At 65.8% G+C, this 50,342-nt stretch carries 44 protein-coding genes and 2 tRNA genes (1 of these 46 only partly in view); 32 read left to right on the top strand and 14 right to left on the bottom strand.

Going from position 1 to position 50,342, the window contains the following annotated elements:
• Positions 1 to 544 (top strand): response regulator (locus tag D779_RS12640; RefSeq protein ID WP_043754546.1); only part of this gene is annotated, 544 nt, incomplete at its 5' end.
• A 280-nt stretch (positions 545 to 824) separates the two neighbouring features.
• Complete coding sequence (locus D779_RS12635) at positions 825 to 1,937, top strand: cysteine protease StiP family protein (protein ID WP_043754545.1); 1,113 nt, start codon at positions 825 to 827, stop codon at positions 1,935 to 1,937.
• 64 nt (positions 1,938 to 2,001) lie between these two features.
• Here the strand turns inward: D779_RS12635 and D779_RS12630 are convergent, their stop codons facing one another.
• The 3 genes from D779_RS12630 to D779_RS12620 are packed head-to-tail and all read right to left on the bottom strand — an operon-like array spanning position 2,002 to position 6,484.
• On the bottom strand, positions 2,002 to 2,706 hold the full coding sequence (locus D779_RS12630) for an N-formylglutamate amidohydrolase (RefSeq protein ID WP_052348103.1): 705 nt from the start codon (positions 2,704 to 2,706) through the stop codon (positions 2,002 to 2,004).
• A gap of 6 nt (positions 2,707 to 2,712) precedes the next feature.
• On the bottom strand, positions 2,713 to 4,338 hold the full coding sequence (locus D779_RS12625) for a gamma-glutamyltransferase family protein (protein ID WP_052348102.1): 1,626 nt from the start codon (positions 4,336 to 4,338) through the stop codon (positions 2,713 to 2,715).
• Positions 4,328 to 6,484 carry an ATP-grasp domain-containing protein gene (locus tag D779_RS12620; protein ID WP_043754544.1) on the bottom strand — a complete coding sequence of 719 codons (2,157 nt, stop codon included), beginning with the start codon at positions 6,482 to 6,484 and terminating at the stop codon, positions 4,328 to 4,330. Before D779_RS12620 ends, D779_RS12625 begins: the two co-directional genes overlap by 11 nt.
• Before the next feature lie 416 nt (positions 6,485 to 6,900).
• On the opposite strand from D779_RS12620, the gene D779_RS12615 reads away from it, so the two are divergent.
• Positions 6,901 to 9,054, top strand: coding sequence for a methyl-accepting chemotaxis protein (locus tag D779_RS12615; RefSeq protein ID WP_043754543.1), 2,154 nt, complete (start codon positions 6,901 to 6,903; stop codon positions 9,052 to 9,054).
• A gap of 137 nt (positions 9,055 to 9,191) precedes the next feature.
• Here D779_RS12615 and D779_RS12610 read toward each other — a convergent pair whose 3' ends face one another.
• The gene (locus D779_RS12610) at positions 9,192 to 9,764 is read right to left on the bottom strand and encodes a hypothetical protein (RefSeq protein ID WP_043754578.1); all 573 of its coding nucleotides are present in this window, start codon (positions 9,762 to 9,764) and stop codon (positions 9,192 to 9,194) included.
• A gap of 299 nt (positions 9,765 to 10,063) precedes the next feature.
• On the opposite strand from D779_RS12610, the gene D779_RS12605 reads away from it, so the two are divergent.
• From D779_RS12605 to D779_RS12555, 11 genes are all read left to right on the top strand, one after another.
• A complete protein-coding gene (locus tag D779_RS12605; protein WP_043754542.1) occupies positions 10,064 to 10,795 on the top strand; it encodes a response regulator in 732 nt (243 codons plus the stop codon).
• Positions 10,788 to 12,215 (top strand): ATP-binding protein, encoded by a 1,428-nt coding sequence (locus tag D779_RS12600; protein ID WP_043754539.1) that lies wholly within the window; start codon positions 10,788 to 10,790, stop codon positions 12,213 to 12,215. Before D779_RS12605 ends, D779_RS12600 begins: the two co-directional genes overlap by 8 nt.
• Positions 12,216 to 12,466: 251 nt before the next feature.
• Positions 12,467 to 13,276 (top strand): response regulator, encoded by an 810-nt coding sequence (locus D779_RS21155; protein ID WP_081763497.1) that lies wholly within the window; start codon positions 12,467 to 12,469, stop codon positions 13,274 to 13,276.
• A 21-nt stretch (positions 13,277 to 13,297) separates the two neighbouring features.
• Positions 13,298 to 13,672, top strand: a complete 375-nt coding sequence (locus D779_RS12590) for a response regulator (protein WP_043754538.1) — start codon at positions 13,298 to 13,300, stop codon at positions 13,670 to 13,672.
• A complete protein-coding gene (locus tag D779_RS12585; RefSeq protein WP_043754537.1) occupies positions 13,669 to 14,238 on the top strand; it encodes a chemotaxis protein CheW in 570 nt (189 codons plus the stop codon). The genes D779_RS12590 and D779_RS12585 overlap by 4 nt, the downstream gene beginning before the upstream one ends.
• Positions 14,239 to 14,240: 2 nt before the next feature.
• Positions 14,241 to 16,010, top strand: coding sequence for a methyl-accepting chemotaxis protein (locus tag D779_RS12580; RefSeq protein ID WP_052348100.1), 1,770 nt, complete (start codon positions 14,241 to 14,243; stop codon positions 16,008 to 16,010).
• 95 nt (positions 16,011 to 16,105) lie between these two features.
• A complete protein-coding gene (locus tag D779_RS12575; protein ID WP_198295714.1) occupies positions 16,106 to 19,504 on the top strand; it encodes a hybrid sensor histidine kinase/response regulator in 3,399 nt (1,132 codons plus the stop codon).
• A 17-nt stretch (positions 19,505 to 19,521) separates the two neighbouring features.
• Positions 19,522 to 20,184 carry a COG4315 family predicted lipoprotein gene (locus tag D779_RS21150; RefSeq protein WP_052348099.1) on the top strand — a complete coding sequence of 221 codons (663 nt, stop codon included), beginning with the start codon at positions 19,522 to 19,524 and terminating at the stop codon, positions 20,182 to 20,184.
• Entirely contained in the window at positions 20,181 to 20,945 is a 765-nt protein-coding gene (locus tag D779_RS12565) for a bacteriorhodopsin (RefSeq protein WP_043754535.1), read from the top strand. Before D779_RS21150 ends, D779_RS12565 begins: the two co-directional genes overlap by 4 nt.
• 138 nt (positions 20,946 to 21,083) lie before the next feature.
• A complete protein-coding gene (gene purT, locus D779_RS12560) occupies positions 21,084 to 22,268 on the top strand; it encodes a formate-dependent phosphoribosylglycinamide formyltransferase (protein WP_043754534.1) in 1,185 nt (394 codons plus the stop codon).
• A 149-nt stretch (positions 22,269 to 22,417) separates the two neighbouring features.
• Positions 22,418 to 23,242 carry a flagellin gene (locus D779_RS12555; protein ID WP_043754532.1) on the top strand — a complete coding sequence of 275 codons (825 nt, stop codon included), beginning with the start codon at positions 22,418 to 22,420 and terminating at the stop codon, positions 23,240 to 23,242.
• A 51-nt stretch (positions 23,243 to 23,293) separates the two neighbouring features.
• Here D779_RS12555 and D779_RS12550 read toward each other — a convergent pair whose 3' ends face one another.
• The 3 genes from D779_RS12550 to D779_RS12540 all read right to left on the bottom strand — a co-directional run bounded on the left by D779_RS12550 (position 23,294) and on the right by D779_RS12540 (position 24,365).
• A complete protein-coding gene (locus D779_RS12550; RefSeq protein WP_081763495.1) occupies positions 23,294 to 23,887 on the bottom strand; it encodes a toll/interleukin-1 receptor domain-containing protein in 594 nt (197 codons plus the stop codon).
• A gap of 222 nt (positions 23,888 to 24,109) precedes the next feature.
• Positions 24,110 to 24,186, bottom strand: a tRNA-Arg gene (locus D779_RS12545).
• 102 nt (positions 24,187 to 24,288) lie between these two features.
• A tRNA-Arg gene (locus tag D779_RS12540) sits at positions 24,289 to 24,365 on the bottom strand.
• A gap of 280 nt (positions 24,366 to 24,645) precedes the next feature.
• On the opposite strand from D779_RS12540, the gene mazG reads away from it, so the two are divergent.
• The 7 genes from mazG to D779_RS12505 all read left to right on the top strand — a co-directional run bounded on the left by mazG (position 24,646) and on the right by D779_RS12505 (position 30,142).
• On the top strand, positions 24,646 to 25,446 hold the full coding sequence (gene mazG, locus D779_RS12535; RefSeq protein WP_043754530.1) for a nucleoside triphosphate pyrophosphohydrolase: 801 nt from the start codon (positions 24,646 to 24,648) through the stop codon (positions 25,444 to 25,446).
• A 43-nt stretch (positions 25,447 to 25,489) separates the two neighbouring features.
• Positions 25,490 to 26,344: a DUF4743 domain-containing protein gene (locus tag D779_RS12530; protein ID WP_043754528.1), complete on the top strand. Its 855-nt coding sequence runs from the start codon at positions 25,490 to 25,492 to the stop codon at positions 26,342 to 26,344.
• Positions 26,345 to 26,487: 143 nt separating this feature from the next.
• A complete protein-coding gene (gene ispG, locus D779_RS12525) occupies positions 26,488 to 27,729 on the top strand; it encodes a flavodoxin-dependent (E)-4-hydroxy-3-methylbut-2-enyl-diphosphate synthase (protein ID WP_043754526.1) in 1,242 nt (413 codons plus the stop codon).
• A gap of 68 nt (positions 27,730 to 27,797) precedes the next feature.
• Positions 27,798 to 28,286, top strand: coding sequence for a GlcG/HbpS family heme-binding protein (locus tag D779_RS12520; RefSeq protein WP_043754524.1), 489 nt, complete (start codon positions 27,798 to 27,800; stop codon positions 28,284 to 28,286).
• A gap of 60 nt (positions 28,287 to 28,346) precedes the next feature.
• Positions 28,347 to 28,526 (top strand): hypothetical protein, encoded by a 180-nt coding sequence (locus tag D779_RS12515; RefSeq protein ID WP_043754522.1) that lies wholly within the window; start codon positions 28,347 to 28,349, stop codon positions 28,524 to 28,526.
• A 260-nt stretch (positions 28,527 to 28,786) separates the two neighbouring features.
• Complete coding sequence (locus D779_RS12510; protein WP_043754520.1) at positions 28,787 to 29,581, top strand: dienelactone hydrolase family protein; 795 nt, start codon at positions 28,787 to 28,789, stop codon at positions 29,579 to 29,581.
• 93 nt (positions 29,582 to 29,674) lie between these two features.
• On the top strand, positions 29,675 to 30,142 hold the full coding sequence (locus tag D779_RS12505; protein ID WP_043754518.1) for a universal stress protein: 468 nt from the start codon (positions 29,675 to 29,677) through the stop codon (positions 30,140 to 30,142).
• Between the two features lie 80 nt (positions 30,143 to 30,222).
• Here the strand turns inward: D779_RS12505 and D779_RS12500 are convergent, their stop codons facing one another.
• From D779_RS12500 to D779_RS12485, 4 genes are all read right to left on the bottom strand, one after another.
• Positions 30,223 to 33,096, bottom strand: a complete 2,874-nt coding sequence (locus D779_RS12500; protein WP_043754517.1) for a DUF349 domain-containing protein — start codon at positions 33,094 to 33,096, stop codon at positions 30,223 to 30,225.
• 122 nt (positions 33,097 to 33,218) lie between these two features.
• Positions 33,219 to 33,851, bottom strand: a complete 633-nt coding sequence (locus tag D779_RS12495; protein WP_043754515.1) for an MBL fold metallo-hydrolase — start codon at positions 33,849 to 33,851, stop codon at positions 33,219 to 33,221.
• Between the two features lie 170 nt (positions 33,852 to 34,021).
• On the bottom strand, positions 34,022 to 34,258 hold the full coding sequence (locus D779_RS12490; RefSeq protein ID WP_043754514.1) for a YdcH family protein: 237 nt from the start codon (positions 34,256 to 34,258) through the stop codon (positions 34,022 to 34,024).
• Between the two features lie 427 nt (positions 34,259 to 34,685).
• Positions 34,686 to 35,201: an OmpH family outer membrane protein gene (locus D779_RS12485; protein WP_043754512.1), complete on the bottom strand. Its 516-nt coding sequence runs from the start codon at positions 35,199 to 35,201 to the stop codon at positions 34,686 to 34,688.
• A gap of 277 nt (positions 35,202 to 35,478) precedes the next feature.
• Between D779_RS12485 and D779_RS12480 the strand changes: the two genes are divergently transcribed.
• From D779_RS12480 to D779_RS12465, 4 genes are read left to right on the top strand one after another with little or no spacing between them, the layout of a single operon-like run.
• Positions 35,479 to 36,018 (top strand): DUF2058 domain-containing protein, encoded by a 540-nt coding sequence (locus D779_RS12480; protein ID WP_043754510.1) that lies wholly within the window; start codon positions 35,479 to 35,481, stop codon positions 36,016 to 36,018.
• Positions 36,019 to 36,075: 57 nt separating this feature from the next.
• Entirely contained in the window at positions 36,076 to 36,822 is a 747-nt protein-coding gene (locus D779_RS12475; protein WP_043754509.1) for an NYN domain-containing protein, read from the top strand.
• A gap of 22 nt (positions 36,823 to 36,844) precedes the next feature.
• Positions 36,845 to 37,630: a TatD family hydrolase gene (locus D779_RS12470; RefSeq protein WP_043754506.1), complete on the top strand. Its 786-nt coding sequence runs from the start codon at positions 36,845 to 36,847 to the stop codon at positions 37,628 to 37,630.
• Positions 37,627 to 38,403, top strand: a complete 777-nt coding sequence (locus tag D779_RS12465) for a tRNA threonylcarbamoyladenosine dehydratase (protein WP_232424175.1) — start codon at positions 37,627 to 37,629, stop codon at positions 38,401 to 38,403. Before D779_RS12470 ends, D779_RS12465 begins: the two co-directional genes overlap by 4 nt.
• Here D779_RS12465 and D779_RS12460 read toward each other — a convergent pair.
• Both D779_RS12460 and D779_RS12455 read right to left on the bottom strand, forming a co-directional pair.
• The gene (locus D779_RS12460) at positions 38,396 to 39,823 is read right to left on the bottom strand and encodes a cryptochrome/photolyase family protein (RefSeq protein WP_043754504.1); all 1,428 of its coding nucleotides are present in this window, start codon (positions 39,821 to 39,823) and stop codon (positions 38,396 to 38,398) included. The two genes, D779_RS12465 and D779_RS12460, sit on opposite strands and share 8 nt — an antisense overlap.
• A gap of 186 nt (positions 39,824 to 40,009) precedes the next feature.
• Positions 40,010 to 40,942, bottom strand: a complete 933-nt coding sequence (locus D779_RS12455) for a histone deacetylase family protein (RefSeq protein WP_043754503.1) — start codon at positions 40,940 to 40,942, stop codon at positions 40,010 to 40,012.
• A 147-nt stretch (positions 40,943 to 41,089) separates the two neighbouring features.
• Here D779_RS12455 and D779_RS12450 point away from each other — a divergent pair, with 147 nt between their 5' ends.
• Positions 41,090 to 43,768 carry a bifunctional acetate--CoA ligase family protein/GNAT family N-acetyltransferase gene (locus D779_RS12450; protein ID WP_043754501.1) on the top strand — a complete coding sequence of 893 codons (2,679 nt, stop codon included), beginning with the start codon at positions 41,090 to 41,092 and terminating at the stop codon, positions 43,766 to 43,768.
• A gap of 66 nt (positions 43,769 to 43,834) precedes the next feature.
• Here the strand turns inward: D779_RS12450 and nadB are convergent, their stop codons facing one another.
• Complete coding sequence (gene nadB / locus D779_RS12445; protein ID WP_043754498.1) at positions 43,835 to 45,463, bottom strand: L-aspartate oxidase; 1,629 nt, start codon at positions 45,461 to 45,463, stop codon at positions 43,835 to 43,837.
• Positions 45,464 to 45,707: 244 nt separating this feature from the next.
• Here nadB and rpoE point away from each other — a divergent pair, with 244 nt between their 5' ends.
• From rpoE to lepA, 6 genes are all read left to right on the top strand, one after another.
• The gene (gene rpoE, locus D779_RS12440) at positions 45,708 to 46,286 is read left to right on the top strand and encodes an RNA polymerase sigma factor RpoE (protein WP_043754568.1); all 579 of its coding nucleotides are present in this window, start codon (positions 45,708 to 45,710) and stop codon (positions 46,284 to 46,286) included.
• Positions 46,283 to 46,963 (top strand): sigma-E factor negative regulatory protein, encoded by a 681-nt coding sequence (locus D779_RS21145; RefSeq protein ID WP_157726394.1) that lies wholly within the window; start codon positions 46,283 to 46,285, stop codon positions 46,961 to 46,963. Before rpoE ends, D779_RS21145 begins: the two co-directional genes overlap by 4 nt.
• A 136-nt stretch (positions 46,964 to 47,099) precedes the next feature.
• A complete protein-coding gene (locus D779_RS12430) occupies positions 47,100 to 47,960 on the top strand; it encodes a MucB/RseB C-terminal domain-containing protein (RefSeq protein WP_232424174.1) in 861 nt (286 codons plus the stop codon).
• A 9-nt stretch (positions 47,961 to 47,969) separates the two neighbouring features.
• Complete coding sequence (locus D779_RS12425; RefSeq protein ID WP_043754493.1) at positions 47,970 to 48,464, top strand: SoxR reducing system RseC family protein; 495 nt, start codon at positions 47,970 to 47,972, stop codon at positions 48,462 to 48,464.
• Positions 48,465 to 48,474: 10 nt separating this feature from the next.
• Positions 48,475 to 49,899 carry a DegQ family serine endoprotease gene (locus D779_RS12420; RefSeq protein ID WP_043754492.1) on the top strand — a complete coding sequence of 475 codons (1,425 nt, stop codon included), beginning with the start codon at positions 48,475 to 48,477 and terminating at the stop codon, positions 49,897 to 49,899.
• 355 nt (positions 49,900 to 50,254) lie between these two features.
• Positions 50,255 to 50,342: the 5' portion of a translation elongation factor 4 gene (gene lepA / locus D779_RS12415; RefSeq protein WP_043754491.1), read on the top strand. The gene runs 1,715 nt beyond the window's last position; 88 of the gene's 1,803 nt are visible here — the first part of the coding sequence; the start codon lies at positions 50,255 to 50,257; its stop codon lies off the right edge, out of view.

The following is a 50,342-nucleotide window of genomic DNA, read 5'->3' as shown; positions in this document are numbered from 1 at the left end:
GGAGGCCCCCCCCCCCGCCGATGAGCACCCGAAGGGGGTCGAGGCCGTCTTGCGCAACTGCCATGCCGGTCGCCGGATCCTTCTAGCGGAGGACAATCCTGTCAACCGGGAGGTGGCGCTCGAGCTTCTGACGGAGGTGGGGCTGGAGGTGGACACGGCAGCGGATGGCGTCGAGGCCATGGAGAAGGCCGGGAACCGGGATTACGCCTTGATCCTGATGGATGTGCAGATGCCGCGGATGGACGGGCTGGCCGCTACCCGGGCGATCCGTGCCCTTCCCGGCTGGCGTGACCGTCCCATCCTGGCCATGACCGCCAATGCCTTCGCCGAGGATCGTCAGGCCTGTATCGGTGCGGGCATGAACGATTTCGTCGCCAAGCCGGTGGAGCCTGAGGAATTGTACGGCATCCTGCTTCGGTGGCTCGAGCCGGCGGGCGATGGTGCCGGTCAGACCATGGCCGGCACTCGCCCGATCTCGGCGCCGATCCGGGACAATCCTCCGGAAACGGCCGATGCGGCCGCGGAACCGATTGTCTGGTCGTAGCGATCCCCGTCGCAGGTCACATCTGATCGACGGGCGTTCCTGAGGGGCTTTCTCTCGCTCGCGACATCGGCGACGAGGCATTCGTTTCGTTCGAGGGCCGACCGCTTTGACTTCGCTCCGGCATGGTTTATTGTCGATTTCCCCATTGAACATGGTCGGGTCTGCGACTCTACCCGAATCGAATCATGCCCGATCGCATCAGGGACGACCTTGCCGCCGCTCGGGGCCGGATTGGCGACGGGTGGCGGCCCCCGGCCACAGAAGACGAACCCCGATCCCCATGACCAACGAAACATCGTGGAACGAGCCGTTTTCGGGCAGCTATCGCCCCGAGGACGTCCAGTTCCTGCTCAAGACGATCGACGTCGACCCCATCGAGGTCGCCGAGAAGGAGCGTCTCATTCAGAGCGGCCAGCGTCACTACAGCGAGATGCTCAGCCGCGAATCGCTGCCCTCGGCACGCTATCTGGAAGTCTTCCACCGCGCCCTCGCCATGGGGCTGGAGCCCATGGCCCGTGGCGTGCTCGATCTGGCGGCCATCCTCGCCGCGCGCCGTCCCGACGAGATCAGCCTGGTCTCGCTGGCACGCGCCGGCACACCGGTCGGGGTGGCGCTCAAGCATGTGCTGAGCGAGCACTTCGGGCGCGCGTCCGAGCACTATTCGATCTCGATCATCCGCGACCGCGGGATCGACCGCAATGCCCTGCGCTATATCCTGGAGCGGGCCGGGCGCGATCCGGCCGGGGTCCTCTTCGTCGACGGCTGGACCGGCAAGGGCGTGATCGCGCGCGAGCTGCGCCGGGCGCTCGCAGACTTCGAGCGCGATCATGGGGTACGACTGGATCCGGCGCTCTATGCCCTGACCGATCTGGCCGGCGTCGGTGTCGCCCCCTCGGACGCCGACTATCTGATTCCGTCGAGCATCCTGAACGCCACCATGTCGGGACTCGTCAGCCGCTCCATCCTCAACGAGCGGATCGGGCCCGACGACTTCCACGGCTGCGTCTACTATCGCGAGTTCGCCGACGCCGACCTTTCGATCTGGTTCATCGAGCAATTGCTGGCCGAGGCGCGCAGACTGATCGCCGAGGGCTATGCGCCTGACGATCGGCCGGTCGATCCGGCAAAGGCGCGGGCGCGCTCGACGGCGATGCTCGAGGCTGTTCGCGCCGCCTTCGGGATTCGCGACGAAAACTTCATCAAGCCCGGCATCGGCGAGGCTACACGCGTTCTGCTGCGCCGGGTGCCGGAACGCATCCTCATCCGCGATCCGGAGGCCCCGGAGGTCGCCCATCTATTGGAGCTGGCGCGGGAGAAGGATGTCCGCTGGCAGGTGGATCCGGCGCTGCCCTATCAGGCGGTTTCGCTCATCAAGGGGGTGAACGATGCCTGAATTGGAATTGGAACCGCAAAGGCGCGAAGGGCGCAAAGAGATCTAATCTCGTTCAATGCTGGCACTAGCTTTGTCGGCTGATTCTGGCAATCCAGGCGGACAGTGACTGGAGCACTTGAGCGCCCTTGATTTCGAAGGATGCGCTGCCGCCCCGGCTCAGTTCGATCTGGATCCAGGGGATCTCCTTGGCGTGATGGCGGGTGATGAATCCGCCGGAGAAGGGGCGGTTGAGGGTGACCTCGCCGTCGAATGTCTCGCGGAAGCAATCGGCCAGTGCCATGGCCCAGTCGTGCGGGCAGGCGCCGTTGGCGTCGCCGATGCAGACGGCTGGACGCGGACATCCGGGATCGGGTGCCTCGGGCGGAGCTATGGCGGCCATGGTGTGACAGTCGACACCGGCGATGACGCCGGAATCGGCCAGGTCGGTCAGTCGTTTGTGATAGGGGCGGTGATAGCGGGCCAGCAGTGTCTCGATCAGCTCCGCGGACAGCGGGTGGCAGTAGATGGGCACGTCCCAGCAAGTGTGGGTCTTGACCACGCCGTCCTTGCGGATGTCGTCCTCGGCGCGGTTCAGATCGACGAAGGCGCGGGCGATGTCGCTGGTCGCGAAGGCCGCTACATGATCCTTGAGGGGGGCGTAGATCTCCCAGGCGCCCTCATCTCCGTCATGTGCGATCTCGCGGGCCGTCAGGCGGTTCAGTGCGGCGACCTCGGGCGGGATCCGCAGGCCTGCATGGGGAACCGAGATCAGCAGGGGTAACCTGGCCATGACGGCTCAGTCCGGGGGACCCGCGGCCGAGCCGTCGCGGCGCGGATCGGCGACGCCCACGAAGCCGCCGTCCTCGCGCAGCACCAGCTGCACGCAGCCCAGATAGAAGGAATAGGGGTCGCGCATCTCGACCTCGAAGCCATGCCGGCGCAGCAGGCGCGGGATGTCGTCGCGCATGCGCGTGCCTTCCAGCGAGACCTTGCCCTTGACCGAGCAGTGCAGCCGGGGCGCCTCGACGGCGTCGAAGGGGGTGGCGCCGCGCTCGAGTCGCAGCAGGACCTGGAGGATGGCCGAGACGATGCGCTCGGAGCCCGGCGAGCCGACGGTCATCCAGGGCTGCGGACCGCGAAAGACGATGGTCGGGGCGACCGAGGCCCAGGGCACGGCGTTGGGGCGCAGATAGTAGGGATGTGTGATGTCCTGGTACTCGAAGGCGCTCATGTAGTTGTTGTAGAGGAATCCCAGCTCGGGGCTCGCGGCGAAGGAGCCGTAGACCCGTTCGATGGACTGGGTCAGCCCGACGGCGTTGCCGGCCGCGTCCATCACCGAGAGATGGGTGGTCTCTCCGCTCGATCGGATGCGCGTCCGGATGCGTTTGGCGACGCGCTTGGCGTATTCGAGATGGGTGATGTCCTCACCGAGCTCCAGCTCCTGGGCGAAGAGGGCCGGGTCCTCGGGGCGGTCCGCCCGGTCGAGGTTGGCCTTGCGGATGACGTGGGCGAGCAGCAGGGCGCCGCGCGGCGAATCGGGATCGCGCTGGGCCTCGGGGAACTGGCTCAGCAGGTTGATCGCCTCGATCAGGGTGCGGCCGGCACCGGGCGGTCCGAAGGTGAAGACGCGCGACGGCCCGAAATGGGTCGCGAGCGGCCGGCGCTCGGTTGGCCAGGGGATCTGGGCGAGATCGTCGTCGCGGATCAGTCCATCGTTGTGGACCATGTCGGCGTGGATCTTGGCCGCGATCTCTCCGCGATAGAAATCCTCGACGCCGGCCTCGGCCAGGCGGCGCAGGGTGGCGGCCAGCACCGGCTGCTGGAAGCGGGCGCCGATGGGATAGGGCGTCTTCCCGGCCTTGAGGAAGAAGTGTCCCCCGGAAAAGAGCCGCAGGTGCTTGAGCTCGCGTCGGGTCAGGTGGTGCTGCAGGGGCGAGACGCGATAGCCGCGCTCGGCGAGCCCAATGGCCGGTTCCAGGGCCTCGGCGAGCGACTTGGTGCCATAGTGCTTGAGGGCGTAGGCGAGCACGGCCGGGGTGCTGGGCACCGTGGTCGCGCGATGCCCGCGCAGCTGCTCGGCACGCTCCAGCTCGCCCGGGGGCGTACGGTGCGGGGCTCGCGTGGCGCCGTCCAGGCAGAACTTGCGCCCAGCCTCGTCCAGGCTGAGCAGCATCATGGTCTGTCCGCCGAGCCCCGAGGCCGCCGGCTCGACCACGCCCAGGGCGAAGGCGGCGGCGACGGCGGCGTCCACGGCGTTGCCGCCGGATGCCAGCATGGCCACACCTGCCTCGGTCGCCAGATAGTGCTGGGTGGACACCATCCCCTTGGCCGCGACCCCGACCCGCTGCGGATAGACGACGCGGCGGTCTCCCGGATCGAGCAGGTCCTCGTAGAGCGGGCTGCGGGTCTGTCTAGCGCTCATGGCCGGCGTCGAGCAGGAATTGGGTCAGCAGCAATGTACGCTGGACCAGGCTGATACGCGAGACCGATTCGCGGCCGGTGTAGAGCTCGCGCGCCACCGGGCCGACGCCGCAGACGACCGGCACCGCATCCGGGACCAGCCCGGCCACCGAGGGCCAGAGCGAGGATTCGCTGCCGAGGGGGATGCCCCACTGTTCGGCGATCCTCTGCAGCCGGTGCTCCAGCGCCGTGTTGGCGCGGCGTTCGTGCATGGGCGGGCGGTCGGCGATCAGGGCCAGATCCCAGTGGACACCGCCCCCGCGCAGGATGTGCCGCATCGCTCGGTCGAGCGCGTGGGCCTGTTCCAGATCCGGGTAGGACACCTGCAGGCTCACCTGAACCCGGTGGGGAAGGCGCATGGGAAATGCCTCGGGCCGGATGTCGACGGCAGACACCGCGACTCGGGCCTTGCGGTCGGTCAGGGCCGTGATCTCTTCGAGCTTGGCATAGAGCACCCGCATGACCTCGGCGGCGCGTCCGGATTGGCCGAGACGCAACGATTTGCCCTCGACCTGCAGCCGGTAGCGGCGCTGACCGCGTCGCGCGGTGATGAGCCGCTCGCCCTCGTTGCCCGCGTTGAGCACCAGTACGCGGCCGGCGCGCGCGCAGGCGCGCTGGAGGATGTCGGTACTCTCCTCGCAGTCGCGGCCCTCGTCGGCATAGATGGCGACGCCCAAGGGCATTCGGGAAAGACGCCGGGCGGTCCTCAGCGCGCGCAGGCTGTATTCCAGCATGGCCAGCGGGGCGCGCGAGGAGCCGACGCCCTCGCCGAACAGCCACTCGGGATCGCGATGGAAGTGCGCCCGACCCAGCATCGGGTTGACGGGGACGTCCAGGTGACCGATCAGCAGGGTTCCTCCGTCCAGACCGGCCGGGGTTTCCCAGGTCCAGACGTCGCGCTGATCGCCGAGCGCCGGCTGCAGGCGCAGTCCGATCTCGTCCAGCGTCTCGCCCAGCATGTCCGCGGCCATGCGGATGCCGACCGGGTCCTCCGTGCGGCTGCCGATCCCGGTCCAAGTCTCGACGCGCTTCTCCAGGCGGTCGCGCCGCTCGGTGAGATAGGCGAAGACGAGGCTCTTGGGATCTTTGGATTTGGGTGCCAGCTCGGGTGGGGCGGGGGTGCCGAAATAGCGCGCGGCGGCCACCTCGACCAGTCGGTTGATGAGGGCGGCGAAGTCCAGGCCGACGGCCTCCGCCGCCGCGACATAGGAACCGTGCTCGCCGAGGCTCGGCAGGCTGTTGATCTCGAGCACGTAGAGCCTGCCGTCCGCGTCCATGCGCATGTCGACGCGGGCGCAGTCGTAGCAGCCGAGCACGTTGAAGGCGCGCATGGCGATTTGGCGCGCCTGCTGCGCCTTGGACTCGTCGATCCCGGCGGGACAGCGCACCTGGATCTCGCGGCCCGACTGGCGCCTCTTGTCCTCGAGCGTATAGATGTTCGGTCCCCCCTCGCCGAAGATCAGCTCGGCGGGCGGGAAGGTCTCCAGGCTCGCGCCGTTGCCGAGCAGGCCGACGTTGATCTCGGTGCCGTCGATGTAGCGTTCGGCGAGCACCGCCTGGTCGAACTGCTCGAAGATGACATCGGCGGCCGCGCGCAGCTCGGCCTCGTCGTTGACGATCTGGATGCCGAAGGAGACCGCCTCGTTCTTGGGTTTGACGATGAGCGGGAAGGGCAGGTCGGGCATCTCGAATCCGGTTGCGTCCAGCACCGCGAATTCCGGGGTCGGAACCCCGTTCTGGACGAACAGCATCTTGGCGACGACCTTGTCTAGCGCGAGCGAGTGGGCCAGCGGGCCGGAGCCGACGTAGGGGATGCCGACCATCTCCAGGATGCCGGGGACATGGGTATAGCGGGCCTGGCCCTGGATGCCGTAGGAGAGGTTGAAGGCCATCCCGGGACGTTCGCCCTTGAGCGCGCGCGGCATGAACTCCTCGAGATTGTCGATCAGGTCCTTGTCGCCCTCGAGCGCGATCGCCTGATGTCCCCCGCGCTTGAGCGAGTCGAGGATACGCCGGATCGCGGCCAGACCGTACTTCTCGCGATTGGGCATGCCGAAGAGGTTGATGACCTTCTGGGACTCGCGGTTGTAGATGACGGCGATCTTCATGAGTCCTCCACTCGTTGTTGAGGCGGGCCGGGCCGGGCCGGGACGGACTGGTCGGGCGTCCCGCAGCACCGATATTAGCCCTCTTTCCGTGATAGAAAGGGCATCGTCGTGAAACGTCCGCTTTGAATGATGCTGGGTTCGGTCGAGGATGGCGCCCTAAGATTCCAGGAGACCTTGGACATTTTGGTGAAAATCCCCACATTCGGGCTGTCCTCGAAGATGCCCGTTTTTCGATGCTGACAGCTGGTTGGACGATTCGGAAACCTTAGGCATGGTGGGCCGAATATCCCTTCGGCACCCAGGAGCCAATTCGACGAATTGGCTTCGCGAGACTCGGACTCCGCTCCCAGGCCGGGGTCCGGAAAGATTCGATCGATTAGGTCATTGCCCCCCTCATCCTTTGGGAGCCCTAAGGTATGAATTTTCGCTCGTTGCGTTTCAAGATCGCGCTCTGGTCTGCATTGTCGCTCATCCTACTGGCCGCGGCATTGACGCTCTATTCGGTTTGGACCCTGCAGCAGCAGGTGGAGGAGCAGCGTCGGACGACGCTCTCTACCTCCGAGCAGCTTCTGCTCGATGGAGCCCAGGCGAGGGCCAAAGAGGTCGAGGAGAGCATCATGCGCGCCTTGCAGACTGCTCGGGTCCTGGCGCATACGTTCGGCAGCATGGCCGGCCGCGAGGCGGATTTGCCCGCTGTACCCGACGCTGCTTCGGTGGCCGCCGAGACCGGAGTGGCGCCAGGCTCGGCGTCAATCATGGACGACGCGCCCAAGGCGGACGGTCGACGTGAATCCGTCGACCGCATACTGCAGGCGGTGCTGCGCGGGCATCCGGATTTTCTCGCCGTCTATACGGCCTGGGAGCCGAACGCCTTCGATGGGCGCGATGCCGACTTCGTCGGCGCTCGGGGCACGGATGCGAGCGGACGGCTCATCCCCTATTGGAGCCGGGCACCGGACGGAGCCCTGGGCCTCGAGCCGCTGCTGGACTATGAGACACCGGGCGACGGCGACTATTACCTGCTTCCCAAGAAGACCGGGACCGAGCATGTCCTGAATCCCTACGTCTATCCCGTTCAGGGACGCGATGTCCTGCTCACCTCCCTGGTCGTGCCCATCCTGGTCGACGGACGTTTCCAGGGCATTGCCGGTGTGGATCTCGCGCTCGATCATCTTCAGGGGATGATCGACGAGACCGCCAAGGGGCTTTACGAGGGGGCGGCCGGCATCGCGCTCGTCGCGCACGATGGCACCATCGTCGCCGCCAGCGGCCGTCCGGAGCTGATCGGCAAGCCGCTGTCGGCCCTGCACGAGGACTGGCAGGAGGATCTGAAGGACATCCAGAACGCCAGTCCCATGGTCGAGGAGGACGAGGGCAATCTGATGGCGGTCGTGCCCGTCCGCTTCGGCGAGGACCCCATGAACTGGGGCATTCAGCTCACGCTGCCGATGGATTGGGTGATGGCTCGCGTGGAGGAGGTGGCCTCCGAGGGGCAGCGTGCCATCGGTACCATGGTCGGTCTGTCCGTGCTCTGTCTCGTCCTCGGCGTGGCCCTCATGATGGTCGTCGCCGGGATGGTCGTGCGTCCGATTCGCCGTCTGAGCCTGGCGCTGCACGACATCGCCGAGGGCGACGGCGACCTGACGCATGACCTCGACGATTCGGCGCAGGATGAGACCGGCGAGCTGGCGCGGGCGTTCAATGTCTTCCAGGGCAAACTGAGAGAGCTGATCCATCAGCTCGCCGACGGCGGGCGCCAGGTCGCGAGTTCGGCCGACCAGCTGTCGGTGATGAGCGATCGCAGTGCCGAGAACGTCAATCGCCAGCATTCGGAAACGGATCAGGTCGCCACCGCGATGAACGAGATGACCGCCACCGTGGCCGAGGTCTCCCGGCATGCCAGTCAGGCGGCCGAGGCGACCCAGCAGGCCGACCAGCAGGCCGACAGCGGACGTGCCGCGGTCAGCCGCTCGGTGGAGGCCATGCAGACGCTTTCGCAGCAGGTGCAGTCGGCCTCCGAGGCCATCGCCCGGGTCTCGAACGATGCCACCGAGATCACCAGCATCCTGGATGTGATCGGTGGCATCGCCGATCAGACCAATCTGCTCGCCCTCAATGCCGCCATCGAGGCCGCCCGGGCCGGGGAGCAGGGCCGCGGTTTCGCCGTGGTAGCCGACGAGGTGCGTACCCTCGCCGGCCGTACTCAGAATTCCACCCGCGAGATCCAGGAGATGATCGAGCGTCTCCAGAGCGGCACCCGAGGCGCCGTGGAGGTGATGGACGCCGGCCAGGACCGGGCGAGGGACAGTCTGGATGCGGTGGCCGAGGCCGCGGACGCGATCGAGACCATGGCCAGATCCGTGGCCTCGGTGAAGGACATGAACATGCAGATCGCCAGTGCCGCCGAGGAGCAGACCGCCGTAGCCGAGGAGATCGACCGCAACCTGGTCACCATCGTCCAACTCGTCGAGCAGGTTTCCAACGGCGCGACGGAGAGCAACCAGGCCGCTCAGCGGCTCAAACAGCTCGCGACAGAGCAGAACGCGCGACTCGGACGCTTCAAGGTCTGAGATGCCGATGGACCGAAACGGCCTTCGCGGCCGTTTCGGATGGTTGTGGAGATCTATCGGGAGCGACCGGTCGGAGGGTTCCAGTCAGGCGCCTGTAGGGATGAGGATCCCCCCGATGCCGGCGCTCCCTCGGGGGATTATTCGAACGTCACCCCTCCGTCGATGATGGTGGCATAGGTCACGGTGACGCCGTCGCCAGGGACGACCGAGTTCAGCAGTGCTGGATCCTCGACCTCGAAGGTCCTGACCTGCTGGGGACCGCGGATCGTTACCGTCGAGGCATCCTGATCCACGGATTCGACCACGCCCTTGAGCGTGACCGTATCGACGATCGCGCCGGACGGCTTCGAGCCCGGGTCGCGAATCATGGCGCTGTCCTTTTCGATGCCGATACCAGCTGCTTCGACGCCTTTCACCAGATCGATCAGCACCAGCTTGGTTTGTGTGACGGTCAGGGTGTTGCCGATCTTGATCTGATCGAGCCGCGTCACCTCGGGCGGGACGCGCAGCACCTCGAAACGCCCGTCCTCCGTCTTGATGGTGAGCAGCCGTTTCTCGACATTGACCACGGTGACCGTTCCGGTCAGTGTGGTGCTCGCAGCGGCCCCGGCGACGGGCAGAGTCTGGGCATGGGCCATGGTCGCAAGGCTCAGGGTGCCTGCGGTCAGGAGACAGGCACCGATTTTGGCGAGTGAGTGGGTCGACGACATGAGATCCTCCATGTTGGGATGCTTCGTTGGGATGCTTTGGCATGCATCGGTGAACGATCGAATCGCTCGATCGCCGGTGGCGTCGCCACCTGGTTTCATTCGGACGCGGTCTGTTCCTGCGTTCGTCCGAGATATGAATATAGGGGCTCGATGCGGCCAATTCATTGCATTCTGCGCATGTCTGCGGCAGGTCGCTGACTGAGCACGGAATTCCATGATGCTCCATCGGTTCGAGTGCCCCGGCCCGGTTGCGCCAAATTCCGCGACCCGGATCCGTGCGACGTCCTACACTGCCGTGCATGGACAAGCAGCCGCACATTCTGGTCGTCGACGACCATTCCGAGATCCGTCAGCTTCTGCAGCGCTATCTGGGCGATCACGGCTATCGCGTGACGACCTCCGCGAACGGTGCCGAGATGCGGCGCGTCCTGACGGATGCCGCCATCGATCTCATCATCCTCGATCTCATGATGCCGGGCGAAGACGGCCTCACGCTCTGCCGCAATCTGCGTGCCGGCCCCCAATCGGCGTTGCCGGTCATCATGCTCACCGCCATGGGCGAGGATACGGATCGCATCGTCGGTCTCGAGATGGGCGCCGACGACTATCTGGCGAAGCCGTTCAACCCGCGCGAGCTGCTGGCGCGCATCAAGGCCGTGATGCGTCGCACCGGGCTCGGTCGGGACCGGTTCGCGAGCGAGACCGCGGAGCGTCTCCGATTCCTCGGCTGGACGCTGATGCCCGAGTCTCGCGAGCTGATCGACCCGGATCAGACCCTGGTGCCGCTCAGCACGGCCGAGTTCGCCCTCTTGATGGCGCTGGTCACTCGGTCCGGACGCGTTCTGAGTCGGGATCAGCTGCTCGACCTGGCGCGCGGACGCGACGCCAAGGCGTTCGACCGCTCCATCGATACCCTGGTCAGCCGACTGAGACGCAAGCTCGGCGACCAGTCGCGCGATCCGCAGATCATCAAGACGGTTCGCGGCGACGGTTATCTGTTCGCCCCCAGGGTCGAGCGTCTCGATGCCTGATCCGCAGCCTCCAAGGTCCTGGCTCCCCGCGCGTTTCGACACCCTGGCCGGTCGCACTCTGATGCTGCTGGTCGTCATGACCCTGCTCCTGATCCTCGGGGGCGGATATATTCTCCAGGACGAGCGCAAGGACCGCTTCGAGGAGCGCAATCTGGCCTATCTGCTCGACGAGGTCGGTACCCTCGTCTGGCTGCTCCAGGATGCGGACCCCGAGGAAAGGAGCCGGATCCTCGAGCGCTTTTCGCGGACCGGAGACAGGATCGGCATCGCGGATCGGCCCCGGCTCGGTCGCAATCGGCCCTGGCGCCATGCCGTCGAGCACATCATCCACCACAGGCTGCGCAGCGCACTCGGTATCGAGGATCGCGAATCGCTGCGCGTCAGGGTCCAGATCGACGCCCATCGGGCGCCTGGTCCGGAGGTTTCCGCCAATCCGACCGCGGCGCACGAGGAGGGAGGGGAGCGCGAGGAGATCCGTACCGACGACGTCGAGGCGATCGTCATTTGCGTGCGTCTGCGGGACGGTGCCTGGCTCAACTATCGCACCACCCGTATCGACGAGCCGCCACCCTGGGCCGGCAAGACCCTCCAGCTCCTGGGGCTGCTGCTGATCGCCGTGGTCGGAAGCAGTCTCCTGATCGCGCGCAAGGCGTCACGTTCCATGGCCGATCTGGCCGAGGCGGCGCATCGGTTCGGACGGGGAGAGGATCCGCCCCGGCTGTCCGAGCAGGGTCCGCGCGAGGTGCGCGAGACCATCCGGGCCTTCAATCTGATGCAGGAGCGTCTGCACAAGCATCTCCAGGACCGCTCGCGCCTTCTGGCCGCGGTCTCGCACGATCTGCGCACCCCCATCACCACCCTGAGGCTGCGGGCCGAGTACATCGAGGATGCCGAGATGCGCGAGCGAACGCTCGCCACCCTGGAGGAGATGGAGGCCATTCTCTCGGCTACCCTGAGCTTCGCCCGCGACGAGGCGTCCGACGAAAGGGCGCGCTCGACCGACCTCGCGGCCCTGGTCCAGAGTCTGGTCGACGACCATGCCGACCTGGGGGGCGATGTCGTCTACCGGGGACCGGATCGGCTCATCGCCTGCTGCCGCCCGGTTTCCCTGAGGCGCGCTCTGTCCAATCTGATCGACAACGCCGTCAAATACGGCGGCGGTGTGCGGGTGGATCTGCGCGAGGAGTCGGACGGCCGCGTCATCCGGATCGACGACGCCGGGCCGGGCATTCCGGAGGAAGAACTGGAGCGCGTTCTGGATCCCTTCTACCGTCTCGAGTCTTCGCGCAGCCGCGAGACCGGCGGCACCGGGCTCGGACTGTCCGTGGCCCGGACCATCGTGCACGCCCACGGCGGTACCCTGACGCTGAGCAATCGGCCGGAAGGGGGGCTGAGCGTCTCGATTCGGCTGCCTGAGTAGGCGTCCCGAATCGCCTGGGCGGCGAGCGGCAATCGTCCGTCGTCGAGACCTGCCATGCTTTGTCCCCGAGTGTTCATCAGGCCCATGCGGAGGATGCCTGCCAATTCCATTGTCACGTGTACGGATATGTGATCGATCTCAATGATTCACTGCGAACGGTATCCTAGTATCGGCTCTACCTTGTCACATAGATGTAATCTCAAGACCCAAGTCTCTGGTTTCTCTGTACAGAGCGGGAGCGGGAAGAGCGCATGGCAGCATCAGAGAGTCGGTCGTTCATGGTGGCCCTGTGCGGCTTCTCCGACAGCGAGCGCAAGGTCCTCGGCAGGGCGTTCGGCCTCTCGCAGATTCGTCCGCAGCGCTACCTGCTCTGGGAGCCGGGTTCCCAGCCGCCGCAGTTGTGCATGGTCAACGAGGATCAGGCGTCGGGCCGGGAGGATTGGGCCGCGCTGCTCAGGACCATGAACGTCCGCTCTCCGCCCGTCGTCCGGGTCGGCGTTTCGGACAGCCGGACAGCGGAATACGAGGGTGCGCCGCAGATCTTCTTCAAGCGTCCGGTTCTGGCCAGCCGCGTTCTCAAGACGCTCGATGAACTGGTCAACGAGGCCTATCACTTCGCGCCCGATCTGACCATTCACGACGACATGCTCGTCACCCGGGATGCGGTCGGGGATGGATCTCAGGTCGCGGTCTCCGGTGGCACCAAGCGGGTGCTGGTCGTCGATGACAGCGAATCGGTGCGCAAGGTCATGGAGCTTCAGCTCACCAAGAAGGGCTATGCGGTCGATTTCGCCGTCAGCGGCGAAGAGTGTCTGACGAAGGTCCGCAGGCAGCTCTACGATCTGATCTTTCTCGATGTCATGCTGCCCGGCATCAACGGATACGACGTCGCCCGCCATCTGAAGCGCGATTTCCGTGTCCTGTCGCCCGTGGTCATGCTGACCAGCAAATCGTCCAGGCTCGACAAGCTCAAGGGAACGCTGGCCTCGGCCGATGCCTATCTCACCAAGCCGCTGACGATCCGTTGCCTGGAGGAAACCCTGCAGCGCTTCCTGGCTTGAAACCACGCGAGGTCTTAGTTTATGGCGAACCTGCTGATCGTCGAGGATTCCGCGACCGATCGCGAGTATCTGCTGGACATGCTGCGCAAGGCCGGCCATTCCACGCTGGTGGCCGCTTCCGGTGGGGAAGGCGTGGAGGTGGCTCGCAGCCAGTGTCCGGACCTGATCTTCATGGACATCGTCATGGAAGGGGGCGACGGCTATCTCGCCATTCGCGCCCTGCGCGAGGATCCCGCGACCGCGCGGATTCCGGTGGTCGTCGTCAGCAGCAAGAACCAGAAAGCCGACAAGATGTGGGCGCAGCTGCAGGGCGCCAAGGGCTACGTCGTCAAGCCGGCGAATGCCGAGGTCGTGCTCGGCTATGTCGATTCGCTGGCCGGACGCCCGTCGCCATGACGTCCGGGGAGGATGCCGGGGACCGCGAGCCGGGCGGCGACGGGAGGGAATCCTGGGCATGGATCCTCACCGCCCTCGACGCGGAGGAGCTCGACCAGCAGCCGGGCGAGGTGCGCTATGCCTTCCGTATCGGATCCTGGTGGTTTCTGGTTCCTCTCGACCTCCAGGCCGAGGTCGCTCCGCGACAGACATGCAGCCGCCTCCCCTTTACGCCCACATGGTGTCTCGGGCTCAGCAATTATCGCGGCGATCTGGTTCCCGTCTATGAACTGGGCGAACTGATCGAGGAACGGCGCGGTCCGGGAACGGGCAGCTATTTCCTCATGCTGGGCCGCCGCGACAGACGCGCCGGTCTGTGCATCGACGAGATCCGCTCGCTCAGGATTCCGCCCGACACCGGTTCCGTGCCCCTCTATCCAATGCGCAATTTTCCCGACGACCTCGAATGTCGCGGCATCCGGATCGAAGGGACGCTCTTCGCCGAGGTCGATCTAGCCGAAATACTGGGGATGCTCACCGAGCGGGCGAGTCTGCTCGGGACCTCCGCCCCTTGCTCTGAGGATTGACGATGAAGATCGCGGATCTCACCATTTCTGCCAAGCTCACCATGGTTACCACGGGGCTCGTCCTCGCCGTCCTTCTGGTCGTGACGGCGGCCATTCTATGGGGCCTGCAGGGGCTCGATCGGGAGCGCCATGGCGCGCCGACCTCGGGTGGCGGGAGCTCGCCCGCCGAGCTGCTCCAGAAGAAGGGCATCCGTTCGATCGAAACGGCCGGTGCGCTGCTGGCCGAGATCGCCGCCCGGGATCGCGATGAGGATGCGAAGCGGCGACTGGGCACATTGATCTCGGTCGTGGAGCGGGATCCGGATATCGCCTACGTGGCGATCCGCAACGCCGACGGCACCAGTCGGATCGGCGAGATGCCCGAGTCCCGAGGGAGCTTCCGCGAGTTTCCGGTCGAGCGCGATGGACGCTCGCTCGGCAAGGTCGTCATCGGTCTCAAGCACGGATTTCAGACTGAAGCCTACGGCGATCCGGGCGACCAGACGCAGCTCGAGGTCACCATGGCGCTGGTCATCGCGCTGCTTCTGTTGAGCGCCCTGGTCGCGGGCTTTGTCATCTATCTGGCGATCACCAGGCTTTCCAGGCGCTTCATCCTGATGCCGGCCGAGCGGATCCGCAACGCGCTCGACCGCATGGAGGCCGAGCGCGATTTCTCCGAGCGGCTCGAACCGGGCGCGGATGACGAATTGGGCCGCACGGTCGCCGCCTTCAACCGGGGGATCGATTTCCTCGAGCGACAGAACGATCTGCTGAACGAGTCGATCATCGAGATGCTGCAGATCGGCAACGAGATCAGCCAGGCCCGCGATCTGACCCTGACGCTCCCGGTCAAGGAGGACATCACGGGACCCCTGAGCGATGCCCTGAACCAGATCACCTCCGAGAGCGCGCGCGTGCTCGTCCAGGTGCGCGAGATCGCCGAGCGCGTCGAGCGGGCCTCGCTGCAGGTTCAGGCCCAGGGACGGCGGGTGGTGGAGGTCGCGGACGCCGAGCGGGCCCAGATCGAGCAGACGGCGACCGACCTCGGTCAGGCCGTCGAGGCCGTCGAGGGTATCGCCGAGCTGGCGCGCTTCTGTCGCGACGAAGCGGCGACGGCGACCAGTCTGACCGATCAGGCCATGGGGTCGGTGAGAGGATCGGTGGAGGGTATGGCCCAGATCCGCTCGTCCATCCAGCAGACCGGCAAGCGTATCAAGCGTCTCGGCGAGCGCTCTCAGGAGATCGGCGGTATCGTCGACATCATCAAGAGCTTCTCCGAGCGCACGCACGTGCTGGCCATCAACGCGGCGATGCAGGCGGCGACCTCCGGGGAGGCCGGTCGCGGCTTCGCGGTGGTGGCGCAGGAGGTCCAGCGTCTGGCCGACAGCTCGCGCAATGCCACCAACCAGATCGAGACCCTGATCGCCAATATCCAGGTCGAGACCCAGGACAGCATCCAAACCGTCAACGATGCGACGGAGGCCGTCACCAGGGAATCGCATACCGTCGAGAGTGCCGGAGAGCTGATGCTGGAGACCCAGCAGACCGCCGCCAGCCTCGCCGAAACGGTGTCGCGGATCGACGAGCGCGCCCAGTCGCAGGTCGTCTCCAATCGCGCACTGATGGAGCGGGTCGAGTCGATGCGGGCCGGTACCCTCGAGACGACGGAACAGATCGATCAGCAGACCCTGGAGACCGGCAGTCTGGTCGGCTATTCGAGACAATTGCTCGAGACCATCCAGTTGTTCCGGCTCCCCGGCCCGCAGGCGCCGGCCGATGGGACTCGGGGCTAGCCGGGGCGGCCGACGCCGGTTCGAGCGGCGCCGATATCGCAGACGATGACGATCTGGCACGATCCAGGCAAAAGGCGAGCATGAGTCGATTCGGTTTGAGCGAGCTCTTTTCGGCGGCCCTTCCAGGATTGCAGCAGGCGGTCCAGACGGCGGGCGATCCCGCGGCCGAGCCCGTCGAGCGGCTGGCGGCCGCGGGCGCCTTCGCCGAATCGCTTGGCGACCTCTGGCCGGAGCTGGAAGCCGGTGGCCCGCATCTGGCCGATTTCCTCGCCTTCCTGGACAACGGCGTCGCCGCGCTGCCGGAGCGGGACGACGCGATGGCCTCGGTCCAGATCCTCGAACTGATGGCACTGTTCGAGGCGCATCTGCAGGATCCCGACGACGCTGAGGTCCTGGAGGCGCTGCTCGAGACCGCTTCGGCGGAGACCTTCGATCCACCTCTGCCGGCGGAGTCCGCGGCGCTCTGGCACCAGGGTCGCGAGCCGGCGGAGCAGGCGCCAATGGGTACCGACTCGCCCGGCCTCATGGACGAGCGGTCCGAGTCCCGATCCGAGGTCGACGCATCCCTCGCCGCCGCAGACGAGTCGGCGACCGAGCCCGACGTTTCGGAGGATGAGCCGGACGCGCAGGCGCTGGGCGAGGAGGCGGCCGAGCTGCTCGGCATCCTGGTCGGCGCCATTGCCGAGAGCCGGGAGGAATTTCTGGAGCGGGTCGAGGAGATCGCCGAGGCCGGGGATGGGGACGCGCGTGTCCTCGCCGCGCAGGCCTGCCGGGAAATCCTCGACCGCTTCGCGACGGCCTCGGCCCAGGCCGGCTTCCTGGCCTTTTCGACCCTGTGCGAGGGCGTCGGCGAGCGCATCCTCGCCCAGCCGTCCGCGTCCGAGTGGTCCGATTCGCTGATCGACGGTCTGATCCAGCTGCCCTGGCGGATGCAGGTCTATCTGGAACGGCCCTTGGACGCGGCGACCGGACGCGAACTGGTGGAGCTCCTGACGGATCCCCATTGGCTGGATCCGATTCGGACCGACGCCGCCGAGGCGCTTGCGCACGAACTGGGACAGGATCCGCTCCTCCTGGAGCCGGATGCCGGATCCATCTATCCGGAAGCGGTGACGCGCGAGGATCTGTCGCTCGCGCCGGCCGAGGACATCGATCCGGTCGTGCTCGCGAGCTTTCGTCGCGAGGGCCCCGATCTGGCCCACCGATTGGCGTCGTCCATTCAGTCGATCCTGTCGGGCGGCGGCGGGGAGCCGACGCTCGATGCGCAGCGCTGGGCCCACACCCTCAAGGGCTCGGCCAACATCTGCGGCGTCAATGCCATCGCGGTCCTGAGCCATTATCTGGAGGATCTGCTGGAATTCCTGACGGTCCAGGGTCTGACGCCGACCCCGGAGCTGGGGGAGACGCTGGCCGCGGGCGCGGACGGACTCGCGCTCATGCTCGACATGCTCAATGGAGTCGAGCCAGAGGATCCGGAGACGTTGCGCCTCATCGTGCAGGAGGTCCTGGACTGGGCCAACCGCATCGGGCGGGGTGGGGCGTCCGCCCTGACGATAGAGCCCGAGATCTCGGCTCCGCCTTCTACGGACCGCGACGCGATCGAACCCGAACCCGAGGCCGAATCGGACCCAGGTTCCTCCGCCATGCCTTCGGAGATGTCGTCGGACGTCTCCTCGGAACGGGATGACGCCTATCTACAGGTCCCGGCTCGAACCGTCGACGATCTGCTGCGGCTCGTCGGCGAGCTGGCCGTGTCACTGTCCCGGTCGGAGGAGCAGCTGGCCCAGGCGCGCCGGGTCCTGGGCGAGGCCGGGCTGATCGAGCAGCGCAATCAGATTCAGGTCGCCGAGCTCGAGAAGATGGTCGATCTACAGGGCTCCGGCATCGCGCCCGTGGCGGGCGCGAGTTCGGAGCGGCGCTCGACATTCGATCCGCTCGAGCTGGAAGAGTACAACGAGATGTACACGGCCGCCCGGCGGATCAACGAAGGTGTCACCGACACGCGAGAGCTGGGTCTGGCGCTGAACGCCTCGCTGCACGAGCTCGACGAGTCCATTCAGCATCAGAGCAGGCTGCAACGTCTGATTCGGCAATTGGCGATGAGCACGCGTCTCGTGGACGTCGACTCGGTGACTCCGCGTTTGCAGCGCGCGGTGCGTCAGACCTGCCGCGCGACCGGAAAGGAGGCGGAGCTTCAGGTCTCCGGGGGCGGCACGCAGATGGACGGCGAGGTGCTGGACCAGCTCATGCCGGCACTCATGCATCTGGTGCGCAATTCGATCGATCACGGGATCGAGTCTCCCGATCGGCGCGAGCAGATGGACAAGCCGCGACGCGGCCGGATCGAGCTCCGCTTCGGTCGGCTCGGCGATCAGATCTCGGTCTCCTTCGGTGACGATGGCGCTGGGCTGGATCTGGACCGGATCCGCGCCAAGGCGATCGCCGCCGGCATGCTCGATGCGGCGGCCGAGCCGACCGATCAGGAGCTGGTTCAGCTGACGCTCAGGCCCGGTTTCTCGACCCGGGACGCCGTGACCCAGGTCTCCGGGCGCGGGGTGGGCATGGATGTGGTGGCCAGCATCCTTCGCTCGCTCAACGGTTCGCTGTCGATCGAGTCCGAGCCCGGGAAGGGCTATCGGGCCCATATGCGGCTTCCCTCATCCATGCTGACGCTCTATTGCCTGCTCATTCGATACGGGGATCAACTGCTCGCCCTTCCGGCAAACGATGTGCGCCTGGTGGTGATCGCCGGCGAGGGCGAGTGCGTCGAAACCTCCGATGGTCGCCAGTTTCGGCACGATGGACGCAGCTATCCGCTGTTCCGGCTCGATCGGCTCCTGGGGTTGCGGGCCGATGCGACGGATCTGATGGGGCAGGCCGTCCTGATCCTGAACTCCGATCGGGGCGACCAGGCGGTGATGGTCGATGCCCTCTGGGAAGGCCGAGAGCTGGTGGTCATGAAGCCGGGGATCATGGTCCCTCGGATTCCCGGATTGATGGCGGTGTCCGTCCTGGGTGACGGCACCGTGGTTCCCATCTTCGAAATGGCCGCGATTCTGCGGTTCGCCGAGAGTGGCGGCCCGGGCGAGCAGTGGCAGGACGAGAGTGCGGGCAAGGGGTATCTGCCGACGGTCCTGGTCGTGGACGACTCGGTCTCCATGCGGCGCATCCTGGCGCAGCTGGTGACCGATGGCGGCTATCGCGCGTTGACCGCCCGCGACGGGATGGATGCGCTCCGGACCATGGAGTCCGAGCGGGTCGATCTGTGCCTGGTCGATATGGAAATGCCGCAGATGAATGGTCTGGAACTGGCGGCCCATCTTCGTTCTCGGCCCGAAACCCGCACCCTGCCGATCGGCATGATCACCTCGCGTTCGACCGAGAAGCATCGGCGCGAGGCGGAGCGGGTGGGTATCGACCGTTATTTCGTCAAACCTTATCGCGATGACGAGGTGATGGAGTTTCTTCAGCAGGCGCTCGAGCAGGTCTTCTAATGGTTTCAAGGATACGTATGGGTTTCTACAGTCGCCTCATCTGTTGTTCCTGTCTGGTCTGGCCGGCAGCCGTGCCGGCACAGACGGACTCGTCCACCGGGATGCCGGCCTATCGCTATCCGAGCCCGCCGGTTTTCTATGGCGGATATGCCCCTTACGGGTATCCGCCGGCCCAGCGGGCCGCCCCTGTCTCGGTGCCGTCTCGGCCCGGCGCGTCCGCTCCGGCGCGTGCCGGGGCCGGAGCCTCGTCCGAGGTCGGCCCCCAGGGCTCCCGAAAGCCGGAAACGGAGAACCTTTCGGCGCCCGTTCCGGACGCCTTCCGTATCGAGGAGACACGACTGGGCCGGGTGCTGACGTCGGATCTGGGGCTGACGCTCTATCGCTCGATCCGGGATTCCGACGGGGTTTCGGAGTGTGCCGGGAATTGCGGTCCGCTGTGGCGACCCTTCCTCATGGCCCAGTCGGAACAGCCCGCACCGCCTTTCGGCGCGGTACCGCATCCGGATGGATCCAGACAGTGGAGCCATGAAGGTCATCCGCTCTATCTCTGGCTCGGCGACGAGCAGGCCGGGGATGTCACGGGGGATGGCGTCGATGGTATTTGGCAAGCCGTCCGAGTCTCGGCGCAGGACGCGCTGTCCGGCTCGGCGCTTGGCTCCGATCGGGAATCGAGACAATGACCACACTCTTCAATCTCACCTATTATTCCTTCCTGGTCTGCGGAGTGGCGGCCGCGGTCGCGGTCCTCTACTTCATGACCCAAGTCCCCCATCTGGAGGGTCGGCTGAGATATCTGGCCTTCCTCAACATCCTCATTTGCGGCGTCTCCAGCGTTCTGCATCTCTACTTCTTCAACAGTCTCCATACACTTGCAAGCGCCTCGCCGGATCTCGCCGAGATGGCCGCCGCCATCGGCCAGCTGCCGCTCACCGTGCGTTATGGCTATTGGCTGGTGACCACGGCGATGCTGATTCTGATGTTTCCCTTGCTGATCGGTCCCGAGCATGTGGGCGTTCGTTTCGCCGTGCAGCTCGTGCTGATCGACGCCGGAATGATCCTGACCGGCTATCTCGGGGAGCACTCGGCCCAGGGGGGCGATGGCGTGACACTGGCCACCTTCGCCTGGTTCGCCTTGAGCGGCATGCTGTGGCTCGCCATGACGGCCTCGATCCTCAGGGTGCTGCGACGCCTGCCGAGCGACCGCTTGATTCCGGCTCAACGCGACGCGCTCGTCTACATGTTCTTTTTCTTCCTGATCGGCTGGGCGATCTTTCCCGCCGGATTCTTCTATGCGATCGTTTTCGAAACCGGCATCGGGGTCGTGCTGCGCGAGCTGACCGTCAACATCGGCGACATCGTCAACAAGGTGATCTGGGGCATTCTGGTCGTCTACGCCGCGCGCGAGATCGTCAATGCGAGCCGTCGGGAGCGGACGCATTGATCCAGACCCGCCGGCCCTCCATCCTCGGCACTGGTCGCGAGACCGCCGAGGGCGGGGAGAGGCTCTGGACCGGAGCGATGCTCGGTGTTGATATAGCCGGTTGACACCCATCACGACGGCCAGCCGCGCGGAGAACCCATGCCTACGATCGGAACCCCCTTCTCATCGACCACGACCAAGATCCTCCTGTGCGGGGCGGGAGAGCTCGGCAAGGAGGTCGTCATCGAGCTCAAGCGGCTCGGCGTCGAGGTCGTCGCCTGCGACCGTTACTCCAACGCCCCCGCCATGCAGGTCGCCGACCGCTCCTACAGCTTCTCCATGCTCGATGGCGCCGAGCTTCGGCGGGTCATCGAGCTGGAGCTTCCGGACTACATCGTTCCCGAGATCGAGGCGATCGCCACCGATACCCTGCTCGAACTGGAGTCGGAGGGTTTCAAGGTCGTTCCCACCGCGCGCGCGGCTCGGCTCACCATGAACCGGGAGGGGATCCGGCGGCTGGTCGCCGAGGAACTCGGCATCCCGACCTCGCCCTATCGCTTCGCCGACGACCGCGACGCCTTCGAGCGGGCCGTGGCGGAGCTCGGGCTGCCCTGCGTGGTCAAGCCGATCATGAGCTCCTCGGGCAAGGGACAGAGCCTGGTGCGCCGCCCGGATGAGATCGGCCGGGCCTGGGACTACGCACAGGCCGGTGGACGCGCCGGTGGCGGACGGGTCATCGTCGAGGGCTTCGTCGACTTCGACTACGAGATCACCCTCCTGACCGTGCGTCACCGCGACGGAACCTCCTTCTGCGAGCCGATCGGGCATCGCCAGGAGGACGGCGACTATCGCGAGTCCTGGCAGCCTCAACCCATGTCTCCGGCGTCCATCGAGCGCGCCCGCGACATCGCCGCGCGGGTCACCGAGGCACTCGGCGGTCGCGGTATCTTCGGGGTCGAGCTGTTCGTGCGCGGCGAGGAGGTCATCTTCAGCGAGGTCTCGCCGCGTCCTCACGACACCGGAATGGTGACCCTGATCTCGCAGGATCTCTCCGAGTTCGCGCTCCATGCCCGCGCGATCCTCGGGCTTCCGGTCCCCGAGATCCGCCAGCTGGGCCCGGCGGCCTCCGCGGTCATTCTGGTCGAGGGGGATTCGTCGCGGCCGCGTTTCGGCAATCTCGCCGAGGCGCTCGCCGAGCCGGGTACGGATCTGCGACTGTTCGGCAAGCCCGAGGTGCGCGGGCGACGACGCATGGGCGTGGCGCTGGCGCGCGGGTCCGACGTCGATGACGCCAGGACGCGGGCGCTGCGCGTCGCCTCGGCGGTGAGCGTCGATCTGGAATGAGGATCCGGGCGGTGGTCAGGGTCCGTGGGGTGCGCCGATCGTCGGGACGGTGAGATTCATCACGCCAAGACCCTGATTTCTCTGCCAGACTCTAGGGTGTTCTTTCAATCTCGGGGCATTCTAGGCCCGCACTATCGAGGCTCGAGATCATGGTCGGAATCGGCAACAATCTTTCCCTGACCGCTCAGAACTCGCTCAACGGCAATCAGAAGGCATTGGAGACCAGTCAGGAGCGCATGGCCTCGGGCAAGCAGGTCAACCAGGCGTCCGACGATGCGGCGGCTTCTGCGCTCATCTCACAATTCGCATCCCAGATCGCCGGCAGCCAGCAGGCATCGCGCAACCTCGGCGACAGCGCCTCTCTGGTCGGTACCGCCGAGGCCGGCGTGACTCAGGTCGGCGACGCCATGGAGCGGATCCGCGAGCTGAGTCTGCAAAGCCTCAACGGAACCCTGAACGATTCCGATCGGGAGTCGCTCCAGGCCGAGGTCGGCCAGCTGCAGGACCAGATCGCCCAGACCCTCGAGAACACCAGCTTCAATGGCATCCAGCTGCTCAACCGGGAGGGCAGTCTGAGCGTTCAGGCGGGCAGCGATGCGGAAGATGCATTCTCCGTCGGCACCTATGACATTCAGGGTCGGCTGAGCGAGTTGGGCTTCGGCGAGATCGACATCTCCAGCGCGGCTGGCGCGGCCAGTGCCGTCGGCGTGCTGGATCAGGCGGGCGACTTACTCGACGAGGTGCGAGGAGAGATGGGTGCCGTCATGAACCGCTTCGACAGCGCCTTGAGCAACCTGCAGGACAGCAATATCGAGAGCGTCGCGGCCCGCAGCCGCATCGAGGACGCCGATTACGCCCGCGAGGCCGCCTCGCAGGCCAGCGGTCAGATTCAGCAGCAGGCGAATATCGCCATGATGGGCCAGGCGTCGCGCGTTTCCTCCCAGTTCGTGAGTCAGTTGCTGGGTCTCGGATAGGGCTTGGCCGGTCGCGGTGGCGCTCGTCGGCCTGGTGGCCTCGGCGCTGGCTCAGTTGGCCGCCACTTCATCGGTGGACGGCTTCTTCGACACCGGCCTGCCCCTCTTGACCTCCCTGAGCGAATCTCGGAGGCTCAGGTAGCCGTCGTCGAAGGATTCCCTGAAATCGGCGAACATGAACTCCTTCAGTGCCTCGGGCGGCTCCGAATCGTCGATCAGGACCGGAAGCAGGCGTTTGTTCTGCTCGGCGACCTTGGCGAAGGCGGGCTCGAACCATTCGGGGTTGGTGCTGTGGCTGGAGATCACGAAGATGACATCGCTGCTCGATGCCAGCAGCTGATTCGTCTTCTTCTCGATATGGTCGCCGACCTTGACCTCCTTCTTGTCCCAGAGGATCCGGTAGGGTGAGATCTTGAGCGCCTCGTAGAGCTTGGAGACGAATTCCGTATCCTCCGGCGCGTAGAGGATGAAGACCTTGCGAACCACCTTGCTGCTTCGGGACCCGATCACCGAGGAGACGAGGATGAGTCCGCTCGCCGCGCCCACGACCATCAGCAGCGTATCCAGCCCGTCCATGTAGTTGTGCTCGGACAGGAAGATGAGCAGGGCGCAGAGGACCGCCAGCAGGATCATTTTGACTGTCATGGGTACGGTCTAATCGAGTGCCAGTGATGGGCGGCCGTCGGAAGGTGCATGATTGCAGGATTCGAGGCGGCCCGCTATCGATTGGTGCCGGATTTGTGCTCTGGCCTCTGCCGGAAGGCTCGCAGATCTGGAAATGGGTCGAGCGAAAATTCTATCCGGATACGCTCGGCGCCCAAACGAAAACGGCTCGGACGAGCATCGTCCAAGCCGTTTCCTGAAGAATGGCGCGCCCGGAGAGATTCGAACTCCCGACCACCTGGTTCGTAGCCAGGTACTCTATCCAGCTGAGCTACGGGCGCATGTCTGTATTGTCGTACCGAGGCGGGAATTCTCCCGCTCCCCGATGTGCTTGTCAAACAAGCTGGGCTCAGTCGGCGCGAGCCGGCTAGGCTTTTTCAATATGGCGCGCCCGGAGAGATTCGAACTCCCGACCACCTGGTTCGTAGCCAGGTACTCTATCCAGCTGAGCTACGGGCGCATTTTGGTTCTTCGGACATTCATGCAAGGCTGCTGAACGTCGAGCAGCACATTATCGTGATCAGGGGATGGATTGTCAAATCCGGATTTCCGGTCTCGGCTGTGCCGAGCTCGGCGGGTGCTCGCGGCATAGACCATGGGTAGGGGCATCCGCTACCATGCGGCAATGAACCCGAGTGCCCGAGTAGGACTCGTTTCTCTCCCTCTTCACGAGGCATTCAGCCCGCTCGTACCGCGCCGATCCTCGTCGAGGGCCGGTCATCATCCGTTCGGCATCATCTATGGATCGAGACACCTCAATCGACGAACTGCTCGAGATCATGGCCCGACTGCGCGACCCGCGCTCCGGCTGTCCCTGGGATCTGGAGCAGACCTTCGCCACGATCCTGCCCTACACCCTGGAGGAGGCCTACGAGGTCGCCGAGGCGATCGAGAAGGCCGACATGCCGGCATTGCGCGACGAGCTGGGCGATCTGCTGCTGCAGGTCGTCTTCCATGCGCGCATGGCCGAGGAGGAGGGGCTCTTCGATTTCGACCAGGTGGCGCGTTCCATCTGCGACAAGATGATCCGGCGGCATCCGCATGTCTTCGGCGATGTCGATCTGGCCGGGCCCGATGCGGTGCTTGCCAATTGGGAGCGCATCAAGGCCGACGAACGGACCTCGAAGCGGGATGAATCAGCCGACGGCGTCCTGTCCGGTGTCGCCCAGGCCTTGCCGGCCCTGCTGCGCGCCGAGAAGCTCCAGCGCCGCGCGGCGCGCGTCGGCTTCGACTGGGACGCGGTCGATGGCGTGCTCGACAAGGTGGCGGAGGAACTCGACGAGTGCCGGGCGACCCTCGATGAACGGATGCCGCACGCCGAGCGCGTCCACGAGGTCGGCGATCTGCTCTTCTCCTGCGTCAATCTGGCGCGCCATCTCGGCGTCGATGCCGAGCAGGCGCTGCGCGCGGCGAATCATCGCTTCGAGTCGCGCTTCGCCAAGGTCGAATCCGGTCTGCGCGAACGAGGGCTTGCACCCTCGGTCGAGACGCGCGAGGAGATGGAGCGTCTCTGGGAGCACGCCAAGAGGGATGAGACCTGATGTCCGCCTCGATCGACCGCGAGGCGATTCGTTCGGAGCAACCATGAGCTTCATCGATAAGATCCGCGCCTGCAATGCCTGGAATCCGGGCGATTTCGTTCCATTGATGCTCGATGGCGAGCGGATCGGCATGCTGCGACAGGGCGCGGCCAAGGCGCTGAGGCGCTGGCCGGATCGTTTCTCGGTGACGCCCGAGGTGGTGCGCTGGATCGATGCGCCGGCCGACTTCGACGGCCGCACTGCACTCTTGGCGGAGGTCGTGCACACGCTGGTGGAGGAGGGCCTGATATCCCATCTCCACGGCGAGCGCTATCCGGTGACCGCCGGCAACCGCGAGCAGGCCCGCTGTCTGGTGGACCGCGCCTGCGCCCCCTTCTTCGGGATGCGCGCCTTCGGCCAGCACCTGAATGGATTCGTGCGGACCTCGAAGGGGATCGAGATGTGGATCGGCCGGCGCTCGGCGGACCGGCGTCTCTATCCGCGATATCTGGACAATCTGGTCGCCGGTGGTCTGCCGTTCGACCTGACCCTGGCCGAGAACCTGCGCAAGGAATGCGCCGAGGAGGCCGGGATGCCGGCCGAGATCGCCGACCGGGCGGTCGCCGTGGGGGCCGTCACCTATTGCCGCGACTCGGAGCGCGGGCTCAAGCCGGACGTCATGTACTGCTACGACCTGGAGCTGCCGGAGGATTTCGAGCCGCGCTGCACCGACGGCGAGGTCGAGGCATTCTATCGTCTGCCGGTCGAGGAGGTCCGCGATCTGGTCCGCGATACCGGCGAGTTCAAGCTCAACTGCAATCTGGTGATCATCGACTTCCTGGTCCGCCACGGCATCATCCCGCAGACGGATCCGGACTATCTCGCGATCATCGGCGGGTTGCGCTCGCCGCTGTGCTAGGCGGTCGTCGGCAAGATCCTTCCGGCGACGGCCCGGAGAAACCAGGCAAATTCCATCTGTTTCCCGGTCGTTCGCCGCTGTCAAACTAGAGTCATCAACTACGCGATATCCATCGAGCGAATCGCATCCGCGGAAAAGGCACCATGAGCCCAGTTCTAGATCCCGTTCAGAGACGCAAGACACTTCCAGTGGCCGTCGGCCCAGTCACCATCGGCGGCGGTGCGCCGATCGTGGTCCAGTCCATGACCAACACGGATACCGCCGACGTGGAGTCGACGGTGCGCCAGGTGGCCGATCTGGCGCGGGCCGGCTCGGAGATGGTGCGCATCACCGTCAATCACGAGTCGGCGGCGAAGGCGGTGCCCCTGATCCGCGACGCGCTCGCCGCCCAGGGCTGCGAGGTGCCCCTGGTGGGCGACTTCCACTTCAACGGCCATCGTCTGCTCGCGGACTATCCCGAATGTGCCGAGGCGCTCGCCAAGTACCGTATCAATCCGGGCAACGTCGGCAAGGGCGAGAAGAAGGACAGCCAGTTCGCGACCATGGTCGAGCTGGCCTGCCGCTACGACCGTCCGGTGCGGATCGGGGTCAACTGGGGCAGTCTCGACCAGGAGGTGGTGGCGCGCATGATGGACGAGAACGCGCGCGCGGCGCAGCCCAAGTCCTCCGAGCGGATCATGTACGAGGCCATGGTCGAGTCGGCCGTCTCCAGCGCCGAGCGGGCGGTCCAGGTCGGGCTGCCAAGGGACCATATCATCCTCTCGTGCAAGATGAGCGGCGTCCAGGACCTGATCAGCGTCTACCGCATGCTGGCCGAGCGCGCCGACTTCGCCCTGCACCTGGGGCTGACCGAGGCCGGCATGGGATCCAAGGGGATCGTGGCCTCGACCGCGGCGCTCGCGGTGCTCTTGCAGGAAGGGATCGGCGACACCATCCGTGTCTCCCTGACCCCGGCGCCCGGCGAGGCGCGCACCCGCGAGGTGGTGGTGGCCCAGGAGATCCTGCAGTCGATGGGATTCCGCTCCTTCGCCCCCATGGTGACGGCATGCCCCGGATGCGGTCGTACCACCAGCGACACATTCCAGCATCTGGCCCAGAGCATCCAGACCTATCTGCGCGACCAGATGCCGGACTGGCGCAGCCGCTATCCGGGCGTCGAGAACATGCAGGTGGCCGTCATGGGATGCGTGGTCAACGGTCCGGGCGAGAGCAAGCATGCCAACATCGGCATCAGTCTGCCCGGCAGCGGCGAGAACCCCTCGGCCCCCGTCTATGTCGACGGCGAGAAGGTCGCGACGCTCAAGGGCGACGGCATCGCCGAGCAGTTCAAACGTATGGTGGACGATTATATCGATGCGCGCTACGGTGGCGCCTCGCGGCTCTGAGATCGCGGTTGTCGTTCGTCCGCTTCGATCGCAGATCCGGATATTCCAATAATCGAGGAGGACCGACGATGAGACGATTGATTGGTGTGGTGGGGCTCGTGTGTCTGGCTGGATCGGTGGCGGCCGAGGACTCCATGGTGGTCTCGCTGAAGCGGCTGTCGCTCGACACCGCGGTCGAGATCGCCCAGGGCGCGATCGACGCCTGTCGGGAGAAGGGTATCCAGATCGGTGTGACGGTGGTCGACCGGGAGGGCAACGTGCAGGTGACCCTGCGCGACACCATCGCCGCGCCCATCACCGAGCGCATCAGCCGCATGAAGGCCTACACGGCGGTCAACTTCAACGCCTCGACCTCCGCCATGAGCGCCAGGGCCGAGACCCCGGTCGGCCGGGTCGAGGGTCTGGTCATGTCGGCCGGGGGCGTTCCGGTTCTGGTCGGCGGTTCCGCCCTGGTAGCCGGGATCGGCGTCAGCGGCGCGCCCGAGGGCGAGACCGACGAGGCCTGTGCCCTGGCCGGGCTCGCCAAGGTGCAGGACGACCTGGACATGGCGATGTGACCCGACCGGGTCGTCCTGCGGCGGGTGTGCGTTCCACTGTCATAGCAGAGGGCTCTAGAGATGCACCTGATCGATGCCGAGCAGATCCTGATCGACGATCTGAAGGAAGAGGGCGAGCTCATCGGCGAGAAGACCGTATCTGGCGTCACCGTCTATATCGTACGTCACCCGACTCTGGGCAAGGTCGTGCTGGTTCGGACCCAGGAGGGCAAGGGTGTTGCGATCGAGCTGGACGAGTGATCCAGGTGTCGGCGCCTTGTTCAGAAGCCGTCTGAAATCCCCATAACTAGCGATTTGGTCCGCACAGCGGACCCTAGGGTTCACGCCTCGGTCTGGTCCGCGTCGCGGACAAGACCTCCGGCGCCTGATTTCAGATAGCCTCTCAGAGGCGCCATCGCTGCTTCGAATGAATCTGTATGAATACCCTGGGCAGTCGCAAGGACTGTCCGTGTCCAATTCGCCTTCGTCAATCGCAGAACCACGCTATCGGGAGTGACATCATGCGCAATCGCATCGCTTTGCTGTCGTTCGTTCTGGCCGCAGCCGTCTTATCCGGGCCTCGGGTCGAGGCCGCGGTTCAGTCCAAGGCCGTTCACTACGAGGACGAGGGAACGGCCCTGACCGGCTATCTCTTCTGGGACGACACCCTCACCGACAAGCGTCCGGGCGTGCTGGTGATTCACGAGTGGTGGGGGCTTAACGACTACGCCAAGGAGCGCGCGCGGATGCTTGCCGAACTCGGCTATGTCGCCTTCGCCGCCGACATGTACGGCGACGATCGGGTCACCGAGGAGCCGGACCAGGCCAGCGAATGGATGCAGGAAATCACGGCCGATGTCGAGCTGTGGCGTCAGCGCGCCGGACTGGGGCTCGATCAGCTGATCGCGAGCGGCATGGTCGCCCCGGGTCGGGTCGCCGCGATCGGCTACTGCTTCGGTGGCGGTACCGTGCTGCAGATGGCCTATGGTGGCGCGCCCGTCGAGGGTGTGGTGAGCTTCCACGGCTCGCTGCCCGCCGCCCCGGAGGAGACCAAGGGCAAGATCGCAGCCAAGATCCTGGTGCTGCACGGTCAGGCGGACAGCTTCGTCTCGCCCGAGGTCGTGTCCAACTTCCAGGACAAGCTGGAAGCGGCCGGCGCCAACTGGGAGATGGACATCTACGGCGGCGTGAGGCACAGCTTCACCAGCCCGCATGCCGGTGACTACGGCATCGACAATCTGCGCTACGACCCCCAGGCCGATCGGAGGTCGTGGCGGCGGATGCAGTCATTCTTCGACGAGCTGTTCCAGCCCTGACGCTTCGATGGCCGCGGCCGGTGTCAGGGGCGCGGGAGGAGCCTTAAGGCGATTATACTTGTAGGCAGGTCGTAACAGCCCCCGAGGTGCGTGATGGAGACCAATGCCTACAAGCATCTGCTGCTAGCCGTGGATTTCGAGCCGGAGAGCGAGGTGGTGGTGGCCAGGGCGCGGCAGCTGCGCGGACTCCTGGACGCCCGTCTGACGCTGCTGCACGTGGTCGAGCATGTTCCCCCGGCGGTCGAGTCCATGTATCTCGGTTACTCGGGCGAGATCGCCCTGCCCGAGACCCGGGATCTGGAGGAGGAACTCATGAAGGTGGCTCGGGGCGAGATGGATCTGCTCGGCGGTCAGCTCGGGGTCAGCGAAGCGGATCGCCTGATCCGCGTCGGTCCGACCGGGCGCGTCATCGACGAGGTCGCCGCCGAGCTGGGCGTCGATCTGGTGATCGTCGGCAGCCGTGGCCGTCACGGTCTCCTCGGTCTGTTCGGCGATACCGCGGAGTCCGTGCTCCGCCGTGCCGCCTGCGATCTCTTGTGCGTCAAGATCCGCGAAGACTGATCCGCGAGCCCCGGCGGCGATCCGGAGTAGGGCGCAATAGCGTCAGCGTATTGCGCCGCCTGCCCCGTAACCCAGACGGTTCAAGAATTTTGCTGGGATGATTCCAGCGTGCGCCGAATCCGCTCGAAGCGCTCGCTGAGCGGCCGATCGTCCGCTGCCGGGCCGCAGAGATACCAGTCCTGCAACAGCCGTGTCGCACCCGCCAGTGGATCGTCCTCGCCCTCGACCATCCGTTCGGCGAGGCGTGCGACCTGGTATTCCAGACGTTGCTGCGCATGCTCCGGCGGCGAGTCGATTCCCGCGATGATCTCCAGCTGCAGACAGAGTTGACCCAGCCTGTCCGCGTCGAGTGCGCGCCGCTCGCGCAGTTCCTCTCGCCGGGTCGGATCCGCGGCCGCCTCTAGCGCGAAGGCGAAGCGGGTCTCCATCGCCTGCTGCAGGTCGGGATCCGCCTGTCTCGGGAGTTTCTGCCAGGCGTCCCGGGCCGTTTGCGGGTCGATGTCCTCTGGTCGATCGTTCAATAGACTGGATTCGAGCCGCTCGCAGACCTCCGCCTGGTGTTGGAGCAGATCCAGGGCCTCCGTGCGCTGGCGGTCCTCGGCGGTGCGGCGGCGTTCCTCGATCTCGGCGCGGGCGCGCTGCCAGCGTTGGTGGGACTGGCTCGCCATCTGGCGCGGGATCGGCTGGGATTCGAGTGCCTTCCAGCGGGCGTCGTAATCGCGCAGCCCCGCCGCCAGGCGCTGGGGATCCGTCTCGGTCGCCGCGAAGCCCAGGGCCTCGTCGCAGAGTGCCTCGCGCGCGGAGAGATGCTCGCGCATCTCCTTGGCCTGCACCTGATGCAGCGCCGCGCGCCGTTCGAAGACGGCGTCGCAGGCGGCGCGGAATTCCTGCCAGAGCTTGTTCTCTTCCTTTTGGCGCGCCGGCACGGTGGTGCGCCATTCGCGCTGCAAGCCCTTGGTGCGCTCGATCGCCGTGTTGAGATCCGGGTGATCGACCAGGGCCTGGACCTGCTCGATCAGGCTGTGCTTGAGGGCCTGATTCAGACGGCGTTCCTTGTCGAGCCGGTGATCGAGCGTCTTGAGCAGTTGATGGAAGCGGCGCTCGAGTTGCTTGCGCTGGCGCGGCTCGGTGGGTCCGATCGCGGCCCATGCCTGACGGGTCTCGCGCTCGGCGCGCAGGATCTTCTTCCATTCGACCCGCTCCCAGTCGACCTTGGAGAGGAACTCCTCGAGCTGCTGACAGACCCGCTCGCGGGCGATCCGGTTGGACTCGCGCTCCGTGGCCTGCGATTCCATGAAGGGCTTGCAGCGGACGTAGACCTGCTCGGATGCCTGATGGAACCGTTCCCACAAGCTCTGGTTCGCGGGCGAGCCCGTCTTGTCGAGCCCCTTCCAGTCCATCTGCAGGCTATGCAGCTGCTCGGCGAGCGCGGCCAGCGGTAGCTCCTTGTCGATGAGAGCCTCCATGTCGGCGCAGAGGCCCTCTCGGTGCTGGTCGGCCCCCCAGCGGCGCCAGTTCTGCAGTTCTCTCAGCCTGGGGGCGAATGCCCGAAGGCGATGGTTGAAGTCGGATAGGGCCGCGGTCTGGAGTCCGCTGCTCTGGATGAGATCGAGTCCGGCCTGCAGGCTTTGATAGAGCGGATCCGCCTTTCTGAGTTCGCCGTCGGCGAGATGCCGCTCCAGCTCCTCCAGACGTTCGGGCAGCTGTCTCAGCCGCTGCTCGGCGGTCTTGCGCTGATGTCTGAGGCGCGATTCGAGCCGCTCCGCCAAGGCGCTGAAGGACTCGTTCGTCTCGTCCCCGATGGCATTCGCGGCAAGTGCGCGTCCTTGATCGAGCAGTGTCTGGACCTGTTTGTGGTCCAGCGGCTTCGACTCGCCGAGCAGGCGTTCGGCCTTGGCGGTGAGCCGGCCAAGGCGTTCGTGTGCCTGCCGCCGGTCCGTGAGCGTCTTGCGCCGGGCCTCCAATGATTTGCAGCGCTCGCGGTAGCGTCTCTCCAGATCGCTATCCCTGGTTCCGGAGGCGGGAGCAAGCGCCTTCCAGGCGGTCTCGATACGCTCGCCGAGCGCCGTCAGTTCGGACGCGTCGGTCAGGGTATCGGCGATCTCGAGTTCCTGGATGAGCGCCTCGCGCTCGGCGCGCACCGACTCCAGCGCCTCTTGTGCCGCGATCTGGGCCGCATTGTCGTGACGATAGGCCTCGTAGGAGTCGAGGAAGCGCTCGCGCTCGACCGCGAATCGGGATTGCCACTCAGGCTCGATCGGGTCCTGAATGCCGCTCCATTGACGCTCCAGGTGCTCGAGCAGGGCGCGGTCCTGGGTCCAGTTGCCCAGCTTGCCGAGGCGCTCGGCCTTGGCGCAGATCTCCTCGCATTGGGCGCGGACGAGTTTGGGGCGCTCCTCGCGCGCGGCGATCAGCCGGAGTTTGTCGCGCGCCGCGCGCAGGACGTTCTTGTCCCGCTTGCCGATCTCGCGCACCACCTGTTCCAGGGCAGGCCGGTCCTCGATCCGTTCGGCCGCGCGCGCGCGGTTGGCGGCCAGGCTGTCCTGGACCGCGCAGGTTGCGAGGGTCGATTGAGAGGCGGTGCGTTCGATGGCGGCTCTCCGCACCTGGGAGGAGACGCCCTGTCGGGCGATCTGGTCGATCAGCTCGGCCTGGTCGATGCGGGAGAAGGCGTCCAGCAGTTCTTCGCTCGATGATGGCGGCTGACCGTCCTCGCAGAGCAGCTGGCCGAGCCGCTCGAGTGAGGCCCCGCGGATCATGGGGTCGGTCTCGCCGTCGAGAATTCGGGTCAGCACCGAGGGAGTGGCGACCTGACGGATCGCATCGCATCGGGCCGCGGGGTCGGCATGACTCAGCGCCTTCTCGTCCAGGGCCTGCTGATTCTGGGATGCGACAACCTGCTGGGTCGCCGCGGCGGCCTGTTTGCGTTTGTTGAGGAATCGCTGGAATAGCATGTCAGCTCCGCCAATCATGGGTGTCGGTGCGGCATTCTAGCCGAGCCCGCGTCGGGGCCGATCCGCACGAGGTCGCCGCTGTTCTCGGGATCCGAGTCTCTCCGGCGGCCGGGTTCTATGCTCTAGCCCCTGACGAAGGGGTTGCTGTGACGCTCCTCTCCGAGACTGGACATGGGGCCGTGCCCGGGAATGAAGCGGATGTCGTCGCCGAGCGCGAACAGCCTTTGCTGGATCGACTCGATCAGCTGGCGATGGTTGCCGCGCGGGAAGTCGGTGCGGCCGATCGAGCCGCGGAACAGCACGTCGCCGACCTGGGCGAGACGGGCGTCGCGATCGACGAACACCATGTGGCCCGGGGTGTGCCCGGGGCAATGGATGGCTTCGAGCCGCTGTTCGCCGATCTCCAGGATCTCGCCGTCTTCGAGCCAACGGGTGGGCGTGAAGGGTGCGATCGGGGGGAAGCCGAACATCTCGCATTGGCCGGGAAGCGCCTTGAAGAGGAATGCGTCCTCGGCATGCGGGCCGATGATGGGCAGTCCGGTTCGCTGTGCGATCTCGCCCGCCGCGCCGATGTGGTCGAGATGGCCGTGGGTCAGCAGAATCTGCTCTGGCTGCAGGTCCAGGGCGCGGACACGCTCGAGGATGCGATCCGCCTCGCCGCCTGGATCGATGATGGCGGCGCGGCGCGTTCGCTCGCACCACATGAGCGTGGCGTTCTGCTGGAAGGGGGTGACTGGGAGGATGCTGAATTCCACTGGCTTGCGCGGTCCTGGTGCTGCGGGTTGGCTGTGGGCGCGACGGCGACCGGCCGTCGCCGATGTCTGCAGGCCGAGAGCGACCCGGTGACCGCGCTGCGGTTCACCGGATGCTGGGGAGGCAGCTGCTTGGGGCGAGCGTCGGTGGGAACCGAACGGCTGCGGGGTATTCAGGCCCTCAGCATGCTGTAGAGTGCATCCTTGAGTTGGAGACGCTCCTTCTTCAGGTCCTCGATGGTCTCGTCGGCGACGGGGGAGCCGAGCTCCTCGATACTGCGGACACGGGCGTCCAGGTCGTCATACCGGTCCATGAGCGACGAGAACTCCGAGTTCCTTTCCCGCAGCGTCGCGATTTTGTTCTCCAGGTCGGGGAACTCGTGAAGCAGGTCGTGCGATTCACCAAGCATGGGTCCGCTCCTAGTGTGATGGAGACCGCCGCGCCAGGCGCGGTCGGGAGAGGTTGAGGTTGACATCGACTCGGGCGAGGACAACTGGACCCGGGCGGCCCGATGTCGCGCTGCCTTGCGATCCGCCCGCACGGGAGGGGTGCGTGTCGGACCATCTGGCAGGACAGTGGGACGGTCTCTCTCGCACGGACCCCTGGTCTGGTTCGGCGTCTCGCATCAAAGGCTCCGGGATGCCCGATCGACATGCAAATGGGGTGAAACATGCGCGTGCCGCGCGGCCCCGATACGTCTTCAGGGGCCATCCGGCGAGCCCGCAGAGCGCCTCGAAGCGCATCGAGTATACCCCCATCGAGTAGGGGCGGAAACAGTCCGGTCACAAAGGTCCCCGAGCGTTTCCGAAGGCCGCGACCGGACCCCGTTCATCGGGTTATTTGGTCGTCGAGTCGAGCTGTTCGATGACCGCCTGGGTGATGTCGAAATCGGCGTCGACGAACAGGAGTCCGCTCATGCCGCGCTCGACGACCATGCCGAGCTTCTTCTTCTTCGCGACCGCGTCGACCGCCTTGCGGGCCGGGGCCACGATCTCGCGTCCCTTCTCCTGCTGCGCCTTCATCAGCTCCTGCTGGACCGGCATCGCCTTCTTCTGATAGGCGGCGATACGGTCCTGGATCTCCTTCTCCTTCTTCTTCAGCTGGTCGTTGCTCATCAGCGGCTTGTCGCGGTCGAGTTCCTGCTGGAGCTGGTTGATCTCGCGCTCCTCGATGGCCAGCTCCTTGGCCTGGGATTCGAACTCCTTGCGCAGCTGTTCCTGCAGCCGCTGGCCGAGCTTGCTGTCTTCCAGCACCTTCTGCATGTCGACATAGGCAATGCTGGCGCCGCTCCCCGCATGGGCCGGCAGCACGAGCGAGAGCGACAGGGCGGCGAATAGAAAGAGTCGGGTCATGAAGGTTACTCCGTGTATCTCGGGCATGGTCGTTGGGTCGGGACGTCAAGGTGAGACGGCGGACGTTGCGATCGTGTCGTACCGCCGCGCGCGGATTGTACTCATCCAGGTCGCTCGGGGACAAAGGCGTCCGCTCGGGACGGCGAGCTTGCGTCCTGGGCGTGGCTGTCGGATCCTCTCGCCCAGAGAATTCTGCAGCCATTCATTCATCATCGGGGTCGCTGCGCTCACAGGCTCCGGCCAGATCGTACGACTCGAATCAACGGGGAACCACATCGTGGGGAATTCACTTCAAGATCAGCTGCTGAAGGCCGGCCTGGTCGACGAGCAGAAGCTCAAGCAGGCGCGGTCCTCGAAGCGCAAACAGGTCAAGCAGACCGGCAAGAAGGGTCCTCGGCCCGATGCCGAGGCGCGTCAGGCGGCTCAGCGCGCGCGCGCCGAAAAGGCCGAGCGCGATCGCGAGCTGAACCGTCAGCGCCAGGAGGAGGCGGCCAAGCGCGCCGCGGAGAACGAGATCCGCCAGCTCATCCACACGCACCGGGTGGTGCGCGACGGCGGCGATCTCGCCTTCAACTTCAGCGACGGCTCCACCCTCAAGCGCATCTACGTCAACAAGGATCAGCACGTCAAGCTGGTCTCGGGCCGTCTGGCCGTGGTGCGTCAGGACGCCTTCTACGAGGTGGTTCCGGCCGAGGTCGCCGAGCGGGTGCGCGCGCGCGACGCCAGTCTGGTGCTGGTGCTCAACCAGCCGACGCAGGAACCGGATCCGAACGATCCCTACGCCGAATTCCAGGTCCCCGACGATCTCATGTGGTAGCGAGTCATCCTCGTGCGCCATGCGGATTGCATCATAGACCCAAGGAGGTCGCCGCACATGTCCGACCCAGCCAATCTCAAGCTCGCGGTCCTGATCGATGCCGACAACGCTCAGGCCAGCATCGTCGAGGGGCTGCTGGCCGAGATCGCCAAATACGGAACCGCCCACGTCAAGCGCATCTACGGTGACTGGACCCTGCCGAACCTGGGCAGCTGGAAGGAAACACTGCTGCAGCATTCGATCCAGCCGATGCAGCAGTTCCGCTATACCAAGGGCAAGAATGCGACCGACGGGGCCATGATGATCGACGCCATGGACCTGCTCTATTCGCGCAATTTCGACGGCTTCTGCATCGTCTCCAGCGACAGCGACTTCACCCGTCTGGCTCAGCGCCTGCGCGAATCCGGGATGACGGTCTATGGGTTCGGCGAGCAGAAGACGCCCGAGCCCTTCGTCGCCGCCTGCGACAAGTTCGTCTATACCGAGGTGCTGCGCGAGGATGCCGCGAGTGATGCCACGACCCGCAAGAGCTCCAAGGAGCTCAAGTGCGACGCCAAGCTGGTTGCCCTGCTGCGCGGCGCGGTGGACAGCGCCGCCGACGATACCGGCTGGGCCGCGCTGGGCATGGTGGGCTCGGCCATCGCCAAGCGCAGTCCCGAGTTCGACTCGCGCAACTATGGCTATGCCAAGCTCAGCGGTCTGCTGAAGGCGACCCAGCTCTTCGACCTGGAGGAGCGCGCGGCGACGCGCGGGGCGCACAAGGCGATCTTCGTGCGCGATCCGCGCAGCGCCGCCGGGGCCTGATGGGGCGGCCGGGCATCGAGCCATGCCGGAATTGATCGATACCCACTGCCATCTGGACGTCGCCGCCTTCGACCCGGATCGCGATGCGGTCCGGCGCCGATGCGGCGCGCTGGGTCTCGATGCCATTCTGGTGCCGGCGATCCAGGCCGCCGGCTGGCCGGGACTGCTCGACTGCTGCGCTCGGTGGGAGGAGGGCACGCCCAGACTCCATCCCGCGCTCGGTCTGCATCCGGTCTATCTGGAGTCGCACGGCGATGCCGACATCGCCGCGCTGGAGCGGGCGGTCGCGGACCGTTCCCCGGCCGCTATCGGCGAGATCGGTCTGGACTTCTTCGTCGAGGGGCTGGATCCGGACCGGCAGCTGGCACTCTTCGAAGCCCAGCTGGGGATTGCCCGCGATGCCGGTCTGCCGGTCGTTCTGCACGTGCGCAAGGCGCACGACCGGGTGCTGGCAGCCTTGCAGCGGATCCCGGTCGTGGGCGGGATCGCCCATGCCTTCAGCGGCAGTCTGCAGCAGGGGCGACAGTATCTGGATCTGGGCTTCGCGCTCGGATTCGGCGGCATGCTCACCTTCGAGCGATCCAGCAAGCTCCGTCGGCTGGCGCGTCAGCTGCCTTTGGAGGGGATGGTGCTGGAGACGGATGCGCCGGATCTGACGGTCGCCTCGCACCGCGGCGAGCGCAACAGCCCCGAGTATCTGCCAGAGGTTCTGGAGTCCCTGGCCGCGCTCCGCGAACTCGGAACGGACGAGGTCGCGCGCGTCACCACGGCCAATGCCAGACGTGTCCTGAGGTTGAATCGCTCATGATGGATGAAGAAACGAACGCCGATTTCGGCGATCCGTCCGAGGGTCTCTCGGACCGCACCCGCATCCTGGTCGGCGATCGGGGCATCGAGCGTCTGCGGGCGAGCCATGTCCTGGTCGCCGGGATCGGCGGGGTCGGTTCATTCGTCGCCGAGGCATTGGCGCGGGCCGGGGTGGGCTCGCTGACCCTGGTCGATCACGACCGGGTGGCGCCGTCCAATCTCAATCGCCAGCTGGTCGCGCTCCGATCCACGCTCGGCCGCCTCAAGACCGACGTCATGGCCGAGCGCATCGCCGATATCAACCCGGATTGCCGACTGACCGCCGTGCCCGAGTTTCTCGAAGAGGATGGGATGGAGACCTTTCTGAGCGGGGGGTTCGACCTGGTCGTCGATGCCATCGACAGTCTCTCCAGCAAGGTGGCCCTGATCGAGACCTCGGTACGGCTCGATGTGCCCATTCTCAGCAGCATGGGTGCCGGGGGGCGCATGGATCCGACCCGGCTGCGGGTGGGCGATCTGATGGAGACCCAGGTCTGTCCATTGGCGCGGGCGGTGCGCAGCCAGCTGCGCCGGCGCGGGGTGGGGCGGGGCGTGACCGTGGTCTGGTCCGACGAGACGCCGGTTCCGCCGCGTCCGCCCGAGGAGACGGGACGGGGTCGTCCGCGCGCGGTCAATGGCACCTTGAGCTACATGCCGTCGCTCTTCGGGCTGACCCTGGCCGGTCTCGCCGTTCGTCGGCTGGTCGACGGGGTCGGGCGGCAGGCCATCATTTGATCGTCTCCCAGGCGGCGAGTGCCTCCTTGCGCGACGCCGCCAGATCCACCAATGGGTAGGGGTAGTTCGAGCCGAGCGTCACCCCGGCGGCCGTCAGAATCGCCTTGGGCGCGGTCCAGGGCTGGTGCAGATATTTGAGCGGGAGACCCGCCAGCTCGGGGCACCAGCGTTTGACGTAGGCGCCGTCCGGGTCGAAGCGCTGACCCTGGAGGACCGGGTTGAAGACCCGGAAATAGGGCGCCGCATCGGCGCCGCAGCCGGCCGTCCATTGCCAGCCGAGGGTGTTGGCGGCCAGGTCCGCGTCGACCAGGGTGTCCCAGAACCAGCGTGCGCCCTCCTGCCAGGGCAGCAGCAGGTTCTTGGTGAGGAAGGAGGCGACCAGCATCCGCACCCGGTTGTGCATCCAGCCCGTATGCCACAGCTCGCGCATGCCCGCGTCGACCATGGGGATGCCGGTTCGTCCCTGTTGCCAGGCTCGAAGGCGGTTCTGGGTGTCGTCCTGTTTCCAGGGGAAATCGGCGAAGCGGATATCCAGAGGCTCGGTCGGCGTTCGCGGAAAGTGATAGAGCAGATGGTGCGCGAACTCGCGCCAGCCGAGCTCGCGCACGAGCGGCTCGGCCGGATCCGTCGTCGGGTCCGCGCCGCTCGCGCGGATCATGGCCAGCAAGCGTCGCGGGCCGATCTCGCCGAAATGCAGGTGCGGCGAGAGCCGGGTCGTGCCCATGAGGTCCGGACGGTCGCGGTCCGCGCCGTAGCGGTCCAGACGATCGTCCAAGAAGCGTGCGGCCGACGCCAGTGCGGATGGCTCGCCCGGGTCCCATGTCTCCCGGAGACCGGCGTCCCAGGGGATGTCGGGTTTCAGCCCGAGATCCTCGATCTCGAGGCTGTGGGGGCCTGGGCTTGCCCAATGAAAGGTTCGCGGCCTGTCCGTCGGCTGGGTATCCGCCAGCCGTCCGACCGCGTTGCGCCAGAAGGCGCCGAAGACCCTGTAGGGGTTGCCGTCGGCGGTCCGGATCTCCCAAGGCTCCGACAGGAGCGCGCCGTTGTGGCTCGCGCAGCGGATGCCGTCTGCCCGCAGCGTCTGCTTGACGAGGCTGTCCCGCTCGCGGCTAGCCGGATCGTAGAGGCGGTTCCAGTGGACCTGGCCCGCGCCGGTCGCGGCGATGACGCGCCGCAGTTCCGCGAGGCTGTCGCCGCGTGCGATGAAGAGTCGCGAGCCGAGATCGCGCAGCGATCGGTCGAGCGATTTCAGGCTGAGATGCAGCCACCAGTCGCTGGCTCCACCTGGCTGCCAGGTGGCCTCTTCGTGGGGGGCGTGGATGTAGAGCGGCAGAACGCGGCTTCCATTGGCCACGGCTGCGCTCAATGCCGGGTTGTCGTCCAAACGCAGGTCGCGTCTGAGCCAGAGGATCGAGATCATGATGTCCTGGTCTCGTGTCGGTCTCGAAGGCGCCGATCCGATCAGGATCGTTGCAACCCGATGGTGCCGAGTCTATTCTAATGCTGCGTTGCAGCATGCGAGGTCCGTCTCTGCGCGGCGGTCCTGTGAGCCGGTGTCGGCCAAGAGGGCGCTTCCACCGGGCGAGTCTTTGCGGGTCCGGTCGTGTCAGGCGTGCCCGATCAGTTCGTCGATATGGGTGCTGACGCAGCGGCCGAGCGCGGACAGCGTATATCCACCTTCCAGGCAGGAGACGACCCGCTCATTGCAATGTTTCACGGCCAGCTTGTGGATCTCTCGGGTGATCCATCCGAAGTCCGCCTCGCGCAGGTTGAAGTGAGCCATGTCGTCCTCGATGTGTCCGTCGAATCCGGCCGAGATCATGATCAATTGGGGTTCGAAGGCATCGATCCGGGGCAGCCAGGCGGTCTCGACGCTCTCCTTGAAGGCGGCTCCATCCGTGAGGCGCGGCAGAGGCAGATTGACCACGTTCGGTGCCTTGCTGTCGGCGCCGGTTCCCGGATAGAAGGGATGCTGAAAGCTGGAGCAGAAGAGGATGCGCTCGTCCCCGCCGAAGATCTCCTCGGTTCCGTCGCCGTGATGCACGTCGAAGTCGACGATGGCGATCCGTTCCAGGCCATGGTGCTCCATGGCGTAGGCCGCGCCGACGGCGACGTTGTTGAAGATGCAGAATCCGCCGGCCTTGGCGCGTCCGGCATGATGTCCCGGCGGACGCACGTTGCAGAAGGCGGCGTGATGCCTGTCTCCCATCACCAGATCGACCCCCAGGATGGCGGCGCCCGCGGAATGCAGGGCGGCCTCCAGGGAGTAGCTGTTCATGGCCGTGTCGCCGTCGATCCAGGTCAGCACGTCCGCGGCCTTGGGCGAGGCGTCGAAGATGCTCTGGATGTAGTCGCGATCATGGACGAGGCTCAAGTGCTCGACGCTCGCCGCCGGGGCGTCATAATGGGTCACCAGCATCTCCATGCCGGAGGCGATCAAGCGGTCCTGAATCGCATGGAGCCGTTCCGGGCATTCGGGATGATGGGCGCCCATGCGGTGCTCCATGCACTGCTGGTGCGAGATAAAGGCGAGATTCATGGCTGCTCCTCGGGACGCGGCACTGGATGCGTGGCCCGATGTCCCGGTCGGCTGTTGGTGATCTAGTCTTCTTTGGATTGGATTTCGTTGCCGTTCTGCGGCGGCATCGTGACAGATTAACCCCTTTATGCCTCAGAGGGCAGACCCATGCGCTTGACTGATATTGACCAGCTCTTTACGCCCAGTGCCGTGGCCGTCTTCGGCGCGAGTGAGAACGAGGGTTCGATCGGTGGCATGGTCTTCCGCAACCTCTTCGCGGGCGGCTTCAAGGGGGCCTGCTATGCCATCAACCCCAAGTACGATCAGGTGGACGGCCGGCCCTGCTATCCGTCCCTGAGCGCCCTGGACAAGCAGGTCGACTTGGCGGTGATTGCGACCCCCGCGAAATCGGTCCCCGGGATCCTTGATCAGTGCGGAAGCTACGGGGTCAAGGCGGCGGTCGTGCATTCGGCCGGATTCGGCGAGCACGGCGAGCGCGGCATCGCCATCCAGGAGAAGATGGTCGAGGCCGCGCGGCGCAACCGGATCCGCGTGCTCGGGCCGAACTGTCTCGGGGTGATGCGCCCGCAGCATGGGCTCAACGCCAGCGTCGGCAAGGATCTGCCGCGTCGGGGCAACGTGGCCCTGGTGTCGCAGTCGGGTGCCATCTGCACCGCCATCATCGACTGGTCCGAGCCGCGCCGGGTGGGCTTCTCCGCCATCGTCTCGCTGGGTGCGGCGGCCGATCTGGATTTCGGCGACGTCCTCGACTATCTCGCCCTGGATACCCAGACCCAGTGCATCCTGCTCTATGTCGAGGGCGTCCGCAACGCGCGTCACTTCATGAGCGGTCTGCGCGCGGCGGCGCGTCTCAAGCCGGTGATCGTGGTCAAGGCGGGGCGCCAGCCGGCCGGAACCCGGGCCATCAAGTCGCACACCGGAGGGTTCGTGGGATCGGCCGACGTCTTCCGCGCCGTGACCGACCGCGCCGGCGTGGTGCAGGTGACCAATCTCGATCAGCTGTTCGCCGCGGCCCAGGTGTTCGGCACCCGGCGCCGGCTGGGCGGCGACCGCATCGCCATCATCACCAACGGTGGAGGGCCCGGCGTCCTGGCGGCGGACCGGGCGGTCGAGCTCGGACTGACCTTGGCCCAGTTCGGCGACGAGACGCGCCAGAAGCTGGAGAAGGCGCTCCCGGACTACTGGTCGCACGGCAATCCGATCGACATCATCGGCGACGCGCCGCCCGAGCGGTATCGTCTCGCGCTCGACGCCTGCATCGCCGACTCCGAGGTGGACGGCGTGCTCTGCATCCTGGCGCCCCTGGTGTTCGTCGATCCGGTCGCGGCGGCACGCGAGGTGGTGGAGGCCGCCAAGGGGAGCCGCAAGCCGGTACTGGCCTGCTGGATGGGCAGCAATCAGGTCGCCGAGGCCCAGGCGCTCCTGTCGGAGAACAACGTCCCCAATTTCGACAACCCCGAGGCTGCGGCCGAGGCATTTTCCTTCCTCGCCGCCCACGAGCGCAACCAGAAGCTGCTGATGCAGTCTCCCGCGCCCTTGTCCTACGAGGATCCGCCGGATGTGGAGGGCGCGCGTCTCATCATCGAGGGGGTCATGGCCGAGGGCCGCAAGGTGCTAGGGACGGTGGAGGCGCGGGCGATCCTCTCGGCCTTCCGCATCCCGACCATGCAGGCGATCCTGACCCGCACGCCCAACGAGGCACTGATGGCGGCCGAGGCGCTCGGCTTCCCGGTGGTGATGAAGATCAATTCGCCGGATCTGGAGCACAAGTCGGACGTCGACGGGGTCAAGCTCAACATCGACGACGCCCAATCGGTGCGGCGTACCTTCAGCGAAATTCTCGAGCGGGCCAAGCGTCTGCGTCCGGACGCGCGCATGGAGGGCATCACCGTCGAGCACATGGTGTCGACGCGCGCCGCGCGTGAGCTCATGATCGGCGTCTTCCGCGACAAGATCTTCGGCCCGGTCATCAGCTTCGGTTCTGGCGGCACCAAGGTCGAGGTGCTGCAGGACCTGGCGCTGGGTCTGCCCCCGCTGAACGCCTTCATCATCCAGACCATGATCGACCACACCCGCATCGCGCGGCTCATGGGCGCCTTCCAGCACATGCCGCCGATGAACCGGGTCGCCCTGGCGAGGATCCTGCAGCGCGTGTCCGAGATGGTCTGCGAGCTGCCCGAGATCATCGCCATGGACATCAACCCCCTGATCGGCAACGACAAGGAGGTCATCGCGGTCGATGCCAGCATCAAGGTCGAGTACCGCCCGCCGCAGCAGCCGACCTATGGCCACATGGCCATCCATCCCTACCCGAGCCATCTCATCGAGCGGGTGCAGCTGCCCGATGGCAAGGATCTGGTGATCCGTCCCATCCGTCCCGAGGACGCCGAGATGGAGCAGCTGTTCGTGCGCAGTCTCTCGGAGCAGACCAAGTATTTTCGCTTCATGCAGGCGATCAAGGAACTGACGCCCGAGATGCTGGTGCGCTTCACCCAGATCGACTACGACCGCGAGATGGCCCTCATCGGCGTGGTCGAGCACGAAGGGGCCGATGTCGAGGTGGGGGTCGCGCGCTATATGTCGCGTCCCGGCGGCGAGGCCTGTGAATTCGCCATCGTGGTGTCGGATACCTGGAAGAACCTGGGGATCGGCGCGCGCCTGATGCGCTCGCTGATGCAGAATGCGCGTCTGCGCGGATTCCGTCTCATGGAGGGCGAGGTGCTGACCGCCAACACGCGCATGCTGGCGCTGGTCAAGTCGCTCGGGTTCCGGATCGAGAGCGATCCTCAGGACATGGCCGTCAAGCTGGTAACCAAGGTGCTCTGACTCTCTCGGGATCCGAGTCGGGCAGGCTGGGTTCGGCCTGCCTGGCCCGGGGATCCGGGCTGGGCGCTATTCGCTTTCTCGCGGCTGGTAGCTGTCCGGGATCAGGATGGTCGGGCCGCGCTGCGTCCTGTCCTTGAGGGGGAAATCCAGCGTATAGTGCAGCCCTCGGCTTTCGCGTCGGCGCAGGGCCGACTGGATGATGAGGTTGGAGACCTCCTGCAGGTTGCGCAGCTCGATGAGGTCGTTTCCGACCCTGAAGTTGCTGTAATATTCGATGATCTCCTGTGCCAGCAGATCGGTGCGGCGCTTGGCTCGCCGCAGACGCTTGTTGGTGCGCACGATGCCGACGTAGTCCCACATGAAGCGGCGCAGTTCGTCCCAGTTGTGGGTCACCACCACCTCTTCGTCGGGCTCGGTCACCCGGCTCTCGTCCCAGTGCGGTACCTCGGATGGAGCCTCGTGGCCTGACATCAGTTGCTCGATATCCTGTGCGGCCGATTCCGAGTAGACCAGACACTCCAGTAACGAGTTGCTGGCCATGCGGTTGGCGCCATGGAGTCCCGTGTAGGCGGTTTCGCCGCTGGCGTAGAGTCCGGCCAGATCGGTGCGGGCCCGGTGGTCCACCATGACGCCGCCGCAGGTATAGTGTGCGGCTGGAACGATGGGGATGGGATCGCGGGTGATGTCGATGCCGAACTCCAGGCAGCGTGCGTGGATGGTGGGGAAGTGCTCGACGACGAAATCGGCGGGACGGTGCGAGATGTCGAGGTAGAGACATTCCGAACCGAGACGCTTCATCTCGTGGTCGATGGCCCGGGCCACGATATCGCGGGGGGCCAGCTCGGCACGGGGATCGAAGCGCGGCATGAAGCGCTCGCCGTCGGGAAGCAGGAGTTTCGCCCCCTCTCCGCGAAGCGCCTCGGAGATCAGGAAGTTGCGAGCCTCGGGATGATAGAGGCAGGTCGGGTGGAACTGCATGAATTCCATGTTCGCCACCCGGCAGCCGGCCCGCCAGGCCATGGCGATGCCGTCGCCGGTGGAGACGTCGGGGTTGCTGGTGTAGAGATAGACCTTGTTGGCCCCGCCCGTGGCCAGTACCACGAAGCGCGTGAGGAAGGTCTCGACCTGACCGGTTCCGCGATCGAGAATATAGGCCCCCAGGCAACGATGCTGGTCGTGGCCCTGGATATGTCTGGAAGTGATGAGATCGACCGCGATATGTTGTTCGTAGAGTGTGACATTGGCCTTGGATCGGACGCAGTCCTCGAGGGTGGTCGCCACCGCCTGTCCGGTGGCATCCGCCGCGTGCACCACGCGGCGGTGGCTGTGTCCTCCCTCGCGGGTGAGATGATAGCCGCCAGCGGAGACGTATTCCGCGTCCCGGGTGAACTCGACCCCTTGGTCGAGCAGCCAGCGGATGTTGTCCGGTCCGCGCTCGACGACGCGTCGAACCACCTCGGGGTCGCAGAGTCCGGCTCCCGCCTTGAGCGTATCCTGCACGTGAGACTCGATGGAGTCCCTTTCGTCCAGAACGGCGGAGATGCCGCCTTGGGCGTAGCGGGTGCTGCCTTCGGTCAGCTCGCGCTTGGACACGACGGCGACCGAGATGTCATCGCGCAGTCTCAGCGCGAGACTCAGCCCCGCGGCACCGCTGCCGAGGATGAGAACGTCATGGCGATAGTAGTTTGGAGACATGGATTCACTCGTCTGGAGGACGGACGCTCGGCTGGTCCGGGGGGCGGCGATGCGACGACGATCCTGGCGTCGATGGCTCATTACCGTCTGGCCGTCCGAGCGCGCCCGAATTGCGACCTGGATCAATGGATCGTGCCTTATTCGACCCGAGCTGGCCGCTTGCGTATACGGCTCAGAACTTCCCTTTCGGTGGATTGTCCATGCCAACGGAACCCATGGCTAGATGCCAGACGGGGTGCGCCGCATGAGTGAGCGCCAAACCGACCAAGAACTGGTGGGGCGCGCCCAGGCGGGAGACAAGCGCGCCTTCGATCTGCTGGTGCTCAAATATCAGCAGAAGGTGTCCAACCTGATTTCGCGTTACATCCGGGATCCGAGCGAGGTCATGGACGTGAGCCAGGATGCCTTTCTCAAGGCCTATCGCGCCTTGCCTGGCTTTCGTGGCGAGAGCGCCTTCTACACCTGGCTCTATCGGATCGCCGTCAACACGGTCAAGAACCATCTGGTGGCGCTCGGCCGTCGGCCCCCGGGCGACGATGTCGAGGCCGAGGTGGCCGAGCAGATGGATGGTGGCGGGCGGCTGCGCGAGTCCGCGACGCCGGAACGGAATCTGCTAAGCGACGAGATCGCCCGCACCATCCAGGGCGCGCTCGACGATCTTCCGGACGATCTGCGCACGGCGATCATGCTGCGCGAATTCGAGGGTATGAGTTACGACGAGATCGCGACGGCGATGGAATGCCCGATCGGCACCGTCAGATCGAGGATCTTTCGTGCCAGGGAGGCGATCGACAAGCGTCTGCGGCCACTGCTCGAGGCATGAGCGAGGTTGCGGTCGACGACCCGCAAGGCGATGAGGACGGAGGACGTCGCCATGGCGATATGGCTGATTCGAGTCTTGGATCTCGATATCACATCCCTGTAGATATCCAGCTCAGGCGTGAAACGATGACCGACGAGCACAAACAACGACTTTCGGAACTTCAGGACGGCGAGCTCGATTCCGCGAGCGTCACGCGATTGCTCGATACCGTCGCGTACGACGATCAGTTGCGCGCGTCTTGGGAGCGATACCATCTGATCGGGCAGGCGATTCGTGGCGAGCCCATAGGCGTCGACACTCGAAGGATCGCCGATCGAGTGCGCTGCACATTGCAGGCGGAGCCCGCCATCCTGGCTCACCGTCGTCGGCGCTCGCCCCTGCGTCAGCGCGTTCAGCGCATGGCCGGCATGGCGCTGGCCGCCTCGGTAGCGTTCGCGGTCTTCCTCATGGGGCCCGTGTTCTATCAGGACGCCTTGCAGGATACGCCGCCCGCCGGCGCCTCCTCGCGGTTCGCCGAGCGGGATGCCTCCGCCAACCAGCGCTGGCACCAGGAGCGCGTCGACGTCGCCAACAAGCTCGACCTCTTCCTGGTCACGCATCAAGCGGCGGCGCCGATGACCGGGGCCAAGGGCATGCTTCCATATGCGACGCTGGTCGGTTATGAAGTTCCGCGCTAGGCGGTGCGTGCCGGGGCGTCGCCAGGCGGCCCGATGGCTGGGTATCGGACTCTGTGGCCTAGGCTTGCTGAGCCTGGCGCTGGCCGGGGATGGGCGTCCGGGGATGGGCTCCCACCATGAAACGAACGCTGTGGATGTGAGCGGTTTGCTCGAGAAGATGGCTCAGGCCGTGCGCTTGCTGAGTTACGAGGGCACCCTGGTCTATCTTCATGAAAACCGTCTCGATGCCTTGAGTCTGGTGCATCGTGTCGAGAAGGGCGAGATCCAGGAGCGCCTCATCTCGCTCAGCGGGCCGATTCAGGCGACCGCGCGACAGCATGATCGCGTCATGTGCGTCATGCCCAATGGCCATCCGATCTCGGTCGAGCCCGAGCAGGGGGCGGGCTTCCTGAATGCCGGAGGGATCGATCCCTCGGCCTTGGGGGCGCATTATCGGATCGAGGAGTTGGGGTCCGCGCGGGTCGCCGGCCGGGATACCGACGTGATCGGGATCATTCCGCGCGACGGTCTGCGTTACGGCTATCAGTTCCATATCGATCGCGAGACGGCGTTGCCGCTGAAATCGGACCTCATCGATGCCGATCGCGAGCCGCTCGAGCAGCTCATGTTCACCTCGCTCGATCTGAAGCCCTCGGATGGCGTGCCGCCGCGCGAGGAATCTACCCCGATGCGCAGCGCGCCGGAGGCGACCTCGTCCGGAGGCTGGCGGTTCCAGGATCCGCCGGAGGGGTTCGCCTTGGTGATGGGGCACTCCCTGAAGCAGCGGGACGGCTCGGAGCTCGAGCACTACCTCTTCACCGATCGCCTGTCCTCCTATTCCATCTACATCGAGCAGGGCGATCAGGAAGGGCTGGAAGGCGAGGCCAGCATCGGTGCCGTTCACGCCGTCGGTCGCCGGATCCAGGGGCATCAGGTGACGGTCGTCGGCGAGGTGCCTCTGGTGACCGTTCGCCAGGCCATCGCCGGGGTGCAGCGGATGAGCGGATCGCATGACTGAGGTGGGACCATGATCGAGCAGGAAGGCACCGTGATCGCCGTGATCGGGCGGTATGCGCGGGTTCGTACCGAGCGCCGCGGCGCCTGCGGTCGATGCTCGGTCAGCAATGCCTGCGGTACCTCGTTGCTCGAGCGCTTCTTCGGGCGGCGCCCAGGCGAGCTCACGCTGCTGAATCTGCCCGATGCCGACGTCGGGGATCGGGTCCTGGTCGGGATCAGCGAACAGGGGCTGTTGCGCGCGGCGGTCCTGGCCTATCTCGTCCCCGTGCTCGCGCTGATCGGCGGTGCGATGCTGGGGGAGACCTGGGGCGGCGAATACCCGGGTGTCGCCAGTCTCGTCGGCGGTGCGCTGGGCCTGACACTGGCATTGCTCTGGCTGCGTGGCTACAGTGTCTTATCGGTGCGTCATCCAGAGCGCCAGTCGTTGGTCCTGAAACGGCTTGAACCTCTTTCGATCGCTATCGCGCCACCCGTGAATCCTCGCGATGCGCGCGATCCAATCTAACGGAGCATCCATGCGACCTTCACCCGCCCTTTCCCTCGCCTTCACTGCATTGTTGTGCTGTGCGCTCGCCCCTGGGATGGCCGTCAGTCGCGAGCTTCCGGACTTCACGGCGCTCGTGGCCGAGAATGGGCCGGCCGTCGTCAATATCAGCACCAAACAGACGCTGAGCGCCGCTCCCAGCATGCGCGGCTTCTCGCTGCCGGAGCTTCCCGACGACAGTCCGCTGCAGGATTTCTTCCGCCATTTCTTCGGCGAGGATGGCGAGCTTCCGGACGACAGCATCCAGTCCCGCTCACTGGGCTCGGGCTTCATCGTCTCGTCCGATGGCTACGTGCTGACCAATTCGCATGTCGTCGAAAGCGCCGACGAGATCATCGTGCGCACCAGCGATCGGCGCGAATTCGTCGCCAAGCTGATCGGAACCGACAAGCGCAGCGATATCGCCCTGCTCAAGGTGGATGGCGACGGTCTGCCCACCGCGCGGATCGGTTCGTCCAAGGATCTTCTGGTCGGCGAATGGGTGCTGGCCATCGGTTCGCCGTTCGGCTTCGAGTCGTCGGCGACGGCCGGTATCGTCAGCGCCAAGGGGCGGAGTCTGCCGAGCGAGAACTATGTGCCCTTCATCCAGACCGATGTCGCCATCAATCCAGGCAACTCCGGCGGGCCGTTGTTCAACCTCGATGGCGAGGTGATCGGGGTCAACAGCCAGATCTACAGCCGTACCGGCGGTTTCATGGGGCTGTCCTTCGCCATCCCCATCGACGTGGCGATGGACGTGTTCAATCAGCTCAAGACCAAGGGGCGGGTGAGTCGGGGCTGGCTCGGCGTCCTGATTCAGGACGTGACGCGCGAGCTGGCCGAGTCCTTCGGCATGCCTCAGCCGCGCGGGGCGCTGGTCGCCCAGGTGCTGCCGGGCAGTCCCGCCGAGGCGGCCGGTCTGCAGGCGGGCGACGTGATCCTGAGCTACAACGGTCGCGACGTGGTGACCTCCAGCACCTTGCCGCCCCTGGTCGGCGAGACTCCGGTCGATGCCGAGGCCAGTCTGCGGGTGCTTCGACGTGGCGAGAAGGTCGATCTGAGGGTGAAGATCGAGGAGCTGCCCGACGACGAGCAGGTCTCCTCTTCCGCGCCGGGTGCCCCGGAAGAGCCTTCCAACCGACTTGGGCTGGTGGTGCGCGACCTGACCTCCGAGCAGCGTCAGCAGATGGGGATCGCGATGGGCGGTATCCTGGTCGAGGCCGTGGATCCTGGTCCGGCCGACGACGCGGGCCTGACGCCTGGTGACGTCATCCTCATGCTCGACAACCAGCTGGTCGAGAATGTCGCCGGCTTCAAGCGGATCCTGGACGCGATCGAGCCCGGCAGGTCCGTGGCGGTGCTGGTGCAGCGCGGCGAGGGGCGCATGTTCTACGCGATCAAGGTTCCGAAGAGCTGACGGGTCCCGAAGAGCCGATGGACTGGCAATGCTGACGGATGCTGCGTACCGGCGGTTCCGCGAGTCGCCGGCCCAGCATGTTCGATCGAGCCGAATTTATTCAGGTCTGCTATCATTGCGCGCTCTTCGGCGCGCAATTCCTTTCGTGATACACCGCTTTGGGATCGGTCCACGGTTCCGAATGGTCCTTTGGGGAGGCATCGACCGCAGTAGTGCCGGACGTCGTCCATCGGCTCGACGACAGGCCTTTCGAGCCGCCCGGTCCAGCTCGGTCAATGACTTCCGCCTGGCCTTTCCCGGTCGCGACAGCCTTGAGCGTATCGCTTTCATTTGCCCCTGGGCCCCCTGAACATCGATGACCGACCTCAGTCATATCCGCAATTTTTCGATCATTGCCCACATCGATCACGGGAAGTCGACGATCGCCGATCGCTTCATCCAGA

The sequence above is a fragment of the Imhoffiella purpurea genome (assembly GCF_000585215.1).
Taxonomy (GTDB): domain Bacteria; phylum Pseudomonadota; class Gammaproteobacteria; order Chromatiales; family Chromatiaceae; genus Imhoffiella; species Imhoffiella purpurea.
Note: the sequence above shows the minus strand (reverse complement) of the source record. Positions and strands in the feature narration are given on the sequence as shown.

What these genes read in the sequence shown, in the direction of transcription:
- nadB (WP_043754498.1), bottom strand. Translation starts at nt 45,463, where the DNA reads ATGTCTCCAAACTACTATCGCCATGACGTTCTCATCCTCGGCAGCGGT.
- D779_RS12455 (WP_043754503.1), bottom strand. Translation starts at nt 40,942, where the DNA reads ATGAATCTCGCCTTTATCTCGCACCAGCAGTGCATGGAGCACCGCATG.
- rpoE (WP_043754568.1), top strand. Translation starts at nt 45,708, where the DNA reads ATGAGTGAGCGCCAAACCGACCAAGAACTGGTGGGGCGCGCCCAGGCG.
- D779_RS21145 (WP_157726394.1), top strand. Translation starts at nt 46,283, where the DNA reads ATGAGCGAGGTTGCGGTCGACGACCCGCAAGGCGATGAGGACGGAGGA.
- D779_RS12500 (WP_043754517.1), bottom strand. Translation starts at nt 33,096, where the DNA reads ATGCTATTCCAGCGATTCCTCAACAAACGCAAACAGGCCGCCGCGGCG.
- D779_RS12600 (WP_043754539.1), top strand. Translation starts at nt 10,788, where the DNA reads ATGCCTGATCCGCAGCCTCCAAGGTCCTGGCTCCCCGCGCGTTTCGAC.
- D779_RS12460 (WP_043754504.1), bottom strand. Translation starts at nt 39,823, where the DNA reads ATGATCTCGATCCTCTGGCTCAGACGCGACCTGCGTTTGGACGACAAC.
- purT (WP_043754534.1), top strand. Translation starts at nt 21,084, where the DNA reads ATGCCTACGATCGGAACCCCCTTCTCATCGACCACGACCAAGATCCTC.
- D779_RS12485 (WP_043754512.1), bottom strand. Translation starts at nt 35,201, where the DNA reads ATGACCCGACTCTTTCTATTCGCCGCCCTGTCGCTCTCGCTCGTGCTG.
- D779_RS12585 (WP_043754537.1), top strand. Translation starts at nt 13,669, where the DNA reads ATGACGTCCGGGGAGGATGCCGGGGACCGCGAGCCGGGCGGCGACGGG.
- ispG (WP_043754526.1), top strand. Translation starts at nt 26,488, where the DNA reads ATGAGCCCAGTTCTAGATCCCGTTCAGAGACGCAAGACACTTCCAGTG.
- D779_RS12630 (WP_052348103.1), bottom strand. Translation starts at nt 2,706, where the DNA reads ATGGCCAGGTTACCCCTGCTGATCTCGGTTCCCCATGCAGGCCTGCGG.
- D779_RS12615 (WP_043754543.1), top strand. Translation starts at nt 6,901, where the DNA reads ATGAATTTTCGCTCGTTGCGTTTCAAGATCGCGCTCTGGTCTGCATTG.
- D779_RS12505 (WP_043754518.1), top strand. Translation starts at nt 29,675, where the DNA reads ATGGAGACCAATGCCTACAAGCATCTGCTGCTAGCCGTGGATTTCGAG.
- D779_RS12530 (WP_043754528.1), top strand. Translation starts at nt 25,490, where the DNA reads ATGAGCTTCATCGATAAGATCCGCGCCTGCAATGCCTGGAATCCGGGC.
- D779_RS12470 (WP_043754506.1), top strand. Translation starts at nt 36,845, where the DNA reads ATGCCGGAATTGATCGATACCCACTGCCATCTGGACGTCGCCGCCTTC.
- D779_RS12550 (WP_081763495.1), bottom strand. Translation starts at nt 23,887, where the DNA reads ATGACAGTCAAAATGATCCTGCTGGCGGTCCTCTGCGCCCTGCTCATC.
- D779_RS12625 (WP_052348102.1), bottom strand. Translation starts at nt 4,338, where the DNA reads ATGAGCGCTAGACAGACCCGCAGCCCGCTCTACGAGGACCTGCTCGAT.
- D779_RS21150 (WP_052348099.1), top strand. Translation starts at nt 19,522, where the DNA reads ATGGGTTTCTACAGTCGCCTCATCTGTTGTTCCTGTCTGGTCTGGCCG.
- D779_RS12620 (WP_043754544.1), bottom strand. Translation starts at nt 6,484, where the DNA reads ATGAAGATCGCCGTCATCTACAACCGCGAGTCCCAGAAGGTCATCAAC.
- D779_RS12520 (WP_043754524.1), top strand. Translation starts at nt 27,798, where the DNA reads ATGAGACGATTGATTGGTGTGGTGGGGCTCGTGTGTCTGGCTGGATCG.
- D779_RS12475 (WP_043754509.1), top strand. Translation starts at nt 36,076, where the DNA reads ATGTCCGACCCAGCCAATCTCAAGCTCGCGGTCCTGATCGATGCCGAC.
- D779_RS12635 (WP_043754545.1), top strand. Translation starts at nt 825, where the DNA reads ATGACCAACGAAACATCGTGGAACGAGCCGTTTTCGGGCAGCTATCGC.
- D779_RS12420 (WP_043754492.1), top strand. Translation starts at nt 48,475, where the DNA reads ATGCGACCTTCACCCGCCCTTTCCCTCGCCTTCACTGCATTGTTGTGC.
- D779_RS12490 (WP_043754514.1), bottom strand. Translation starts at nt 34,258, where the DNA reads ATGCTTGGTGAATCGCACGACCTGCTTCACGAGTTCCCCGACCTGGAG.
- D779_RS12605 (WP_043754542.1), top strand. Translation starts at nt 10,064, where the DNA reads ATGGACAAGCAGCCGCACATTCTGGTCGTCGACGACCATTCCGAGATC.
- D779_RS12425 (WP_043754493.1), top strand. Translation starts at nt 47,970, where the DNA reads ATGATCGAGCAGGAAGGCACCGTGATCGCCGTGATCGGGCGGTATGCG.
- D779_RS12580 (WP_052348100.1), top strand. Translation starts at nt 14,241, where the DNA reads ATGAAGATCGCGGATCTCACCATTTCTGCCAAGCTCACCATGGTTACC.
- D779_RS12465 (WP_232424175.1), top strand. Translation starts at nt 37,627, where the DNA reads ATGATGGATGAAGAAACGAACGCCGATTTCGGCGATCCGTCCGAGGGT.
- D779_RS12590 (WP_043754538.1), top strand. Translation starts at nt 13,298, where the DNA reads ATGGCGAACCTGCTGATCGTCGAGGATTCCGCGACCGATCGCGAGTAT.
- D779_RS21155 (WP_081763497.1), top strand. Translation starts at nt 12,467, where the DNA reads ATGGCAGCATCAGAGAGTCGGTCGTTCATGGTGGCCCTGTGCGGCTTC.
- D779_RS12450 (WP_043754501.1), top strand. Translation starts at nt 41,090, where the DNA reads ATGCGCTTGACTGATATTGACCAGCTCTTTACGCCCAGTGCCGTGGCC.
- D779_RS12515 (WP_043754522.1), top strand. Translation starts at nt 28,347, where the DNA reads ATGCACCTGATCGATGCCGAGCAGATCCTGATCGACGATCTGAAGGAA.
- D779_RS12555 (WP_043754532.1), top strand. Translation starts at nt 22,418, where the DNA reads ATGGTCGGAATCGGCAACAATCTTTCCCTGACCGCTCAGAACTCGCTC.
- D779_RS12610 (WP_043754578.1), bottom strand. Translation starts at nt 9,764, where the DNA reads ATGTCGTCGACCCACTCACTCGCCAAAATCGGTGCCTGTCTCCTGACC.
- D779_RS12565 (WP_043754535.1), top strand. Translation starts at nt 20,181, where the DNA reads ATGACCACACTCTTCAATCTCACCTATTATTCCTTCCTGGTCTGCGGA.
- mazG (WP_043754530.1), top strand. Translation starts at nt 24,646, where the DNA reads ATGGATCGAGACACCTCAATCGACGAACTGCTCGAGATCATGGCCCGA.
- D779_RS12510 (WP_043754520.1), top strand. Translation starts at nt 28,787, where the DNA reads ATGCGCAATCGCATCGCTTTGCTGTCGTTCGTTCTGGCCGCAGCCGTC.